Raw genomic sequence first — 57,671 nt, forward strand, 5'->3', positions numbered from 1 at the left:
CTTCACCCTTTCTTTTATCTCTGGTTTAATACCTGTAGAAGGATCCTCCTGTCCTATCCATCCAACACCTACCCAGCCGAGCGGTTCAAGCATTCCCCCGCACTTGCATGTAATGCCGTCTTTCTTGCCGGTATCATAATGAATCAGCCTGCACTCAATACATCTGTATTTCATCACTCGTGGTTCATTGGTCTCCAAAGCCAAGGTGTCCTTTGCTACTGGGTCCGTAAGTACTGGACCACCGCACTCAGGGCAATTTATTCCATCCACTTTTGCGCTACTGTAAACCTTGCTCCAGTTGCACACCATGCAGGTACATTTATATTTCATACTCATCACCCTCCCTCAATGATTGCTCTCACCCTATCCATGCCTGCCTTAATCTGGGCTTGTATATCTTTAACTTGCTTCAGTGTTGCAGCCTGATCAACTCTGGGGTTCTGAAGCTTAGTCTGTACCCGTCTGATCTTTGCCTGTAGTTCCCTTACTTCCAAGTCAGTATAGAAAGCCACATACTCATGTTTGCAATGTGGACAGATGAAGTGCGTCTTCTCCACGGCTCCTGGTAGTCTTGCTGTCTGGAAGCCGTTCACCTCGAACTGTTTATTACAACCTTCGTTACAAATGGCTGGCATGGTTTTGCTGGCCTGTGCATTGCCCATGTGAATCAACCTTTCTGATTACAGTTTTATCAGTACCGGGAGTGAGATCCACGCAGATGTGGAATGGGAAATTGGTCTTGATAAATTCCCTATACATCTCATGACTCTCGCGCTCATTGGCTTTGATAGTCTTAATCATTCCTGCCGGCACACCGAGATAAGAACAGACATCTTCCAGTGACCATTGTTCTTGTTCTTCTGGTATGGTTTGTTCGTCTTGGTGTTGGATCGGTACTACCTCAATAAGGTAAGACTCACGCTCTCTGCTCACACCGAATTTCTCCATCGCCCTCACCCTTTCGGAGTTTGATTTCCCATGTACCTTAGTTCGCTCTCACCTCTGAGCTTTTGGGGTTTAGATTATGGGCTAATCTGACCTATGCGTTCCTGAAGTTGATTCTTCATATTCTTCAGATACTCGGTATACTCTTTCGTGCTTTGTTCATGCCGTTGTATAGACCGCTCATACCGTTGATTAAGCTTTGCTCCTTCTGCACCATTCCATAGGGTTAATGTTATAGCCGCTATAAAGATCAGCTGTAATAGAATGCTGATACGTTTATTCAGATCGCTCACTCCTTTCTGGGCATAGAAAAAGCCACCCAGGTTATGGATGGCTTTATTTACTAAGTATTTTTTCATATCATTGCATAGGTTAAGGCTACTCTCTTCGATAGGAACTTCTTTGAATAGCATTTTCGAGAGCGTTGACATGATTAGTAAACTCTTTTCGATCAGATCGCAGATCACTCAGTTCAGCTTTAACTCTACCGATCTCCTCATCAACCTCTTTTATAAACTTGTTATAAAATTTCTCGCGTGAAAGACCATCTTCAATTTTATCAACTGATTCTTCCGCCATATCTTTACGAAGTTCTAAAACAGCTAGCTCAATACTTTTATCTTCAGCTAAATGCGCTTTTTTTCTTGCTTCTTCTTTTAATGAGTCAATCCAAACGTAAAGCCCATTAAGTATTTTCCCATCCATTTATATCACCTCCCATCACCATAATTCGACAACTGGAAGATAAATCCTTCAAGGTTAACGTGGATATAAACAGCCATACACCCAACCACGTTCTTCGTTATCGTCAGGATTCTCGCTGGCTGTTGCTTCAGCAGTTCCTTCGCAAAACGGACAGGCAAGGTTCTTTCCCTTCGACTTTTCCATATTGACCAGAAATTGACCACTACACTCTTCAGATAGGCATTCATACTTTTCCAACAAAGGTTGTACCAAAATATTACCCCCTTATTATTCATAAAGCGGAGAAGCGGATTCGAACCGCCACTATCGACCGTTCCCAGCCGAGGTGTTACCGTTACACCAACCCCACATAGCCCATGACAGACTGCACAAAGGCGTTTCGTACAGCCTGTTCTTACAGGGAGTGTATTTGTCCCGTCACTACCTAAAACTCGTGGTACGCGCCCTCAGACGGTGTGACAGGCGGTGATATTGATGCGGGCGAGGGATAAATACTCCACGCTATGAATATGCGCATTGTGGATCCCTTGTACCGTGTATTCCGCCACCACATCTAATAAAGCAAAAAGAACAGTCGGCCCGTGTATGCTGCCCTTTGGCTAACCGCCTCAGCTGACAGATGTTTGTGTCGGGTACTGTTCTCTTTGTTTTCCTATGCTATAAGAATAACATATCAATAACCTAATGACTGATAAATTATTGTTATTATTCTGGGATTTTTTTATTAATTTCTCTTTTCTGTTTTTTCCATAATCCAGAAAAATGGTTATTTACATAGAATTTTATCGGTGTTACCTTTAATATCAAATACCATGAAAGGTAGGCATACCTAATGAAGAAAATCGCTTTGTACATACGTGTTAGTACAGATGAACAAGCCCTAAAAGGAAACTCATTAAATGAACAAGAAGAACGCCTTCGCGCTTATTGTCACGCAATGGAGCTAGAGGGAGAAATCGAGACATTTATTGATGATGGTTACTCCGCAGGTAGTATGAAAAGACCTGCTCTAACAAGGATGTTAAAAATGGCACGGGAAAAAAAATTAAGTATGGTCGTTATTACTAAGATTGACCGTCTCTGTCGGAACCTCAAAGACCTTCTCTTGTTAGTGGATGAATTGGACGAGATACAATGTGGTTTCGCTTCTGCTGGTGAACGGTTTGATACATCTACGGCTGCAGGTCGTATGGTTTTACAAATCCTTGGTGCTTTCGCAGAGTTTGAACGTGGAAGGAACAGAGAACGTGTCAGAGAAAACATGCTATCTATAGTCACCAATACAGACAAGGCGGTGTCTCGTCCTTGCTTTGGTTACAATGTGGTTGACTCAAAATACGTAATTAATCAAGAAGAAGCTGAAGTAGTTCGAAAAATGGTCGAATGGATGTTGCAAGGTGAGGGAGCACACCGAGTCATGAGAAGACTCAATGACATGGGAGTAAAAACTAAGGATGGTAAATCATTCACTCAACTTTCAGTAGGGAAGTTGATGCGAAGAGAAACAATTGCAGGTATGTTTGTTTATAACCGTGGGTATTCCCTTCGTGGAAAAAGCCTTATACGCCCAGAGGAAGAGTGGATAGTGATAGAGGAGCATCACGAGCCTATAATTGACAGAGAAACATTTAAACGCCTGCAGATTGCGATTACAGCCAGAAAAACGAGTGGAAAACAGGCTGACAATGAACGTTGGTTACTCACAGGCCTTGTTCATTGCACGCACTGTGGGCGTCCGATGTTTGGCAGGTATCGAAAAAAGCCGAGCGGAAAGGAATACTTCCATTACGTTTGTTCAAGTTACATGAAGCGAGCTGAGTGTTTCCATCACTTTATTGACAGAGACTTACTTGAGAATACAGTATTTGATTATCTCATGGATGCCAAAAATTATAGTGGCAGAACCGAAGAAATAACAACTAAAGACTCTCAGAATGAAGTCGATGCTGCACAATTAAAGGCTGGGCTTAAAAAACTTGATATAAAAATGCAGAGACAGATTGAGCTTTTTGAAGATGCTGATATTAGTAAAGAGGATTTTAGAATAGCGAGGGATCGCATTCATAAAGAACGTATGGCAATTGAGGAAAGACTTCACGAAGCGGAAACTGGGACAAGAGTTGCGTTGGAAAATGAATTTATCAAGCGGTTAGGTTCGATGAATAATGAACTGCACTCTAAAAATCGTGGAGAACAAAAAAATGCACTTCGTCAACTTATAAAAGTAGTTGAAGTGACTAATGCTTCAATAATTAACGTTGATGTGCGGCTGTAATGCCGCATTACATAAGGTATTTCTAAAATTACTTTTGGCTGACCAAGGAAGGTAGAGCCCTTCACTTTATCCCAATTAAAATCTCCATCAGCCTTCCGGGCGAACAGAAATGTTCCATCCCTTTGAGTCAGCTGTGCAAAATTAATGACCGGATCATCCGAGCCCTGCTGATACACGTAAATGGAGGTTTCTGAACCAACCAACGCCACATCAATAGCTCCTGAGAGCAATGCAGTCATGGTTTTATCTCCACCGGGAATCGTCTGCAGTTCTACATCCAGCCCTTCATCTTTGAAGAAACCTTGAGTCAAGGCAACATACTCGGGTGCATAAAAGACAGAGCGGGTAACCTCCCCAATCTTCACCTTTACCGTCTCTGACTTTCCGCCGCAACCGGCAAGTACTGAAAAGCATAAAGTAATGATCATGAGCGACAATGACAGCTTTTTCCGAATCTTCATTCTTCATTCTCCTTTCTTACCGGGTCCTTCGCCCTTGCTTAAAGCATATGCACATGCCTACTGAAAGGTTAAAATCCCGAATATCGTGGGGAATTAAAAGAATATCCATGATATCAGCGGTTTTTATTGATTTTATGGATAAATATCACTGGATTTGCTGTTTTTATATCTGTGCAAACGTTTTACCTGAGGATTTGATTACAGTACTATAAGAATTAAAGCGCTTACCATTTCCTTTATAGGAAAATTGCAGCAGAAGGGGTTATTTTATATGGATAAACGAGCAACATCTATCGCCAAAAAACACACAATAAACGGACTTTTGACTCTTAGCTTAACTGCCGTTCTGCTATCCGGTTGTTCAGGAAATAATAACAATATTCCTTCCTCTGCCTCCCCTTCTCCATCGCCACAAGCAAATACAGCTCAGAATACTACAACACCTCCCGCTGCAAAAACGATTACCACTGACGAACAGCCCTCAACGGTTTATTATGAGATTTTTGTTCGTTCATTCTATGACTCTGACGGGGATGGCATCGGTGACCTCAAAGGGATTACTAAGAAATTAGATTACTTAAATGACGGAAATCCTGACACCACAGACGATCTGGGGATCGGTGGGATTTGGCTTATGCCTATTAATCCTTCACCAAGCTATCATGGTTACGATGTGACAGATTATCGTGCAATCAATCCAGATTATGGGACGATTGAGGATTTACAAGAGCTCGTTACGGAGGCGCATAAACGTGGGATTAAAGTAATTATGGATTTGGTCGTGAATCATACCTCTAAAGAACATCCTTGGTTCGTAGATTCCGCTAAAAATAAAGACAGCAAATATCGCGACTGGTACATATGGGCTGAAGATCAAGGACGCCCTGCCAATGGAGCTAGTGCCGCTGGTAGTGGCAGTGCATGGCACTCTTTACTGGGTAGTCATTATCTAGGTGGCTTTTGGGAAGGCATGCCTGATCTAAATTTTGATCAAACGGAAGTTCGTAATGAAATGAAAGATATCGGCAAGTTTTGGCTGGAACAAGGGGTTGATGGATTCCGTTTAGACGCTGCTAAACATATTTACGAAGACCTTCTAAGCGACAAAAGCCAAGCCACAACCAATAAAAATGTATCTTGGTGGCAGGATTTCCGCAAAGCGATGAATGAAGTGAATCCTCAAGCTTATATTGTCGGCGAAGTATGGGAGAATTCTGCAGTCACCGTAGGGGCTTATTTGGATCAAGCCTTCGACTCTAGTTTTAACTTCGGGTTAGCTGAGACCCTTATTAATTCCGTGAAAACTGAAAAAGACAGCGGGACTGCCTTTACGCTGGAACGTACGTATAATTTGTACTCCAAAATATCTGATAGCCATTTTACCGATGCAATTTTTTTGACAAACCATGATCAAAACAGAGTCATGAGTCAATTAGACAGCAATCTGGATCATGCAAAAATGGCAGCAGCCCTGCTGTTAACCTTGCCTGGAAATCCTTTTATTTATTATGGTGAAGAAATAGGAATGCTTGGTGTAAAACCAGATGAAGGAATTCGTGAGCCCATGAGATGGATGACAGCGGATCAGGGTGAGGGGCAGACTACTTGGGAGGTCGGCAGCAATAACGCTGATGATGTTAGCATTAATGTCGAAAGCCAGACTAACGACAGCAGCTCACTGCTTAAAAGATACCGCGAACTCATTGCGTTAAGAAACGAAGTCCCTGCGCTCCGTGATGGCGGAATTCGAGACTACACTTCTGGCAATGCAGGGGTAATGGCCTACGAACGTATAACAACAGAGGATCAAGTCCTCGTTGTTCATAACCTAACTGGAGATGAACAAATCATTACGCTTCATCCAAATGTTGAGGGTATCTCTTACACCAAGATCCAAAAGACAACTGCTGACAAAGTGACCTTAAATTCAGATCAGCTTACTCTTCCTCCCTATTCAACGGTTATTGTGGACTAGGAAAAGAGGAGGAATGAAACACCCACTCTGCCACAGAACCACATAATTGTGCTTTCGATATAGGAAGAGCTACAATCCAGTCTTGGGAAGGATCGCTGCTCATTCGCAGCAACCAGCCACTTGAATGATCACTTATGAAGCTAGCATACTGAAACTTCCAGCCATTTTCACTAGAAATACAGAGTCGCAATTCTCCCTCTGCGTCGAAGCATTTCATCACTTGTGCAAGATGGTTGGAATGGACATCATCTCCTGTCTCTGCAGCTAAACACTCTGAGAGTCTGTGAACCGTAGAGGAATCAGAGCCTTTTTTCAGCTCCTCGAACCTTTTTTTTGACATTAGTAACGCCGGAATCCCGTGAGCAAAGGGCTCCATCGCTCTCTCACATTCGAACAACTCGAGACAAAAGCTCTCTGTTTCCTCTCTGTTCTTCAGCACACACGGAGGAGAGTCCGGTGTATTATTGCAGTAGGCTAGTATTTTATCCTTATGTATTTGTAAACACAGATCTTTAGTTTTCTCCTTCTCTCTATATTTGAATCTACCTATCCTTTCTGCTGTAGACGCAGTATTTAACAATTCATTTAAAACTACTTGGTCGGTTACCCGATCTGGAAATAAAAATTCCGTTAAATCCGTTAAATCCGTTCGTTCTTTCTCATTCACATTATTGTATCCTTCCTGTATTACATATAAATGTATATTAAACTAGCAATCTTTATGTTATCATAAGCTAATTTTAAGGTAAAATTAAGAAACAAGGGGTATGATCATTAACATGAAATACTTGTAGCGAGGTGATTTCAAAATGAGAATGCTCATCACATTTCAGAACAAACTTGTACCTGTGTATTTCACAACAGAAAATAAACAGCCCACTCAAAAAGTACTTAGATTACTTAACAGTACGCTGGAGCTCAAAATTCAAAAGGGCAAAAGTGCCCTCCAGAAATGCCTCAATTCTCTGATTAGTATCGAAATTAAAGGCTCTGAAGCTATATTGCACAGTTACAGTGAAAATGATTCATTGGCGCTATCCCTCTATTAATGGAGGGGTAGTTTTTTTGTCACAACATTGCTGTCCTCAGCTTTCTAATAAGGAACGTCCTAAGTATCCAAGTGGTGCAGCTTGGACTCGTTGTCTTTTTGAAGCTAAACTTGATCCAAAATGACACTCCGTTTGATTGAGATACTATTTGCGCATACATAGGCATACATAGCTTCAACTCTCAAAGTCAGGGACCTTGGTTCGCTGGTTCTGCTTGGTTCTGCTTGATGCCACTTTGTACTGATTTGTGCTATTTCATGGCACGTTTGGATTTCTGCTTGCCGGCCATCCCCATAGCCGGCTGCTATCGGACTCAGATGACCTTAATCGTAACTTTTGGGCTCATTTGGAATCCTATCGGACCCCAGAGTCACTATTGGCGCGAAAAACACTAATTATCGACCTCAAAAAGCCGAATAGCTGCATTGGAGTCCGAAACTCTGCTCTAATGTTCATAAATTCGCACATAGCGTCATCTGAGTCCGCGGTAATCTAAATTCGAAACTCAGTTTGCTTTAGTTGCTATTGTCGTGTACATAGTTGTTACTATCGTGTACATAGTTGCTACTGTCGCGTGCATAGTTACTACTGTTGTAGCTTTAGTCGCTGCTTTTGAACTCATAGCCACTGCTTTCGGACTCATAGCCGTCTGCCTTCGGACTCAGATGACCTTAATCGTAACTTTTGGACTCATTTGGAATCCTATCGGACCCCAGAGTCGCTATTGGCGCGAAAAGCACTAATTATCGACCTCAAAAAGCTGAATAGCTGCGCTGGAGTCCGAAACTCTGCTCTAATGTTCATAAATTCGCACATAGCGTCATCTGAGTCCGCGGTAATCTAAATTCGAAACTCAGTTTGCTTTAGTTGCTATTGTCGTGTACATAGTTGCTACTGTCGCGTACATAGTTGCTACTGTTGTAGCTTTAGTCGCTGCTTTTGAACTCATAGCCACTGCTTTCGGACTCAGATGACCTTAATCGTAACTTTTGGGCTCATTTGGAATCCCATCGGACCCCAGAGTCGCTATTGGCGCGAAAAGCACTAATTATCGACCTCAAAAAGCTGAATAGCTGCATTGGAGTCCGATACTCTGCTCTGATGCTCATAAATTCGCATATAGCGTCATCTGAGTCCGCAGTAATCTAAATTCGAAACTCAGTTTGCTTTAGTTGCTATTATCGTGTACATAGTTGCTACTGTCGGAGCTTTAGTCGCTGCTTTTGAACTCATAGCCACTACTTTCGAACTCATAGTACGATTCTATCGGACTCAGCTGACCTTAAACATAAATTTTGGGCTCATTTGTAATTCTATCGGACCCCAGAGTCACTATTGGCGCGAAAAACACTAATTATCGACCTCAAAAAGCTGAATAGCTGCGCTGGGGTCCGAAACTCTGCTCTAATGACTGAAAATTCGCATATAGCGTCATCTGAGTCCGTTGGCCGCTGAGGATACTTGGAAGGTCACTTAGCGAGTGATTTGTTGTCTGACTTAGCCGTTAACTTAGTGTGTAGCTCAGTGGGTTACTCGGCGGGTGACTTGGTGTTACTTGATGTGTAGCTCAGTTAGTTAATCAGCGGGTGACTTGGTGTTACTTGGTGTGTAGCTCAGTGAGTTAATCAGCGGGTGACTTGGTGTTACTTGGTGTGTAGCTCAGTGAGTTAATCAACGGGTGATTAGTTGTGTTAGTCAGTGAGGTGACTTAGCCGTTAACTTGGTGTGTGACTCAGTGGGTAACTCAGCGGGAGATTTGTTGTGTGACTTAGTAAGTCGTTTAGCGGTTGACTTAATGTGTGACTCAGTTAGTGACCTACACGTTACTAGTTATGTGACTCAGTTAGTAACTTAGCCGTTAACTCGGCGTGTGACTGACTCAGTGTGTAACTTAGCAGTTGACTTGGTATGTTACTCAACAAATGACTTTGCATTGGTTAGCAGATTAGATGTAGTGGGTGGCCTGACCCTACTAAGTCACCTGCCAAAAGTGACGTTTGTCGTAGGTTGGCTTTCATTTGCTGCCCCTTTATGCTGAAGCAATCTGCCAGAACTAAAAAACGCAGAGCAGTGATCCCCCCTTAACGGGAGGATCACTGCTCTGCTATATTTACGGACTTTTTTAACCCAAGGACTCTGTCTCATTCAGCGAAAAATCTACTATTAGGAAGAGCTAAGCAATTATCAGCTGATCTTGTAATTCTTCTGCTCTGCTTTTTCAGCTTTCTGGATTCGAAGTCTAAATAGCTTCACTAAATTCTGACGCGTATGCTCTTCGTGACAGCTGTCCAATTTTTTAATGATAAACCGATCGATGGACATGTCAATCGCTCCTTTTAGATCATTCTGGAACTTATAGAGGCAGGAAATTATTTCCTGTTCTTTGTATCACCTATTAACCTTGTTTTCATTTTTTCAAACTCCTTAAGCGCAAACAAATTTCAAGAACAAAAAAATAATTTACAAACAAAAGATTACATGCTATATTAAATATAGTTAATATTAAATACACACATGCAAGGGAGAAATCATAATGTCTAAAGTTCTATTTATTAAAGCAAACAACCGTCCAGCAGAACAATCCGTAAGTGTTAAGCTGTACAATGAATTCTTGGAGAGCTACAAACTCAACCACCCAGAAGATGAAATCACTGAGCTTGATCTGTTCGCAGAGCAACTTCCATACTACGACAATACCCTGATCACTGGTATGTATAAAGCCGCTCAAGGATACGAAGCAACACCTGAGGAAGCAGCTGGTGCCGCTATCGTTAATAAATATCTTAATCAGTTCATCGCTGCAGATAAGGTAGTATTCGGTTTCCCACTGTGGAACATGACTGTACCTGCTGTATTGCACACTTATGTAGATTACCTTTGCCAAGCTGGTAAAACATTCTCTTACACTGCTGAAGGTCCAGTTGGTCTTTTGACAGGTAAAAAAGCAATCGTTCTGAATGCAAGAGGCGGTATCTACTCTGAAGGTCCTGCTGCAAGTGCTGAAATGGCAGTAAACTTCATCGTTGGTAACCTTAACCTGTGGGGAATTAAAGATATTACACAAGTAATCATCGAAGGCCACAACCAACTTCCAGCACAATCCGCTGAAATCATTGAAAACGGATTGCAACTGGCTAAGGAAACTGCTGCATCCTTCTAAACCATAACCGTTTAGATTCAATTCAATAATGAAGGGCGCCCCTTAGCTGTCAAAAGCTAAGGGGCGCCCTTTTTCAATGTCTATGCCGTTATATCAATTCTTTTTAATATTCATCCAGCTCTTTACGCCATCCGTATCCTCTGGTTCTGGATGAACTCACTTTAGTGGAAGCTGCGCTTTTTCTCTTAAGCTTGGCTTCTTTATTATTTTGGTACAATACTTCTCGTTGTGTTTTTCGGTAGTTGAATAGTCTCTTCTCTTCCAGTTCACCTGTTTGGACTGCTTCCAGTACAGCACAGCCCTCTTCGCGTTCATGTCTACAGTTACTAAACCGGCACTTAGAAGCTAGACCGCTGATATCACTAAACGCTAGATCAAGACCACCTTCATCTTCCCAGAGCTGCAGCTCCCGCATCCCCGGTGTATCTACGATAATCCCCCCATCCGGCAAAACAAACAGTTCACGGTGGGTAGTAGTATGACGTCCGCGGCTATCCCCTTCTCTAACATCCTGCGTAATCTGAAGGTTCTTCCCGCATAGCCAGTTGACCATTGTCGACTTCCCACAACCGGAAGAGCCCGTAAGAGCTACTGTTTGACCCTCACCAATGTAAGGCAGCAGCTTCTCGCGTCCTTCATCTTGTATTGCACTAACAGCATGTACTGATACTCCGGGAGCCGCGCTCTCCATTTCAGCGATTTTACTGTCTGCATCCGGACAAAGATCCGCTTTAGTGAGTAGAATAACTGGATTTGCCCCACTATTCCAAGCCATGATCAGATATCTCTCCATCCGGCGAACATTAAAGTCATCATTCAACGCGCTGACCAGAAATAACGTGTCTACATTGGAAGCAACAATTTGCTCATCTTGTGTATTTCCTGCGACCTTGCGTGAGATCACACTCTGCCGAGGCAATACGCCATGTATGATTCCATGCTCGCCGCCATCTTGCATCGCCAATGCTACCCAGTCTCCAATGGCAGGAAAATCACCCGAGGCTACAAATGTGTGTCTCAGCTTCCCGGCAAGCTCTCCCCACGTCTCTCCTACATCAGTTAACACCTTGTACTTACTGCCAAAGTCACCAACGATTCTCCCGGGAATAAATTGTTTATCCTCTGCATGACTCCACTTTTCATTCCATTTTGTACTCCAGTTTTCATTCCAACCATATTGCTTTATGCTATTCATTCATTTCCTCCTAAAAGATATGTTTATGTTTTTTCTTGCCCCTTGGCGTTTTCCGAGAACACAAAAAGCCGCCGGAAATAAAGACTCCGGCGGCGGTATATAGACATGTGGATTTATTACACCAAATCCAATCTTTCTACACACGCAAAAAAGCCACCGGACCCTATACGGTTCCCGGTGGCTCTAATAAGCGTAATTGAGCTTACCTGCTAAACTGCACGAATCAATTATTCGGCAGCAGCTGTTCCCGGAAGACACGTATCCACAACAGTTGAGTTCATTACATTTAAAACTGTCATAAAACATCGTCTCCTTCCGAAATTTAAGATGCTGTTATCATAATTGGTGCAGCAGTAAAATGTCAACCCCAAATTTTCCAGATTACAAAATAGCCTTTAATTCTTTCAGCTCACAGATCATTTTCCAAGGTTGGATGTCCAACTGATCGTCCCAAGGATGTTTCCTTTGCAGCCATATCCCTTCAAGGCCAGCCTTACCTGCACCCCAGATATCATTTATCGGATGATCCCCTATAAACAAGGTTTGATCCGCAGAGGCACCCAACCTGTCTAAAGCTAATTGATAAATCGCAGGATCAGGCTTCGCAATGCCAACTTCTCCAGATATAACAATAGCCTTGAAGTACTCTCGCAGGCCGAGAATATCAATTTTGGTGTTCTGGATTTCTTTTTTACCGTTGGTGACCAGCCCCAAAGTATATCCACGCTCCACGCAATACTCCAGAACCTCCAAAGCATGCTCCATGGCTGCACCATGATTGATGTAGCTCGCATCATAATACGCTCGGATATGTTCAGCCGTCACAGGCTTTTCCCAAGGCAGGATCTCACTAAGTTCTAAGAAAAATCCGTCTTTATCACGGTAGCCATCAGCGTCTCTGTGGATCATATCCTCGATCACGGCCTGCGCTTCCGCAGGTTCAAGATGCCCAAGAAAATCCTGCACGAACTGAGTGCTAAAGCTGCGAAATGTATAGTCGCGATCCATTAAAGTATTGTCCAGATCAAATAAAATAGCTTGTACTTCCTTCATCAAGCAATTCCCCTTACATGCTGTTAATTTTCAAACCTAACCTACAGAATGTAATTGTACTATGCCTTTAGAGACAAAGAAAAGACTATTCAACAAAAAGGATTTGTGGCTTCCCTTTTACTGAACAGTCTTTGTGAAGATTCATATCTGCGTCATTCCTTTACTCGAAATGCTCTGCCCGATGGGTCAGCATCATTTCTTCATCCGTAATATACAGCGGAAAAGGAGGTGTTTCTTTTAGATAACTTTCTGTAGATAACAACCGATAATGAACCTCTGGCAACCAGGTGTCTTCAAGCAGTGGTAGCTTGCCTGTATCACTAATATAACTGTCTACAGCAGCTTGAACTAAATCCAGATAATACGGTACTAACTTGTCTTCTTCCTCGAAAATTTCATAGGTCTCTCGAGACATATAGAAATTCCGTTCGGGTATTCCACCCAAATAACGTTTCAGACGACTCATATCGATTCTTTTGTCCTCTAAGATTAATGCTGTTCTATTAATAGGTCCAGGCATATCTTCTTCGAACTTTCGAATCGCCTGTTTCACTTGAGGTAATGTGACGGTTACATGATCTGATTTGGGTTGCTTTTTTGTGCGTTTAAATAACATAACGAAAGTCTCCTTTCTAAATATGTCTCAGATAACGCTTACAATTCCATTTTATTCGAAATTCGAATAATTAATCAGTACATTTCAAATCGACACAGAATGTTAATATTTAAAAGATCATTATTTGACATATTCCCACCGAGTCCATACTTCTCGAGGATTTAGTTCATACTTGTCCTTCTCACGATACATAAACTGATGCATGATGAATTCACGACGAATAGTGGCAAAATCTTCATGAAACTGCTTAATAAACTCATTGATTTCCTTTTCCGTATAAACAACACCTGGCTCTAGCTTCTCAACCATGTATTGAAGCGCTATCAATTTCTTCTTGTATTGTGCGGGAATTTGCCGCAGCCGGCCATCTTTAGAGAAAAAATTACGAATTACAGTATCCTGAAGACTATTCTCAGGCAATTGCTCTTCCATATTCTCAGCTCCTTTCGAAAAAATAAATTGCAGTGAAGCTTCAGCCCCATTATTGATAAACTCCGGATTCAACTTAAAGTAAACTGTATTTTTGTCGCGTCTTTCCTTTATTAGAGCCGCTTCACGTAATTTAGCCGCATGATGAGTGACTGTAGGCTGCGATAAATTCAACTTCTCAGCCAGCGCTTGCCCGTGCATTTCTCCTTGGGACAGAAGCAACAATAAGCGAAGACGCGTTGGATCAGCTAAAGCTTTATGATAACTCACGATTTTCTCCAACTGCACTGGGTTCACGCTCCTAGAATTTCACAATACATTGATACATTAGATATATATCTAATTATATAATAATCAACGTTGTTCTTGCAATGGATATTATACTCAATCTGCTCTTATGGAAAAATTCATGAATTTAGGGTAGGATTTAAAGAAAAGATAGTAACAATCAGGAGGTAACCCGCTTTATGAAAGATGTCATTATTATCGGTGCAGGTCCTTGCGGCCTCTCGGCAGCTATTGAATGCCAACGCCAAGGTCTGTCCAGCCTTATCATTGAAAAAAGCTTTATTGTGCACTCCATTTATTTGTATCCAACAAATATGCAATTTTTCAGTACGGCTCAGTTATTAGAAATCGGGGATATTCCTTTCACTTCGACCAACGACAAGCCTTACCGTCATGAAGCGCTTGTCTATTATCGCCGAGCCGCCGAGCAATATGGTCTAGAGATCGCCGCTTATGAAGAAGCTTTATCCATTGAGCCGCTTGAAGATGGAACCTTTGCCGTACATACGTCAAATATGCGTGGTGAGCATCAAAAACGTATCACTGCAAATGTAGTTATAGCAACAGGTTATTTTGATCAGCCGAATATGATTGGCATTCCAGGTGAAGAACTACCTAAAGTTACTCATTATTTCGGTGAAGCCCATCCTTACACGGGAATGAAGGTAACTGTAATTGGCGGCAGTAATTCCGCAGTAGATGCAGCGCTGGAGCTTATGCGTGTAGGAGCTACGGTAGATATGGTATATCGTGGTGAAAGCATCTCAGAGAATATTAAACCTTGGGTTCGGCCAATCTTTGAAGGCATGGTGCAAAAAGGGAAAATCACTCTGCACTTAGGCTCGCGTGTCACTGAAATTACTGCAAGCTCAGTAATTGTTACGGATCATAAGGGGGACAAGAAAGCATTGGATAATGATTTCGTTCTTGCCTTGACTGGCTTCCGTCCGAGCCGTACCCTCCTCACTTCAGCGGGTGTGATCATGGATGACGACATGGATAAGCCTGCTTTTAACACCTCTACCATGGAAAGTAATGTTCCAGGGTTGTATGTTGCTGGAGTAATCGCCTCCGGCCGCAATGCTAACGAAGTGTTTATTGAGACCGGAAGAGGGCATGGTAAGCTTATTGCAGATCACATTGTGTCAAAAGAAAGTTCTAATCCTAAGGAGTTGAAACATTAAGATGGACATGACCTCTTTGCTTTTGCTTGGACTTGCAGCGCTTGGAATTATCAGCAGCAATTCCCCTGTAACAATAGCAATGGTCATCCTATTACTGCTAAGAGTACTTGGCTTACAGCAAACTTTTCCTTGGCTAGAAAAATACGGTTTAACCATCGGGATTATCATCCTGACCATCGGGGTCATGACCCCATTAGCCAGCGGCAAAATATCGCTGCAGACAGTCGGTCAATCCTTCTTGCACTGGAAGTCCTTACTTGCTATCGCTATTGGCATTCTCGTCGCTTTTCTTGGAGGCCGCGGTGCTACGCTCATGACCAACCAACCCACAGTTGTTGCAGGTCTGCTGATTGGCACGGTGATTGGGGTTGCGTTATTTAAAGGCGTTCCGGTCGGACCGCTGATCGCAGCCGGCATTTTATCACTTATGATCGGCAAAATGTAATAGAACAGCACAAAAAAGACCGCTTTTGGCGGTCTTTTTTATTGTGCCTTTTATAGAAGCCACTACATCACTATTCCTCCACCTGAGAAATGGACTGCGGAATTTGCTGCACCGCTCTTTTTTCAACGACTAATAAATCTTCAACGCCATACTCTGTCTTAATTTTCTGCAACTGCTTCAAAGCCTCTTCTTCTGTATTAAAATATCCTGCTTCCACGAGATATAAGCCCTTCTCATCCTTTAACATCCGCACATCCTCTAACCCATATAACATTTCTTCAGCCATACCCAGCGCCTCACCAGAAGGCTGTGAGACCGTTCTTAACGAATATACAGAGCCCCCTTTTACTTCGTCTCCTTTCTCTTTTAACGTAATCACTACCTGTGCTGGCTCTTTATATTCCTTTACCTCATAAGCAACCGAGTCCGTAAGCGTGACATTGAACCGAATAGCCGAATCATCTAGCGTAATTAGTGGATAAGCATCCTGGACATATCGGCTTTGTTTTAATGTCTCCAGATCTTTGACTGCTGAGAATTTTCTCGCCCCACTTACTGTAATCGTCATTGTTGCCGGATTTTCCGTAAACTTTACGTTATATGAGCTTGCTAACTGTTGTGTTTCATCCGGATTTGCAAAATTCAAAATCAATTGATCGCTATTCTTCAATTGTTTCACCGAAATAAAGTTCACATCTACTCCATCCTGAATGGTTCCACCACCTGCACTTCCTTCCGTAAATTGCAGAACACTGACCAGCTTACCTAGAACCGGTATTTGATCCATACTACTCGCAAAAGCAGGAACCGTATTTACACCCACCGTAAAAGAAATCAATACAGCCGCAGCTACTGATCCTGTCCATTTCAAGGCACGTTTTGAAGAACTATTTTTTTGTTTATAGATTTTCCCTCTTTCAATTCCTTTACGAGAAGCGAATGATAGTTCTTTAGGAATTTCAATCTCATTATAGGCTTGCTGTAGACGTTCTAGTTGCTTATCCAAAGTACTCACTCTCCTCCATACTTATTTTTAATTTTTCCAAACCTCTATAAATAACGGTTTTGACACTGCTCAGGGGCATATCGAGAACTTCTGCAATTTCCTTTATGGGCAAGTCCTCCAAATATCTCATCACAATCACCATTCTTGATTTTTCATCAAGGCCGCTGAGCGCTTCATGCAAGTCCATAACTTCTTCCCTAGATTTCGGAGCATAGCTGCCTCCCAGCTCTTGATCTATATACACGATTTTTTTAGATTTACGGATAAAGTCCAGCGCACAGTTGACAGCGATCTTGGTGAGCCAAGTTTTAAAATATTGCGGTTGCTTCAATTTATGAATGGAGATATAGGCTTTGAAGACGGTCTCCTGCACAATCTCCAGCGCATCCTCTTGATTCCGCACATAGGAGTAGGCCATTCGGTATAAACGCTCCTGCATGCCGTCAATAAGCGCAGTAAAGCTGTCTTCATCACCTGCTATCGCCTTTTCCTCAAGCGTGGTTTTATTCACGTTCCTCACTTCCTTTCATGATGTTTATAAGCTTTAGACGCACATGATCTCCGAAAAGACTCAGATTCCGTTTAGAATTTTTGCCATAGTATAAGTTACTGTGTGCCGCCACCCTGATTGGAATTCAAAAAAAGTGGCCTTCTCTTTCGAGAGGACCACTAAGATGTTCAAGTATTTTTCCAAAAAAATATTAAGCGTCTAAATGCTGTACGTTAAATAATCGCGCATAACTACCCTCTATCGCCATCAGCTGTTCATGCGTACCCCGTTCAGTAATTTCACCATTCTCAAGTACGACAATCTGATCCGCATGTGTAATCGTTGACAGTCTATGCGCTACAATTAGTGTAGTACGTTCCGAAGAAAGAGACTGCAGCGCTTGTTGAATTAAATGCTCCGATTCCAGATCCAGCGCCGAAGTAGCTTCGTCTAATATAAGAACCTTCGGATCCTTGAGAAATACCCTTGCGATAGCAACCCGCTGCTTCTGTCCTCCGGATAGCTTAACACCACGTTCTCCCACTTCTGTCTCATAACCCAGTGGCAGCTGCTCAATAAAATCATGCGCATTGGCAGCTTTTGCTGCTGAAATGACCTCTTCTTCCGTGGCATTAGGTTTACCGAACAAAATATTCTCACGCACAGATCCGCTGAATAAGAAATTATCTTGCAGGACCATGCCGACAGACCTACGCAAGCTTTCCTGTGTTAATTCCTGTATATCATAACCATCCATTTGGAGGCTGCCTTTACTGATGTCATAGAATCTCGGGATCAAGCTTATAAGGGAGGACTTTCCTCCACCGCTCATTCCGACGAACGCAATGGTCTGTCCGGGCTGAATACTCAGATTAATATCTTTTAAGACCCAATCATTCTCTTCGTTATATTTAAACCATACATTCTCAAAAGCAATCTCACCACGTGAATCCTTTAGCACTTTTGCTCCCGGCTTGTCTACAATATCATAAGGCTCATTCAGCAGCTCAAGCACCCGTTCAAGAGAAGCAGAGGCTTGCGTAAGCACCGTCGAGGAATTAATCAATCTCCGTAGCGGGGAATACATCCGGTCCAGATAGCCAAAGAAAGCTACAAAGGTACCTACTGTCAAATTGCCATGAATGACCTGATAACCACCATATCCGATGACCAAAAGAGGTGCTATATCCGTTAATGTATTAATAATTGCGAAGGTCATAGCATTCCAGCGGGTTTGCGCCATCGCTTTTTTAAGAAAGTTACCGTTGATGTCCTCAAACTGCTTCTGATCCACTTTTTCCATCGTAAAGCTGCGGATGATTGATATCCCTTGAATCCGTTCATGGAGATAACCTTGAATGCCAGCCAGAGCTTGGGAACGATCTTTCGTTAACAGCTTAAGCCGCTTATACAATTTGTTAACTGCAATTGCGTAAAAAGGTAATACCGAGATAGACACGAGCGCCAGCACCGGATTTAAATAAAACATAAATCCCAAAGCAAAAACTAGTGTGAACGTGTCGAGCCATACATTCATCATGCCGACTTCGACCAAATTTTTGGTCTGCTCAACATCGTTAATAAATCTGGAGATGGCTTCTCCCACCTTGGTATTCTGATAATACCGCAGCGACAGCCGCTGTAAATGACTGTAAAGCTTATTTCGCATATCGAACAACACTTTACTTGTGATAAGCTGAGCAAAGTATTGGCGATAATACTCTACGGGCCCTCTTACGATAACAAATAAAATTAAGGCACCACCCAAAATAAGCATCAAATGTGATACCCGTTCCTCAATCCCCATGCTCGGGTTCATTAGGAGGTCATCGACCACGTATTTCAGAATCATTGGCAGTGTTAGCGGAATACTGAATTTGATCATGCCGATAAACAGCGTAAACACAATCAATTTCATATAAGGTCGTACAAAAGTAAAATATGATTTCCATTGCTTCACAGGAATATTCTGTCCCTTCTCTTTAGTGAGTTGCTAAGTACAGTTGACTTTTGCTCTCTACAGTGTTTTTATAATTTTAGATCATAAGTACAATTGCAGTACCGAACTTCAGGAGGATAACGATGTCTAGACAATTTGTGACGGAAGCCGTCATGATGGCGATTTACGGCCAGCTTCTCGTATCGAGCAGCCCTGTAGAATATATAGTGCCTTATACTACCGTGATGGAACTATACGAACTGCGAGACAGCGATGATCCGTTGATGAACCGTCCGGACGACGACAAGCATGTTAAGTTGAAGATAAGTGAGCTCATTGCTTATTTTGAAGAACCGCTCAACGCGAAGAAGATCAACCGCTGTTTAGCTGTGCCTTGGGCGAAAAGCTCAGGTATTCTCCTTGGCGGGCAATCCAAAATCACCATCATTAACAGTATGGATACCGCTGCCTACGGTGAGATGTTCGATCCCATCGAAACAGAGCTTCTGCTGTCCTCACAACGTGAGAAAGTACCTATCCTAACGGATCAATTTGAATTGATTCAACGGATCATCGAGGGTGGAGTTCCAGTTCAGGTGTACGATATTGACGACTTCGACTTCGCTCTGGAGGAAGAAACCTCACGCAATTTGCACTGATAACACCTATGTATCTCCAACTGGAATACCCTCATTTTAAAGACAGCATTTGAAAAGCCCATGCCTTTTGGCAAGGGCTTTTCCTGATTAAAATAAACAATCATTAAGACAACTATACCTGCACTTCGCCGGATACCGGCTTTGGTTCGTACTTATATTCAATGTCATCCTCTGACTCAGAGTATACGATAGATAGGTCATAACCTTCCATATACCACAAGTCCTGCTCCTCCATGTAGAACACAATATCATCCTGTTTGACCTGAATAGCTGGACGCCCAGGTGCTTCTGTAGCAATGCCCAGCGAAAAACCGGGGTGAAGTCCACCTCCCGAGCTATAACGGGGAAATAAACGAATATAGTCTCCATTCTTAAGGTCCAATTCTCTCTTAAACCAAGCTGCCGCTGCTTGACTAATTTCCATGTTCATTTCTCTCAGCTCCTTTGTATATTCTAATCATAACGAAAATAAGTCGATATTCAAACAACTTTATGCAATTAATGATTTCCCAATCCATTTAAAATTAAGTTTGACAAATTCGCGAACCGGATGATAAACTCTGAACATAACTAAACGTCTTCTAGTTATTACCAAATTAATGAAAGGGGTGAGCGCGGTGTTTACGAAGTTACAGCCATATTATTTTACTATTGTTGGAATTTTTACTCAACCGAATACCGAAGCAGCCCAAGTGATTAAGCCATCCTGAAGTTTTTGCGAGTCTTATGGACCGTATAACTTTAGTTCTTGAAGGTCTCTCACATGCTTGGTGCTGTAACGCACCGTGCGCATGATAGCTGTAAATTACAGGCATATCGTCCGTTTTCGGATGATATGCCTTTTTTGTTTGCTGAAGAGATAATCACTTGCGCTTTTATCAGCATCACAAGCAATCATTACAACCTGAAAGGAAGGGATTTACTTGTTCTCTGTTCTTCGCGATCTCGGCTGGTTTTTTCGCCGAGAAAAAAGGCGTTACCTGATTGGACTCATATTACTCATAGGTGTGGGCGTTCTTGAATTACTCCCTCCACGTCTGCTAGGCAATGCCATTGACGACATAGTACGCGGTTCGATTACTACAGCATCGCTTGCCAAATATATCGGCATGATCTTCATTTTGCTGCTAGTTATTTATTGGATTACCTACATATGGATGCACAAACTTTTCGGAGGTTCCAACCTTGTTGAGCGCCTGCTGCGCTCCCGATTTATGAATCATCTTATGACTATGACACCCTCGTTCTTCGAAAAAAATAGAACTGGTGACCTCATGGCCCGGGCAACCAATGATATCAGAGCCGTCTCAGCTACCGTAGGATTCGGGATGCTTACACTGGTGGATTCTACAATCTACCTTACGGTTGTGCTGTTTGCGATGGGCTTTCTCGTAAGTTGGAAATTGACCCTTGCAGCAGTATTACCATTACCTCTAATTGCAATAGCTATGATTTTTTATGGTAAAGCTATTCATGATCGGTACAGCTTAGCGCAGGATGCGTTCGGAGATATGAATGACCAAGTGCTCGAATCTGTCTCTGGTGTGCGCGTAATCCGTGCTTATGTCCAAGAGCGTCTTGATGAAAAACGTTTCTCGGATATTACTGAAGATGTTTACAACAAAAATATGGCCGTAGCTCGTGTCGATGCTTTCTTCGAACCAACTATCCGCTTCTGCGTCGGACTCAGCTACATTATTGGTCTTACTTATGGGATTTACCTTGTATTCCGCAATCAGATCACACTGGGTGATCTAGTCTCCTTTAATATGTACCTCGGTATGATTGTATGGCCGATGTTCGCTATTGGAGAATTGATCAACATTATGCAGCGTGGTGGAGCTTCCCTCGAACGTATCGACGAGACGTTAAACTCCAAACCCGATGTTCAAAATGCTGCCCATCCCGTACAAGTTCCCCACCCTACTCGAATCGAGCTTAACGATGTGACTTTCCGTTATCCTTCTTCGACGATAGACAATCTAACCCATGTCAACCTAACCCTGAACCAAGGGCAGACATTAGGTGTAGTCGGGCGTACAGGAAGCGGGAAATCTACACTGCTCAAACAATTGCTCCGCGAATATCCGACAGGTAATGGAGAAATCCTTATCTCTGGCGTGCCTATTCAACAGATTTCCCTGGATCAGCTGCATAGCTGGATGGGTTATGTTCCACAAGAGCAAATCCTTTTCTCCAAATCCGTTCGGCAAAACATTCAGTTTGGTCTAGACAACGCCGATGACGATACGATTATGCAAGCCATTACAGCTGCCGCTTTCCAGAACGACCTGGGCACATTGTCCGATGGTCTGGATACTCTAGTGGGTGAACGTGGTGTATCTCTCTCCGGTGGACAAAAGCAACGTGTCTCTCTGTCCAGAGCTTTTATCGCTAATCCTGATATTCTTATTCTGGACGATGCCTTATCAGCCGTTGACGCTCGTACGGAAGCTCAGATTATCGACAATATCCGGAATGAACGTGCCGGAAAAACCACATTAATCTCTACTCACCGTCTTTCTGCCGTCCAACATGCCGACATGATTGTTGTACTGGATAACGGACAAATCGTTGAGCGAGGTACACATCAGGAACTATTGGATTTGAATGGCTGGTACCGTGAACAATATGATCGGCAGCAAGTCGAAAATAACTTATCAAATGATTAAACTATAACCATAAATAAACGAGCTACGACTACGCAAAACATTTTAGGAGGTGTCACGGTTGACACAAAGTACAGGCAAACGCCTGCTGGAATATGCATTGACCGCAAAGAAAACCTTTATCGCAGCCCTTCTGCTGCTTTCAATCGGGGTAGCGGCAGAGCTGGCAGGTCCATTTATAGCCAAAAGCATGATCGACAATCACATGCTGGCCATCGAGAAGCCCTATTTCAGCACTACGTCTCCCGATAAGGCGGCTGAATATAACAATAATTTATACAAACGCGGCGATCGCTTTGAGCCTGGTGAAACTAAAGGCCAAGAAATTCGTGTTCTTCAAGCAGGGAGAAGTTTCTATTTTATTAACGAAGCTGTAACACAGCCTGACGGTGAACGAAAGTTCATCGATGGAGAGATGCATATCACCCGTGGTGATAACGAAGTTATCTATCCCGCGGTTAAGCTGTCGGCAGATGAGCTGTTCGCTTTTTACAAACCCGAGCTTCCTGGGATCTATCAGTTGGTCGGAATGTATGCTATTTTTCTTGTAATCTCCATCTTTGCTGAATTCGGAAAAACCTACTGGCTGCAATCTTCGGCGAATCAGGTAATCCGGAAGCTGCGGACAGATGTATACGCGCATATCCAGCGACTACCCGTTCATTTTTTTGACAATTTGCCTGCTGGTAAGGTAGTGTCGCGGGTTACAAATGATACCGAGGCGATTAAGGATCTATTCATTGCGGTCCTCTCCAATTTCAGCACCGGTATTATCAATATAACTGGCGTGTATATCGCTCTGTTCTTACTTGATGTCCGTCTGGGTCTGATCAGCTTGTTCATTGTACCTATTCTTGTGCTGTGGATCGTGCTCTATCGCAAAATTGCGACCAAATACAATACGATCATTCGCTCACGTCTAAGTGAAATTAACGCCATTATTAATGAATCGATTCAGGGGATGTCAATCGTCCGGATATTCCGCCGTCAGAAGCAGCTTAGTGCAGAATTTGAGAACCTGAACGATGATTACTTGAAATATCAGAATAAAATGTTAAATCTGAATGCTTTCACGTCCCACAATCTGGTGAACTCACTTCGCAGTCTCTCTTTTGTGATGGTGCTTTGGTATTTCGGACATGGCAGTATTACTGGTTCAACCTTTGTATCCTTAGGCGTTCTGTATGCCTTTGTCGATGTGCTCGGACGTTTGTTCCAGCCTATCACAGGTATGGTGAACCAGTTGGCGAACCTGGATACTTCTATGGTATCTGCGGGACGTGTGTTTACGCTTATGGATGAACCTGGAGAGAATGTTACGGACGGCTCCATGCCACGCTACAAAGGGAAAGTGGAATTTAAGAATGTATCTTTTGCTTATAAAAAAGACTACGTCCTGCGCGATATCTCCTTTGAAGCACGCCCGGGTGAAACTGTCGCTCTTGTAGGTCATACGGGTTCCGGCAAAAGCTCAATCATCAATCTGCTGTTCCGGTTCTATGATCCACAAAAAGGCGATATTACGATTGACGGTCAAAAGGTCACGGATATTCCGAAGCAGTGGCTGCGGAATCACATGGGCATCGTGCTGCAGGATCCGTACCTCTTCACGGGCACCATTGCTTCGAACGTCAGCCTAGGGGATGAACGAATTTCCCGTGAACGGGTAGAACGTGCTTTGCGTGAGGTTGGTGCGGATAAGTTACTCGCTCATCTTCCACAAGGATTTGATGAACCTGTCATCGAAAAAGGAAGTACTTTATCTGCGGGTCAGCGGCAATTGATTTCTTTTGCGAGAGCTCTCTCCTTTGACCCAGCTATTCTCATTCTAGATGAAGCTACCTCCAACATCGATACAGAAACGGAAAGCGTCATTCAGGATGCGCTGGAAGTTCTCAAAAAAGGACGCACCACTTTCATCATCGCTCACCGCTTATCCACGATTCGCAGTGCAGATCAGATTCTAGTCCTGCATCACGGAGAGATCGTAGAACGCGGCAGCCACGATGAACTGATGGCGCTTGGCGGAAGATACTTCCGTATGTACCAGCTGCAAGTAGGTGCTGCTGCTAACAGCTCTGGCGATAACGCTGGCGCAAGCAACCGTCCAGCACTCGGAAACTTGCAACCCTCTCTTGAGAAAATGTAATTTACAACCCTGAGTCACTTCATTGTGATTCAGGGTTTTTTCCTGCTTGATCTTAGAACAGATGTTCTGTATTATGGAAATTAATACATAACCTTGGAGGAGCAAACGATGCTTACTTATAATTTGACTAAGAAACAAGCCAGGCTTTTTCTGCTATCTCATCAAAAGTTAACTGCTGGAGCTATCCCTTCTGGAAAACTTAGTATTTATGACTATGTTCGTCACGTAGGCTGCATCCAATATGACCCCCTTAATATCGCTGGCCATAATCATGAGCTGGTCCTCCAGGCAAGGATACCGGGATTCACACCAGAACTAGTCCAAGAGCTTCTGTATAAAGACAGGCTGCTCGTTGATGGCTGGGACAAGAACATGTCTATTTTTTGTACCGAGGATTGGCCTTATTTTAAGCGGAGAAGAACTGCTGCTGCCTCCCATCATCAGGCTAATGAGCCTGTAATGGTCGCTGTAGCACAGGTTCGTGAAGAGCTTCAGAAGCGTGGTCCTCTCTCCTCTCTGGATTTAGACGGAAAGGAAAAAGTAGATTGGGCTTGGGCTCCGACAAGATTATCACGAGCTGCAATGGAAAGCATGTACTTTTGGGGAGAGATTGTTGTCCACCATCGTGTACATACCCGGCGATATTATGATTTCGCTGAACGTTTGTTACCCTCAGAGCTGCTGAGTTCAGCCGATCCAAATGTCACGGAAGAACAATTTCATGATTGGTATGTGTTACGTAGAATAGGAAGTATCGGCTTGTTATGGAATAAATCTGGAGACGGATGGCTGGGCATATCCGGACTGAAGAGCAAAGAGCGTGCGGCGGCGATTCAGAGATTGCTGGAGAAGGATAGTCTCAGAGAAGTTTTGGTCGAGGGGATTAAGGTTCCGCTTTATATCCGCAGTATAGATGCTCCAACCTTGGAGTCTGTGATGCTGCAAGAATCTGAAGAGATTGGGCTTCAACCACGTGATTCATTTGCGGCCGTATTGGCTCCGCTGGATAATTTGTTGTGGGAACGTGAGCTGGTTCGGCAATTATTCGGATTTCATTACCGCTGGGAGGTCTATAAGCCGGCAATAGAACGAGAATATGGTTACTATGTACTGCCTATATTATATAATGATCGTTTTGTTGGCAGATTTGAACCGGTGATGGATAAGAAGAGCCAAACATTGAATATTAACAATTGGTGGTGGGAACCTGGAGAAAGCCTAACACCGGAGATGATTCCGGCATTAGGCGAAGCTTTAACTGCACTCTCTCGCTGTGTTAGAGCTTCTTCGGTTCATTTTAGACCAGAGGTTGTAACTTCTTGCGGATTAGAAGGATTATTACAATAAGTTTTCCTCCTCTAATCCAAGTTTCGTGAACATTTCTGTGCAGTAGCCTTGCAGTTTAACTTCAAGTCTACTTGCTTTATTTTTAAAACGTTTCAGCTCCCGAATCATTTTAGCCCTTCCGGCAGGCGTAAAGGTTTCCTGTATACGCTCTTTAAAGTAATCATGAACGATGTAATTACGTTGTTTCCACACTTCCTCCAACTGAGCGGTTTCTTGCTCCGAGAATGGAAAATGATGTTGGATTTCTTTGATGAGTTGGCCGAGTGAATTGCTGAGTTTTCGCTGATAAAGGTCTGTCAGATCTGCTTCTGTTGGCGTTTTTCCTTGTGATAGCTTAGTAAGCAATAGCAAGTTGGTAAGCTGCTGCTCGAGGGCCTGTCCATAATAAACTGCCAGTCCAAAATAGGCGAATAACTCTTTTGATTGTTCACTCTCAGGTACATATGTATCCTTCATCTTTTCCCCCACTTCTGTATCCTTGTTCCTTTTATCTATACAAGTTATGTTTTGTTGTAATCCCTCTGTCTTGATCTGTACAAATAAAAACCGATAAGCAGTGTTATATATACTAATGCTTGTGCAAAGGAACCTAACACCTCCGCTAATGACAATGTATCAGCTTTCATCATGGCCTCCATTACAGGAGTTACTGGCGGCAACAACCAGATCAAAAAATGAAATATACCAGGCAAACTTTCGCTGATTTGTGCTCCGCCCAGTGATAGTATAACGATAGCTAACAACATACCTGTCGCATGACTGCCTTTTTGAACCCAAGAAGATTGAAAGAATAGGGCAATAGCCACACCAAGCATACCCAATAATCCATGTCCTATGAGCGCGAGAATTAACCGATATCCCCCGGGTGATTCTGCAAAATGACCCGTTACCCAAGGATAAAGGACAATCAATAGATCTAGCAGCAGCGTTAGAAATGCAAGCGTTAAGATACCACCTGCACTATGTTTAGCCGCACTTCGCATGTGAACAACTGCAATCTGCCGATGAACAGCGTGCTCATGATTCAAAAAGCTAAGACTCATCCAAGCGCAGCTTATAAAGAGCATTACTGCTGTAGCGGCATAGCTATTCATAACTGGATTGGGCTTATAAGAATACAATATCAAGACTGCAATCACAATCCCTGCTAACGGGCCGAAATAACGCTGAGATCGAGTATAACTTCGCAGCATGTAAACGATAAACGGATACACGTAAGACCCCCTGTTCAACTCCTAGGATTCATCCATTTTTCTAAGTCATGCGATCCTCCGCGAGGTTCTACCGATTGTATTGAACCACCCGACTCCAAGATAACCCGCAAAAAAGTATCTGTTTCTGAACTTGTTACTGTCAACGCCGTACGTTCTATGTTACAACTATCCTTAAACGTATTTATTGAAATGAAACCTGCCATTTCCTTCAATTGCTGCAGTTTCTGAATCGACAGATTAGACAATAGTATGTATGTAGAGGGTTTTATGTTTAGCTTCTCTGACCCCTGAATTGACTTTACAATTTTCCCTTCATGTATCACATGAACCTGATCCGCAAGCAATTCAATCCATTGGGGTTCATGTACAGAGAAGACTATAGCAGTCCCCTTATTTCTCAAAACGATGAGAAGATCAGCTAACTTATTCATTGAGGGGAGATCAAGGCCCGACATAGGTTCATCAAGAAGCAGCAACGAGGGACTTCCCAACAAGCTTTGAATCAAATTAATTTTTTGCAGCATTCCTTTGGAGAAATTTAGCATCGACTGCTTGCGAAAGTGCTCCAGTTTAAAAAGTTGAAATAACGTTGTTAGCTCCTGTTCGATCCGGACTGGCGCAAGGCCGCTAATCTGACCCATACTTCGCAAGTACTGTTCTGGGGTCAGCTTCAACCCTGGAAACATCTCAGGTGCATAACCAATTCTCAGATTTGGATCCTTACAACTCAGCTTTCCTGAGGAAATGTGGACAAGTCCAGCTAAGATTGACAACAGGGTACTTTTGCCGGATCCGTTTCGTCCGATCAGAGCTGTTACAGTTCCCTTTTCAATAGTGAACGATACATCCTCCAATACGGGTCGGCGTCCATACTGTTTACTGATCTGCTCTAATTCAATTAGGGAAGTAGCAACACCTATACTACCGCCGGCAAAGTTACGATCTACTAAGTTCGCCACTTAACATTCTCCCTTCATATCTACTGTTAATTCTCCGGTTCCCTACGAATTTCCTCTTCTAGGAATCAAAAAAAAGAAAGAACTGCCATAGCAGCCCTTTCTAAAATTTACTTTCAATCCAGTATTTCTCCCCTATTTTTCTACCAATAGCATGAATCAAACAGACCTGGATATAAAAAACCAGACTATTGCTATATTTCTACAGCAACAGTCTGGCTATTAGTTCATATATGAGAGTTAAGTTATACGATTTACGCATATACCTCAACAGCATCGCTAATCAAACGGCATGCCTCTGCAGCTTTACGGCATGCATTAATACATTCTTGGCAGTGATTATGTATATGCTTGCTGCTTTCATCCGCGCATGCTTCACATATTTCTGCACATAGTTTTAGAATTCCAGATACAAACGGACTTTGACGGGTCATTGCTTGAATGGCATAAGAACAAATATCCGCACATTCACGATCGAGCCGCATGCTCTCACGAAGAGATGCAAGATCATATTCTTTTAGGCTTGAGACATAGCTGTAGTTACAGGCATTCATACTTTCGAGACAAGCGTCAATGCACTCCTGATATTGAATTCGGGTCATAGCCTTCAACCTCCTGCATTTTTAATGGTATGCCTTACTATTAACCTACAAGATTAGGAATGAACCACAGCTTCTTCTGAAGCAGAACGGATTACAGGCTTCTTTTGATCGTTCCAGGCCGAACTAAAATACGTCCTTCCATCTCCAGCAGCTTCGTGCGTAACTCACTGGATGAGAAATGTTCCCCGATAAATACAGCTACGTCTGGCACTTCACCTTGAGGTGTGATTTTCATAAAATCAGCTTCACGGTAAGCATATTGAAAAAGAAAGCGACTGGAGGTGTCATTAAAGGTCACAATGCCTTTAGCCCTATAAACATCACGCGGAAGCTCCTTGACGAACTGTTCAAAGGTCTCGCTGTTGACAGGTCGTTTGAAGTAATGTGTGTATGCCATCACGTGATCGTGGGAAGCGTGGGTGGCTCCTGAAGATTGCAGAGCTTCCTCATGCACATGGCTTTCGCTGTCTCTCTCTTCAAGCTGTGTATCCGTAAGAACTCCACCTGCGCTACGCAGGAGCTCCTCTGTGTCGATCTCACAACGCTCCGCTGGCATAATCGGTGCATAAGAATTCCATTTTCGCAGAACGGTTGTGATCTCTTCCGCTTCATCTGCTGAGACACGGTCAGTTTTATTCAGAATCAAAACAGAGGCGCAGCGAATTTGCTCCTGCATCAGTCGATAGGTTGCGCCCTGCTGCGCACGGTACAATTCGAGCAGATGCGCGGCGTCAACGACGGTGATCAAGCTTTTCAGCTCTACTTTTTGATACAGTGAAGTTTCGGTTACGCCATCTACAATTTCCAGCGGGTTCGCCGCACCTGTGGCCTCAATAACAACAACATCAGGTGATTCCTTCTTGATAAGAGTTGTTAGCTCTGTGCTGAGATCCCCTCGAATAGAACAGCAGATACAGCCGCCGAGCAGCTCTGCCATAGGAACGGTTTGCTCAACCAGCAGCCCATCCAGATTCACTTCACCCAGCTCATTCATCACTACTGCCGGGCGTAAGCCCTTATCTTTCCAATGTTCCAGCAGGCGCTGCAGCAGGGTAGTTTTGCCGCTTCCCAGAAATCCTGACAATATATACACAGGTACAACCTGTTCCATGATTCATCGCTCCTTGCAAATTACGGGTATGGTAGCGAGTTTACTACATGATGCCAAAGCACGCAAGCGGCACCCCTATATCCTCAAAAGATTAGCGCTGGATAACGAAACTTGTCTTTGCTTCCCCCATACCCTATCATGAGAACATCTCTAATTTAGGAGCTGATCTCATTGTCATCCGTTGAAGAACATCGGAAGGAAGCACCACAGTCCGTTTCCTGCTATATCATTACCGTCTCAGACACCAGAACTACTGAAACAGATACCGGTGGAGCTTTAATCCAATCCATGCTTGAGACTGCCGGTTATGAAGTTATAGGCCGTACCATTATCAAAGACAACTATCAAGACATTCGTGAACTACTCTATAAAAACGCTGATCACACTGGAGTTGAAGCCGTACTGCTCACGGGTGGAACAGGAATTTCTCCCCGTGATACCACCTACGAAGCAGTTTCATCCTTGCTGGATAAAACGCTGCCGGGCTTCGGTGAGATTTTTCGAATGTTAAGCTACACAGAAGATATAGGTTCGGCGGCAATCCTTAGTCGAGCAATTGCAGGTACGATTGGCAACACAGCTATTTTTTCTATGCCCGGCTCCACTGGAGCCGTTAAATTGGCTATGGAACGGCTAATTATCCCGGAGCTTCGTCATGTAATGCGAGAGATATACAAACAATAATCCCACCCATTTTTTTATAAACTAGACAAATAACCAAGCATACCTTTGTTCTGTGCGTATAATACGGTAAGTTCACACACAAAGGAGCTGAAGGAAATGTCAGAAGAATGTCCAAAATGTCCGGCCCAAACTGTCACTGACCCACCTAAGGTGGTTTATCAAGATTATTACCACCCTCAAGTTGTGAATGTTATTCACCCGGTAGAAATCGTTAGACGCCATCACTGTGTCCCAGTTCCTCGCCATTGCTACACCTATTCTGTTAAAGATATCATGTGCGATAACTCCATGATGCCTAGAGGCAGAAGATAAAACTCTACTTCATAACTCTATTAAAAGAATCCTATAAGTGAGAGAAACATCCATGTCCAACACATGGAGATGTGCTCTCGCTTTTTTCTGCATAAAAGATTTGACAATCCTGACCATTCCCCCTATAATTTTGAACACTTTACGCGAAAGTGGTTTTTGATTAACCAAACAGTTAATCGGAAAGGAAAGAGATGAGCTCACTCCAAACTTTAAATCGAAAGATCAAAACGGTCGTCAGTCCTTTTCATGAGTTATTATGCAGTCTGCATGTCTTCCATCAACCAGAACACCATCCAACAAGATTACAATGGGCTTTGGAGCTCAAGAAAAGAATGCCTCTTGCTCTACAGGAGAACATCCACACACTTGGGCAGTTGTCAGAACGTTGGATCGCTCTGCTAGATTTACCGGACCGTATGGGTGTCCCTATTTCTTGCAATCAAGGAATCACCCTACTCAAAAAACTTCCGGATGCAGAGCTAGTGTATCTATTTATGAATCAAGAAATTGCACTAAGTACCATAGTCGAATGGCTGAATGAATCGGAAAGCAAACGTTCGCTGATGAAGTTGAGTGGAAACGTGAAGTACCTGATAAACAATCTGGCTAGTGTTCGCAAGCTGTTAATCTCAACATTAATTACATACGAACATGATTATTTCGGGCAGGAATGGGACTATATTGAACCATTTATGAACATCTCAGCCGCTCAGTTTCAAGACTTAGCCAGTCGTTCCCCGGAAAAGGCACTAAATACGCTCCACCCACGCCTCCTCTCAGAGAACGGGACTCTGACAGTACAAAAGGCTGTAACGTATTACTTTCCTTATGACCAGCTTGGACAAGTGTACGTTTTTCCTTCTACATTCATATTTCCGCATCTGCTTGTTGGCTGGTTCGAGGACACTTTATTTTTGCCTCTCACGGTGGATGTTCCCGGTCTTGCCTTTAGTGAGGGACCGCCGAGTGACCTGTTGCGCCAACTCAAAGCTTTAAGTGATGAAACGCGGATGCGAATTCTGAAACTGCTGTGGAAAGGGCCGCATTGTACCAAGCAGCTTGCGCCAATATTGGGTATTTCTGAAGCTGCGGTCTCTAAACAGCTAAAACAACTAAGTGAAGCAGGATTTACCCAATCACAGCGAAAAGGGAACTATTTATTTTATTCAGTCAACAAAGAAGTCTTTGATAATCTGCTCATCCTGCAAAGGCAGTACCTTGAACAATGAGGTTAATGAAAGGTGTGAGTACATATGTGGCATATCGCTATCGCAACCCTAAAAAGAAACCAAAAATCTAATCTTAGAGCCTTTCCCTGGACCTTTACATTCGGGCACATTATTGATGGAGTTTATCTAGTCATCATCTCTTATTTTTCTTATGTGTATCTAATCAAAGGGGATATAGATTCAAAATTTGCTATCTATAGTGGCAGTGAGGACTATCTGACCTATGTAATTATTGGAGGTATGCTCAGTATATTTTCCGTCAGTATGATGATGAATGTATCCAGGGCACTTATTACCGAATGGAGGGAAGGTACACTTGAGGCACTGTTGCTCTCCCCTTCAAGCCGGAGCGGTTATTTTCTAGGAAACGCTGTCCAGCAGTTGTATCGAAGTGGGGCGGAATTGCTGGTGGTTCTCTTCTTTGGCCTTTTGGCAGGACTTCGACTCCCCTCTGTTCACTTCATATCTGTCCTCGTGGGAATTTTGCTATTTTTACTATCGTGTTATGCGATGGCGCTGGTGCTAGGAAGCATTATGCTTTATACAAGGGACACCTTCATTGTGCAAAATACTCTATTTACGCTAACTGCTCTACTGTGTGGATTTCAGTTTCCAAGGCAATACTTGCCTGACTACTTGCAGGTTATAGGTGAGATTTTCCCATTGACCTATGCGCTACAACTCCTTCGAGGCTCGCTGCTAACTGGAGAAGCAATACGATTACCTGACATATGGCCAATCATACTGCTTAGTGTTGTATACATAACGGTTGGTCAATGGACAAACCGGCGCATAGAGCGCGGGTTGTTCGAACGATTCTAAAACCTTGGAGGAGTGAAACCATTGATTAATATGCATGAAGTTACTAAGATTTACGAGAGCAAACATAAACTGAGCTGGTTCCGTTCGGAAAAAAGATCAGTGACAGCAGTGAAATCACTATCTTTAGATATCGCTGCGGGGGAAATCGTAGGTCTTCTCGGTCTAAATGGCGCTGGAAAAACCACTACAATACGTATGCTTTCTACTCTCCTAGAGCCAACCTCCGGCAGTATTGAAGTCGATGGAATGTCACTACACAAGAATCGACAGGCCATTCAGCAAAAAGTAAATATGATCGCCGGAGGAGAACGAATGTTGTACTGGCGGCTCACTGGTAGAGAGAATCTTGAATACTTCGGTAAACTCTATGGAATGAACAGCCCTCACATCGCTAGAGAAGCAGGACGTCTTCTGGAGGAAGTGGGTTTGACCCAAGCTGCTGACCAACCCGTTGAACAATATTCTAAAGGGATGAAGCAACGGCTGCAAATCGCCCGCGGACTTATCAACGACCCACAATACTTATTTCTAGATGAGCCCACACTTGGCCTTGATGCCCCTATTGCCAGGCAGCTTCGCAGTACGATAAGAAAGCTTGCACTGGACAGTGGAAAGGGTATCCTTCTGACCAGCCATTATTTACAGGAGGTCGAAGAACTATGTGACCGAGTTTATGTACTGAATCGAGGCGAGCTTCTGCTCTGTGACAAACCTGAGCGGATTGTCCATCAGGTTGCAGGCTCGCAAACTGCTCATTTAGAGGTTACAGGCTGGCATGAATCACTTCGTCCCAAGCTACTAGAGCATCTACGAACATTTACTCAGCCTGCGGAATTAATGGGTGTCTGCGCAACAGAAAAACTAGAACTTCAAAATGATGGACTGCAGCGCATTTCTGTAAAGACACCTTCGGCTGATAGGATCATTACAGAGCTCCTGCCATGGACTACTGAGCAGGGGCTTAGCATTAAAAGCTTCGCATCCGAAAAACCTACTTTGGAGGATGCGATTATCCTCCTTTCGGAAGGAAGGGTATCATGAACTTACATAGCTTATGGTTTACCCTTAGCGCGGAGATCACTAAGCAGCATCGAAATAGAGTTAAGGGACGCGCAGTGTTTTTTTCACTTCTACTCTGGCCGGCGCTCACCTTTTTAACCACCTACTTTACTATGCAGCCCTTTAGAACCGGAGCAGGATCAGCACTCTCAACAGTAATACCAGATGGACGGATTCCCCTTTTTCTGCTGAGCGGATATCTCGTCTTTCAGTTATACTGGACGGTTGTGCAAGCCGCATGGTTATTCGAACAAGAACGCAAAGGGGGCACACTTGAGGTAGTGTTCCTAACGCCAGCGTCAAAAATGGCCTTCCTGTATGGACGTTCCGTATATTCACTATTTCACGGAATATGGATGTTCGCTTGCTTCTCCATTCTGACTTTCATTTTTCTTGCGGACGTAACGACTGTTAACTGGGGCGCCTTAATACCTGTATTAATACTTATCATGATATCAGCGGTTATATGGGGAGCTTTGCTGTGTGCGATATCTCTCTTCTCAAGGGATTCAGGGCTACTCTATTACATCTTTCAAGCACCAATGGAGCTGTTTGGCGGGGTTCGTATTCCACCAGCAGTATTCCCAGCATGGGCAACGGGTTTATCCCTTCTGTTTCCACTCACATATAGTCTGGTTCTTGTGCGCGGGGCGTTATACGATAATATCGGTACTAGCTGGTGGTGGGCTCTCGGCGCTTTAATCGTAGGTAGTGCTTGTCTTGTCATTTGTACCCGCTATCTTCTGGTTAGAGCAGAGCAACATGCAAGAGTAAAAGGAAACTGGACTTTATTCTAACTGTAAATGACCAAGTCTTTAACACATAGGACCTAAGAGACGTTATTTGCTGGTTTTTTAGCTTTTTCAAAAGTTTCGCGGACTCCAGTGACACTATTCCTTCAAAAAGGGTTCATTTTGGGAGTTTTAGGGCCGATAACTGCTATGGAGTCCGTTAGAATTTCAAACGGGAGAGAAAGCTGTGTTTAAGATCAGTGGTGTCCGAAAACTGCTTCTTACGCGCAAATGCTCCCTAACCACAAAATAACCCGGCAGACAAATCTGCCGGGTTATTTCATATTTTATATACTGGAGATAAACACAGCTTATAAGTCAGGATGTTCGTGTTTTGCCTTGAGACGATTCCAACGGCGCTCAACTTCTTCTTCGAAGCTGTGTAAAGCTGGCTCATTCTCAGGTTTCAACAAATGACGAGTTTTACCCATTGTCTTCAGCCATGCTGAGAGCTCAACACGTTTGCCCTTATCTTCAGGGTTATATGTGATATTCGTAGAACCATGCTCTACTTCATATAACGGGAAGAAGCAAGACTCAACAGCTAATGATACGATGTTCGTGCCTTCCTTATCATCAGACATCCAGTTTAGCGGACATGCGATCAGGATTTTACCATACACCAAACCTTCGTTTTGTGCGTACCACTGTGCTTTTGCCGCTTTTTTCACCAGATCCTGCGGATAAGCCTCCGAACCCGTGAAGACATAAGGAATGTTAGTAGCCGCCATAATTTGTGCTGTATCTTTATGCTGAGTAACTTTACCTTGCTGCTGCTTGCCGATACTGGAGGTTGAAGTACGGTGACCCAGTGGTGTCGAATAGGACTGCTGTGCTCCAGTATTCATGTAACCCTCGTTATCGTACTCTACAATAATCATTTTGTGACCACGCAGTGCAGCTCCAATTGCCGGTCCCATCCCGATGTCCATACCGCCATCTCCGGTTACCATAACAAACGTAAAGTCCTCTTTAAGCCCTAGTCCATCCAGCTCACCGCGACGTTTGCGTTCCCAGAACATCTCTACGACACCGGACAAGGTAGCCGCTCCATTTTGGAAAAGATTATGGATAAACGTTGATTTATGGGAGGAATACGGATACCCCGTAGTCGTTACCATGGCACAGCCTGTATGATAAAGTGCGACGATATCCCCTTCAATCCCTTTGAAGAAAGTCTCCAGTCCTGAGAAAATCCCGCAACCTGGACACGCACCATGCCCTGGGGAGAGCCGTTTAGGTTTCTTCGTTAAGCTGCGCAGTGGCGGAATCCGTACGCTTAATTTGCCTGTTGCTTCATCCTGTTTCACAGTGATTAAGCCTGTCTTCAGTAAGTCAAAGTCCATTGGCTTCAGAAGACGTTGCGGAGCTTTATCTGGTGTACCCGGATTGTGGCCATAATAATCAAATGGTATGTCTACTCGATCTGCAGCAACAGCATCTATTGCTAATTGGAAAAAGGCATGACCATCTTCTGCGTAGAAGTCCTTACCACCCAAACCATAGATACGGCTAATTACTTTAGTCGTAGTGTTGCCATATGTGAACAGCGCTGCCTTGATTTCATTGACCATGTTACCACCATGTCCGCCAACAGAATCTGCACGGTCACCAACGGTGATTGCTTTAACATTTTTCAGCGCTTCAGCAATTTGCTTCTGCGGGAAAGGACGGATCATATTCGGCGAGATTGCACCGGCTTTGATCCCTTGCAACCGAAGCTGATCCACAACATCCTTAATAATCTCAGAGGCAGAATTCATCAAGAATACGGCTACTTCAGCATCTTCCATCCGATATTCCTCGATCATTGGATAATGACGTCCGGTTAACTCAGCAAATTCCTTCGCAATTTCTTCAAAAACTTCACCCGCATTGTACATAGCTACGGACTGCTGATAGCGGTTGTTAATATAGTCAGGTTCGTTCATATAAGGACCAACCGTTACCGGATTATTGCGGTCTAAAGTATCGGTAAAGCCTGTTGGAGGCTGCTTTCCAACAAATTTATGAACATCCTCCCGATGAGTAAAAGCTTGAACGCGGCGTTTCTGGTGGGAGGTGAAATATCCATCTGAAGCCACCATTACCGGAAGACGAACTTTAGCATGTTCCGCAAGCTTCAATGCCATTAGGTTCATATCATAAACAGATTGTGGATCCCGGCACATTAAAATAGGCCAACCTGTATTCAAAGCAAAATACAAATCTGAATGGTCCCCGTGAATATTCAGCGGTCCAGAGATCGAACGGCAGATTAGATTCATAACCATAGGCATACGCGTACCAGCTTGTACAGGCAATTGCTCAAGCATGAACATATAACCTTGGGCACTGGTAGCATTAAATACACGTCCGCCAGCCGTTGAAGCGCCATAACAGATACCAGCAGAGCTATGCTCGCCATCTGACGGAATCAGCATAATATCATGCTGGCCATTCGCTTTCATCGTATCAAGAAATTGCGCTACTTCTGTCGATGGAGAAATCGGAAAATACCCCATTACATGATAATTTATCTGATGAGCAGCATAAGCCGCCATTTCATTGCCGGATTCATATAGGAATTTCTGCTCTACTTTAGCAGAGCCTACTTCTTTTTCATAATCTATAGCCACGTGTATTCCACCTTTCCTCCGTTAATTAGGCCTCAGTAACGAGATCAAAAATATGCCGGACCGTATGACTCTCTGCGTAGCCCTCTTCCTCACGTTCGCCAGACAAGGCAGTTGTAGGACAAGCTTCTACACATTTTAAACAGCCTTTGCAGTATTGATAATCAATACCTTGCAGGAACATTTGTGGACGTCCCTTCTTATCAGGCTGCTCATCCCAAACAAAACACAGATCAGGACACACCGTATCGCACTGCGCACAATGAATACAATCCTCCTGCTTAAAATGAGGCAGCAAACCGGAGCGAGAAATGCTCAAGTTCTTTAAAAAGCTGCTGCCAGGATTCGTAATGGTACCGCCGATTGGCTGTGTTTCATAACCCAATGCGGAAATATCAGACCGCACGAACTCAGGCATTGTCACGCCCGCAGGCAGTGGAAAATGCATAAACTTAACTTCATTAAATCCACGGTCGAAAGTAGTCAGTGCTGACTGTACTGCCTGTGGATATTTTTTGCCTAGTGATTTCTCTATAACGCCTTTCATAATTTCAGGGTCCAAGAAATCACACATCCGGAACAACGCGCCTAGCATCGCCATATTAACGCGGTTTTTCTCATCTAAGGCGATAGTTGTAGCATCAACGACTGCAATAGTTCCTGCCATCATATTCAGGGAGGATTTCAATTCCTCCGGCGATTTTGCTGAGTTCACCAATACTGTGCTATGTTCATAAATTCCGCTAATTACGTTAACTGTCTTTGCTAATGCTTCGTGAAATACCCCAACAACATGCGGACGCTCAACCGGAGACGTGTCACGAATAGGCGTATTCAAATCACAAAACCGGATATGCGCTTTTACCGCTGATCCCTTCTTCTCCGAACCATATGACGAAAAGCTGACCCCATTCATTCCAGCACCGACAACACCTGCTTCTGCAAGCATTTTACCAGCCAGGTTCGCACCCAACCCTCCAATTGACTCCAGACGAATCTCAAAAAATCCGAGCTCGTTCACTTTTGGCAACTGTACCACCGACATAGCCCCTTTCAGAATGTCATCTAGTATAATATCCTTTTGACTTTTTCAACGATTGTAACTTGATTTTGCAAGACGCGAAGTGACAAATCTTGCATTTTCCAAGTGTTGCCTAAGCTTATTTATCTACTTTCATTTAGCAATAAAATTAAAAATTAAGATGTTAAATTCATCACATTCTTCATGATAAATATCACACACCGATGAAAAATCACCTCTATTTCTACAAATGTGTATCATTTATACTTTTCAACTAGTCCATTTCAGGATAAACTGATTCTTGGTGTAATTTTTTGAACCTACTTAGGAGGCATTAAATGTGAAGTCAAACGAAGCATCATTACAGAAAAAATTGCTTCCACGGCATATCAGCTTTATGGCGATGGGCGGCGTAATCGGTACGGGGATTTTTAAAGGAAGCTCTGAAACGATAAGCATTGCTGGACCAGGGGTTGTTCTCTCCTATGTATTGGCAGGCTTGCTGCTACTAGTCGTTATGGGTGCAATTGCCGAAATGGCCACGGTATACCCGAACAAAAATATGAAGGAATTCATCCGCGAGGCTTTTGGAGAACGGCTCTCCTTTATCGTGGGTTGGCTATATTGCTTCATGTGGTTGACTGTCTGCGTAATCGAAGTGCTGGCGGCAGGAAGCTTCTTGCAGTACTGGTTACCGGATGTTCCATTATGGCTACTGAGTCTAGCAAGTGGTGCTTTAATTATTGGCATCAATATGATGAGTGTAAGCGGTTATGGAGAGACGGAGTTTTGGTTAGCAGGAATCAAAATAGCTATGATTATCATCTTTATTATTCTGGGAGCTGCATTATTGTTTGGGCTATTGCCTATGTCTGAAGGGACTCCCTATTTAAGTAATTTTACGGATTATGGCGGATTATTCCCACAAGGCTGGACACCTATCTTCTCTGCCCTTCTGGTCGTCATGTTCTCCTACGGCGGATCTGAGCTGATTGGACTGACTTTAACAGAAACTCAAGATGCAGAAAAAGTGTTGCCTAGAGTTGTCAAAAGCTTCATTTTACGTGTTATTTTGTTCTACACCATTCCAATTCTGATCATCTGTGGGTTAATTCCTTGGAATCAGCTTAACGAGCATACCAGCCCCTTTGTGCAGGTATTAGCAGCTACAGGACTTAAGGGTGCTGACCATGTTATGAACTTCATACTGATTACGGCTGTGCTCTCTGCTGCTAACTCTGGTATCTACGGCGCCACACGGATGTTGCACTCTTTGGCTTCACAGGGTGAAGCTCCACGTAGCTTAGCAAAGACCTCAGCAAAAGGTGTGCCGATCAACAGTCTTAAACTTTGCGCTATAGTTCTTTTTGTTGGTTCTATGTTAGCGTACTTCGCACAGGATGGACTTTTCCGGCTGCTGATGGCTGTTCCCGGCTTCGTAGTAAGCTTGGTATGGATCAGCATCTGTCTATCACAGCTGAAGCTGCGGAAAACCTATCCTAAAGAGCCAAGCTTTAAAGTGTGGGGTTTCCCTTATATTACGATTTTGACGCTTATCTGTTTGTCGGTTATCACGATTTCCTTCCTTTTCGACACTCAGAACCGGATCAGCATAGGCACATGTCTGGGCTTCCTGCTGATGCTTACCATCTGGTCATTCGCTAAATTCCGAAAGAAGAACTAAACTATATATCTCGCACTTACATGAAAAAAGGTGTATCCATTGTTCTTGGCGATTGCGTAGAACGGGGATACACCTTTTCTTATGGGACCGTTGATTCGCTCACTCACACCGGATGCGCCTCATTCTGCGGGTTTTATACCGCTGATTTGCCTACTCGCACCGGATGCGCCTCATTCTGCGGGATTTATACCGTTGATTTGCTCACTCACACCGGATGCGCCTCATTCTACGGGATTTATACCGTTGATTTGCCTACTCGCACCGGATGCGCCTCATTCTGCGGGATTTATACCGTTGATTTGCCTCCTCGTACTGGATGCGCCTCATTCTGCGGTATATATACCGTTGATTTACCTACTCACACCGGATTCGCCTCATTCTACGGGATTTATACCGTTGATTTGCTCACTCGCACCGGATATGCCTCATTCTGCGGGATTTATACCGTTGATTTGCCCACTCGCACCGGATTCGCCTCATTCTGCGGGATTTATACCGTTGATTTGCCCACTCGCACCGGATTCGCCCCATTCTGCGGGATTTATACCGTTGATTTGCTCACTCACACCGGATTCGCCTCATTCTGCGGGATTTATACCGTTGATTTGCCTACTCGCATCGGATTCGCCTCATTCTGCGGGATTTATACCGTTGATTCGCCCACTCGCACCGGATGCGCCTCATTCTGCGGTATATATACCGTTGATTTACCTACTCACACCGGATTCGCCTCATTCTGCGGGATTTATACCGTTGATTTGCCCACTCACACCGGATGCGCCTCATTCTAAGGGATTTACTAATTCTTTTGGGGATATGGTAATTTCTCGATGTACTCTAAGTAGTGTTCTGTTGCACAAAATGCAACAAAAGCCAAATCAGATATACGCGGACAAACTAGCTTAATATACTTTCAGAAAATAAACTCACGGCGTTCGAAGTTAACAAACGCAAGCTTCACCCAAACGTCGGCTTCACCCAAACGCAAAAAAGCACGGGAATCTAATCTTCCCGTGCTTCTTTCCATCGAAACTACAAAATCTACTCGATCTCCGGCTGAATATGCTCCGCGATCAATTGTTGCTTGCTGGTCCAGACCTTCTCACTCAGATTCACCCGGTACACCTCTGGATTGAGCTTACGCAGATATTCCGGCCAGAACAGATCCTTCTGCTCCCGATGGTAACGGCGAACTTCATTCAGATCCGGCAAAGTATAGACCTGGAAGCCGTTCACGTAAATCGGCTCAAGCATAGGCAGCGCTTCATAACGCTCCACATACTTGTGCATGTATGGATGCAGCGGATTAAACAGCTTCACCCGACCGCCGTTACGTGGAGCTTCCTCTTCCGGGAAGCAGATATAATCTGCTAGCGCTTTGCCATTTTTCCCGATAATCCGGAATACGTCCTTGCTGCCTGGTGTGGATACTTTTTCAGGGTTAGAAGAAATCTTGATTGTCGGTACCATTTCTCCAGTTGCGGACTCAATTTCTACCAGCTTATAGACCCCACCCAAAGAGGGTTGATCCGAAGCCGTAATCAATTGTGTGCCTACACCCCATGTGTCGATGGCTGCACCTTGCAGCTTCAGATCCATGATTGTATTCTCATCCAGATCGTTGGACGCCACAATCTTCACATAATCTAGCCCCGCTTCATCCAGCATGTTCCGCGCCTGCCGGGATAGATAGGCCAAGTCACCGCTGTCTAAGCGGATACCGATCATCTTTTTACCTTGAGCTTCAAGCTTTTTGGCGGTTCTAATCGCATTCGGCACACCACTGCGCAACGTATCGAAGGTATCAACTAATAGTGTAACTTCATCAGGCATCACCTTGGCATAAGCATCAAAAGCTTCCTGCTCACTGCTGAAGCTCTGAACCCAAGAATGAGCATGTGTACCTTTGGTAGGGATGCCAAACATTTTACCTGCCAGCATGTTGGAGGTTGCATCAAAGCCGCCGATATAGGCCGCTCTAGCGCCCCAGACCGCCGCATCCGCTTCTTGTGCCCGACGGGTACCAAACTCCAGGAGTACATCATTCGGAGCTACCTGCTTGATTCGGGAAGCCTTCGTAGCGATCAGCGTCTGGTAGTTCATGAAGTTCAGAATAGCGGTCTCCACCAGCTGCGCTTCCATGATCGTCCCTTCCACACGGATTAGCGGTTCATCCGGGAAAATCAACGCCCCTTCTTTCATCGAATAAACGTTGCCCTGAAAATGAAATTGCAGTAATTCTTCCAAAAAAGCAGGAGCGTAATTTTCTTCTTGCTCCGACAAGTAACGGATATCATCTTCGGTGAAACGCAAGCCGCCGATGTACCCCACGATACGCTCTAATCCTGCGAACACGGCATAGCCGTTTCCGAAAGGCAATTTGCGGAAATAAGCTTCAAATACAGCTTTTCGCTTATGGCTTCCATTCACCCAGTGAGCATACATCATATTGATCTGATATTTATCTGTATGTAGCGCAAGTTCTCTCTTCAAGTCCTCATCTCCTAATATCCACGTTGCTGTATGTGTATGTTTTTTATAGTATTATGCCTTAACAACGTCTGCTCCTAAACTTCCCCGGAAATGATTTAGTGCCCATTTATGTCCATCCGCGTTGAAGCTGACGACCGCATCTTCGTGCACAGTAATAGTAAAACCTTTGTTATATGCATCCACCGCAGTGTGCAAAACACATATATCTGTACATACGCCAATCAAATGAAGGTCAGTAATGCCACGTTCCCGCAGCTTAAGCTCCAGATCAGTTCCACTAAAAGCGCTATATCGAGTTTTGTCCATCCAATAGATGGAATCCTGGTCAGCTTCATAAACAGTTTTCAAACTTCCATAAAGCTCCCGCCCTCTAGTCCCTCGTACATTGTGAGGTGGAAACAGTTTACTCTCGGGATGATAAGGATCATTGTCTTCATGTAAATCTACAGCCATTACAACATAATCGCCATTTTGGACAAACTCAGACGTTAATTGGCTGATTCTTGGCTCGATATCGATTGCAGGCTGCCCAACCGGTAAATTCCCATCGACAAAATCATTGGTAAAGTCAATTACTATTAGTGCTCTCATGAGAATCGTCCCTCCCCTGATTTAAGACACTACGTATAAATGGACAACAATGGCTCGTGATCTGTAAACATATACAGCTGAGCCGGGCGTTGTGAGTATTGATTGGAGCTGAGTGCATTGCCCTCTTCATCTCTCACTTCTTTTAATATACCCTGACGGCTACGTGTTGACGTGATTTTACGAATAAAATTTGGTTCTTTAAATTCTGGCACTACTGTCTGAATTACCTGATAAAGCTCACTTAGCGTAAAATGCCTAGGCAAAAACTGTCTTGCTATCGTTGTCTGCAGCATTTGCTGTTGGATACGTACGTATGCATCCTTGATGATTTCATGGTGGTCAAAAGCGAGCTCCAGTTCTTCTAACGCTTCCTGTAACGTAAATAAACCCACTTCACCCGCATCGTCGGAAGCTTGTCTTTGCTCCAGCATCCACTCTTCTACTAAAGCGAAAAAGGCATGGCTGATAATCCATCCCCGAGGGTCGCGGCCAGGTGTACTATAAACCCCAAGATATTCTAAGTGACCTCCATCGACACCGGTCTCTTCTTTCAGCTCACGAGTTGCAGCATCATATATAGACTCATCTTCCTGACAGAATCCGCCTGGTAGAGCCCACATGCCTGCACATGGCCATTTTTTCCGTCTAATTAACATTACCTTCAACTCACGTAAAGGCAGCGTCTTGGTGACCGTCTTCCGCTCGCGTTTGGTAAGTGTAAACATTACAATGTCGGCCGGAACACCATCCGGTGTACGATATTTTTTGGCGTTATAGGTTAATTCCCCATTGTCGCTCATAATTGCCCCATCCTTTTCCGAAGCTGTAGTTTTACTTATTCGTATCTTTAAATGTACCAAACATGTTCTTCATAAATCAACAGATGAATTCCATTATTTTACATTATCCTACAAAAAAGACTATATGAGAAACGACGTTGTCGTTGAATTATAAGGATTATGTATTTTCATGTACTTTACTTCTACCTCTTATATTGAAATAAAGGGACGGATCTGCATCCGCCCCCTGAACTGAGTGTGGGTTATCCGCATGTGGTCGGAGGCGCTTCAGTGCCGGCTTCCACATTTATTTTTTCCGAAACGGTATCTCTAATCACGGAAATTACCAGCTGAAGCAAATAATTAATGTCGCTCTGGCTTTGCTGAAATTCGTTCACGACTGGAATACCGTCGATCTCATCTTGCAGCACTTCAATTTCACGTTCAATTTTGGCGACCATATCTTTATTATTGAAGCTTTCGAAGGCCACGATTTCTTTTTGTTTTTTCTTAATGGTTGCAATCAGTCCTTGCACACGCTCGTGATTAAGAATTTTTTGCTCAGCCTGCTGAAAATGGCGTACCTCTTCACTGGTTGAGATTAATGATGCTAGTTCTTTAGCTTTGCCCATAATATCCTCGCGAACGATCAGATCACGGGTATTATAAGTTTTCATTCCATATTTATTCAACTGTTGTTCTTCTGTACTCATTAGTCATCTCCCCATTCGTATGTGATTAATGAACAGCTGCGGCCTCGACCACAATATCCCCTTTAATGTACCATGTTTTGGTATCTGTAATTCTCACGTTTACAAATGTGCCGATAAGCTCCTTAGGACCTTCAAAATGGACCAGCTTGTTAGCGCGGGAACGGCCGGAAAGGACTTCGGAGTTATTCTTACTCTCCCCTTCAACCAATACCTCTACAACTTCACCCAGCATCCGGTCATTAATGATCCGGCTGTTCTCTTTGATGAGATCATTTAATCTTTGCAGACGTTCACTCTTCACCGACATCGGTACATTATCTTCCATCGCCGCTGCTGGTGTGCCCTCACGTGGAGAATAAATGAACGTATATGCCATATCATACCCAACCTCACGCACAAGCGATAGGGTATCTTCAAATTGCTCATCAGTCTCCCCAGGGAAACCAACGATAATATCGGTACTTAATACAGCATTCGGCACACTTATCTTAATCTTGCGTACTAATTCCAGATAAGCTTCCCGGGTATATTTACGGCTCATTTTCTTAAGAACGGCAGTACTTCCCGATTGAACCGGCAGATGGATATGCTCCACCAAGTTGCCGCCTTTGCCCAAAACCTCAATCAATTTATCGTCAAAATCTCGTGGATGCGATGTCATGAAGCGAATGCGCGGAATATCGATCAGACGCATATCATCCATCAGGTTCCCGAAGGTGTAATCAATATCCGTAAAATCTTTACCGTAAGCATTTACGTTCTGCCCCAATAGCGTTACTTCCTTGAAGCCTTGGCGCGCAAGCTCTCTCACCTCAGCGATAACGTCCTCTGGACGACGACTGCGTTCTTTACCGCGTGTAAACGGTACGATGCAATACGTGCAGAACTTATCACAACCATACATAATGTTCACCCAAGCGCGCATGCCTTCCCGCTTCTTCGGCAAGTTCTCAATAATGTCGCCTTCTTTGGACCATACCTCAACCACAAGCTCTTTACTAAATACCGCTTCTTTAATGAGGTGTGGCAACCTGTGAATATTATGCGTACCGAAGATCATATCCACGAAGCCATGCTTTGACATAATCCGGTTGACTACGCCTTCCTCTTGGGACATGCAACCGCATACCCCTAACAACAGACCCGGCTTCTCGATCTTCAGGTTCTTAAGATGTCCTAGCTCTCCAAATACCTTATCCTCGGCGTTCTCCCGAATCGCACAAGTATTCAGCAAAATGAGATCCGCGTCATTCCGGTCAGCGACACTGCGGTAGCCCATCTGTTCCAATAGGCCCTTCATCGTTTCCGTGTCATGCTCATTCATTTGGCAGCCATAAGTCGTTATATGATAATATTTGCCCACTCCGAAATTCTGCATCTCTTCAGGAATCTCGAAATCATAATGCACTTCTATTTCTTCCTTGCCGCGCCGTTTTCCTTCTTTATAGTCAGGCTGGCTATTAATTTGCACATTTCTTCCTTTAATCCGGTAAGTAACCTTACCTTCCTCTTCACTAATTACCTTTGCATCACTAAAATCAAAATATTTCGAATAATCCTTAGAACCCTTGCCGGATTTTAAGTCCGGTGAGTTATGGTTCCCCTTTGTCATGCTGTTTTCACGTCCTCTATTGTTCAACAATTATTTTTATACTTTGCTAATTTAAAATTATAACATAATGCTGGCCTAACATAGAAGTGCCCGGTCTATTAATGATGTAATGAAGCGTTGTATATCGACAAAAAAATACCCCGCCAACGTTTGGCAGGGTCAAGTTCTATCATATTAAGGGGGGTATGCTACTATTATAAGCAGATACACTCCTCTTGAAACAGTTACACAACCTCTTACCTAAAAAAATAGTCATTGTATATTCTGCTAGTTTTAGTAAAGCGTATTCGTCGCTTCAGGAGTAAATGGGATGATTTCGTCTATCGCTCCACTTTGTACTTTGGCAGGCCAAGCCGGATCGCTAATAAGCGCTCTGCCCACTGCAACCAAATCAAACTCCTCCCGATCGAACCTTTCAGTTAACTCATCAATATTATCCTCAGGCTTCTGAGCTTTATCTTCCTCGAAGAAATCGCTTTGCAGGCCAATAGAGCCTACTGTAATACACGGCTTCCCGGTAAGCTTCTTAGTCCACCCAGCTAAATTTAGATCAGAGCCAGCAAATTCAGGTTGACTGAAGCGTCGGGTCGAGCAATGAAAGATATCTACACCCGCTTCGCTAAGCGGTGCTAGGAAACTCGCAAGTTCTTCTGAAGTCTTCGCCAGCTTCTCATCATACGCCCCCAGCTTCCACTGGGAAAAGCGCAGCACGATTGGGAAGTCTGGTCCAACCGCTTGACGGCATGCTTTAATGATCTCGACAGCGAATGTTGTTCTTCCTACCAAATCGCCACCGTAACGATCGGTACGTTTATTCGTTCTATCCCAGAAGAACTGGTCTATCAGATACCCGTGAGCGCCATGCAGCTCAATGCCATCAAAGCCAACGCTTTTGGCATTTGCCGCCGCTTGAGCGAAGGCTGTTACTAAGCTTTCAACCTCTTCTGTGGTCAGCCGCTCTGTCACCGGCTCACCTGCTAAATTCAGACCCGAAGGGCCTACAGGAAGGGCTTCAACGTTAGGATACTCGCCGATTGTACGCGCCATCCCCACATGCCAAAGCTGCGGGATGATCTTGCCGCCAGCTGCGTGAACCTCTTCCACAACCTTCTTCCAGCCTTCTAAAGATGCTTCTTCATGTATATTAGGAATATCTTGGTGACTGACAGCCGCTGGATGATTTATCGCAGTACCCTCAGTAACAATTAATCCCACTCCACCCTCTGCACGTCTACGATAATAAGCGGCAACATTGCTTCCCGGCACACCCTTCGGAGACTGCGCGCGTGTCATCGGCGCCATTACAAATCGGTTCGATAGCGAAAGATTCCCCACTTGAAAAGGTAAAAATAGTTGCTCTGTATTCATATGTTACCTCCAATTTATTAATTGATTACTTTAAGTAAGCTTATTATCCACCCAAAAGATGGGAAATGCAAATTTTAAGAAAAAGACAACAAAAACCGGACCTCGCAGAATCTACGAATGTCCGGTTTTCACCAAATTATAATGACTCTCTAGACTTCAAGAATCCCCGCTTTAGGTGTAACTCCAAATGCTTTAGCTAAATCCCATAGCTGTTGGTCTGTGATCTTTTGTTTGATTTCTCTACCACCAATCAGGTTGTAGATCGTCGCAGCCTTTTCAACCGTTTCTACTAGACCAAAGGTAGCATCCATGGTGGAGCCAGTGCCAAAAATCCCATGCTGCGGCCAGATGACTAAACGGTGATCCTTCATTTTTTTGGCAGTCTCACGGCCGATTTCACTGCTGCCCGGAACAATCCACGGAATAACACTGACGCCATCAGGGAAAACAACAAGGCACTCTGTGCACATTTCCCATAACGTTTTGGTAAACTTCAGTTCGTCCAGATCATGCGTGAAGGTCATCGCGATAACATTTGTAGCATGTGTATGCAGCACGATACGGTGTGTGGGATCTACTTTCAGACGTTCAATATGACTCATAAAATGCGAAGCGAGCTCACTCGTAGGAACTGCACCATTCCGCAATCCCCACAATACTTCCACACTTTCGCCATTGCCGCTAACCCTTAACACACCCAGATTCGCTTCAGGGTCTTTAATCACATTTCTGAAATATTTGCCCGAACCTGTTACGATAAAATACTTGCCTGCTAATTCTTTTACCGGAAAGGTGAGTTTGATCGTGCGAAACGGCTCCAGTACATTAATATACTTAGCCACCTCATTCTCATCCAGTAAATAGCTGACATTCCCACCATTCAGTTCATCCCAGCCAAGCTCCCACATATGACGGGTGATCTCTGACATTTCCTGAATAAATGGAGCTTCACTGCTGGCAATATAACCTTTTGATTCTAACAAGGATGTACTCATAGTCTACTCTCTCCTTTGTATTTGCTGCTCTCCGTATCCACTTCTATCTTAAAGACAAAACGTCTTGTTCATAATTTTTCACTTCAGTAAGCCATTGCTCACGCACCGGTGTACCTTGTGATGCACAGTAGTAATCCCAGACCGCTCCAAACGGATACGATTTGAACTCTTCTACCAGAGCAAGACGTGAAGTATAATCCCCGGACCGCTCGATTTGCTTAAGTTCTTCCACTGGTTCCAGCATCGCACGCAGCAACGCCTTAATAGTGTTGCGGGTGCCAATGACCCATGCCGCGAGATGATTGATACTGCCATCAAAGAAATCCAATCCAATATTCGTACGAGGAAGTAAATCCCCGCGAACCAATTCACGGGCGATTTCCAGCAGCTCATCATCCATTGTTACCACATGGTCACTGTCCCAGCGGACAGGTCTGCTGACATGCAGCAGCAGCTGCTCACTGAACATCAGAATCGAAGATAATTTATTCGAAATCACTTCTGTAGGATGAAAATGTCCCGCATCCAAACAGATCGCTTTTCCATTTTTTAAACCATAACCCATATAGAATTCATGAGAGCCAACCACATAACTTTCAGAACCAATTCCAAACAGTTTACTTTCCAAGGCATCCATATTATAAAGCGGATCTATTTCCTGACTAAAAATCTCATCCAGCGACTCTTTTAAACGTACTCTCGGAGCTAGCCGATCTACTGGCGTATCCTTATATCCGTCTGGAATCCAAAAGTTCGTCACACAAGGCTGACCCAGCTCCCGCCCAAAATGCTCAGCGATCGTACGCGAAGCTTTACAGTGTCTGATCCAGAAATTCCGAATCTCCGCGTCCGAATGACTGAGAGTGAATCCATCGGCTGCTTTCGGATGTGAGAAACAAGTAGGGTTAAAATCAAGCCCTAAGCCCTGCTCCTTCGCCCAATCCACCCAGGATTGAAAATGTCGTGGCTCTAGTTCATCCAAATCTACAGGTTCATCTGTATCTGCGTAAATAGCATGCAGGTTAACCTTATGTTTACCAGGAATAAGAGATAAAGCCTTTTCTAAATCTTGACGTAGTTCATCTGGTGTACCCGCCCGGCCCGGATAACTTCCCGTTACCGCAATGCCCCCGCTTAGTTCTTTTTCCTTAAAAAGAAAACCTTTTACATCATCACCCTGCCAGCAATGTATGGAAATTTTAATTTGCGCGAGTCGCTCCAGCACTTTATCCACATCAATACCGTGGGCTGCGTATAGTTTTTTGGCTTCGTTATAAATAGTGATAATGCTCTGATCCATGCTGTTTATCCTCCTAAATTAGTGCAACGTCTGTTTCGCTTAGATAAGCTCATTCACCTTGGACAGATGAAGGCTTCTCCAGCGATTTAGAATGTTATTAAAATGCTTGATCGGCTGCGGAATGTATGATGTTATTTCAAAAGATTGTTCGATAATAGCTCTTGCCTCAGTTATGTCTGCAATGGAATCTGTGCTAATCATCTGCACTACTATATTTCCTAGAGCAGTCGCTTCCGTTGGTCCAGCCTTTACTTCCCTGCCGATAACGTCAGCGGTTAGTTGGCATAAAAGCCGATTGTTCGCCCCGCCGCCGACAATTTGCAATCCCTCGATCCGACGTTCTGTCAGCTCCTCCAACTCTTCCAAATAAGTTAGATAGGATAACGCCAAGCTGTCAAAAACACAACGTGCTAACTGTCCAGGTGTCTCCGGAACGGGCTGCTCACTCTCCATACAGGCACTGCGGATTTCTTCTATCATGTTCGATGGATTAAGAAACCTTGGTGCATTACAAGGGATCAGGCTGCGAAACCCCTCTTCTCCCTGTGCAAGCTCTGCAAGCTCCGCAAAACTATAGCAATTGTTCAGTAATCTGCGAACCTCTTGAATAAGCCATAAGCCCATTACATTTTTGAGGAATCTATAAGTTCCGTAGGCTCCCCACTCATTGGTGTAGTTAGCCTGCATGGCTTTTAGAGAATTTAGAGGCTCCGTTCTTTCTACACCGAGTAAAGACCAAGTTCCACTGCTGATATAAGCTGAGCCTTCTTGAAGTGGAGCACCTAGCACTGCTGAGGCTGTATCATGGGATGCCACACAGATCAGCTGGCATTCAGGCAGGTCATATTGTTGGATTAAAGCTTCGTCAAGAGGACCAACCACTACACCAGGCTCAGTTAATTTTGCAAATTGATCTTTCCTGATATTCAAAAATTCTAATAGGTCATCGTCAAAATCCCGGCTTTCCAGATTCAACAGCTGTGTTGTAGATGCAATCGTAACCTCGTTGATTTTACGGCCAGTCAGTCGGTAATATAGATAATCTGGTACAAGTAAAATCTGATCCGCTTGCGCTAGCTCTTCTTCTTTATGAACATATAACTGATTCAAGGTATTGATGGATAACTGCTGGATTCCTGTCTTTTCATAGACGGTTTGTGGTGAAAGCTGCTGTGCCACCTGATCCACAGCCAGATCCGTTCTGCGGTCCCGGTAGGCGTATACTTCCTGAACACGATTCCCGTCCGCATCTACCAGCACATAATCTACACCCCATGTATCAATACCGAGCGTACAGGTAGTAATTCCATCGGTTTTAGCCTTCCGAAGCCCGATCATAATCTGCTCTACTAAATAATCAATGTCCCAGAAACAGGAACCCTCTTGTTCGGTAAAGCTATTGCTAAAGCGATGAAGCTCTTCTAAGGAAAGAATACCTTCTTGCAATATTCCGCGCACCAGCCGCCCACTTGAGGCACCGATGTCAACGGCGATGTGATTATTCATAAACAATCTCCTATGATAAGGGGTGATTTATAATATTTTTTTGAACAGTGTAATAACTTCTTCTTTAGTAGGAATAAAAGGGTTCCCTGGTGCACAAGCATCCTTCATCGAATTTTCAGCCAAAAGATCAAGATCTACTTCTTCTACACCAAGCTCGGATAATTTGGCTGGAATCCCTACTTCTTTAGACAACGCCTTGATCGACTCAATTACGAAATCTGCGCATTGTTTATCCGTTTGGTTCTCTACATTAAGTCCAATCGCTTTAGCAATGGATCTGAATTTCTCAGGCACATATTTGGCATTTTCTTCTTCCACAAAAGGCAGCAGCATCGCGTTACATACGCCGTGCGGCAGATCATATACGCCGCCCAGCTGATGCGCCATCGCATGCACATAACCAAGCCCCGCATTATTGAAAGCCAATCCGCCAAGGAATATCGCGTATACCATCTGTTCACGCGCTTCGATATCATGGCCATTCTTCACAGTACGAGCCAGATTAGCAAAAATAAGCTCCACTGCGGCTAGTGCCGTAGCATCGGTTACCGGATATGCTCCCGGCGTCACCAGCGCTTCAATCGCATGAGTCAATGCATCCATACCCGTGGCCGCGGTAAGTGCAGCGGGTTTATCAACCATAAGCTCAGGATCGTTGACTGAAATCGTCGCAAGGCTGTTCTTATCTACCATAACCATCTTCACTTTGCGTTCTTCGTCTGTGATTACATAGTTAATGGTCACTTCAGCCGAAGTACCAGCAGTGGTATTCACGGTGACAATCGGCAGTGATTTATGCTTAGACTTGTGTACACCTTCATATTCTTTGATATGACCGCCATTTGTGGCAATGATACCAATGGCTTTGGCAGTATCCTGTGGTGATCCACCGCCAATGGAAATCAGATAATCACAATTCTGCGCTTTGAGATAATCAACGCCATCGTGGACATTTTTACAGGTCGGATTGGGTTTCACTTCATCATAGATGGCATATTCAATCTCCGCTTCGTCCAATACCGTCAGCAATTTACCAGCAATGCCACTTTTCATAAGGAATTTGTCCGTAACAACAAGCGCCTTTTTTAATTTAAGCTCTTGGATGTATGGACCAATCTCCTGCAAGCATCCCTTGCCCATAATATTGTTCGATGGAACATAATACACATGCGTGCTCATGCTTGACCAGCCTCCTAAAGTTAATTTATCAACACCAAAGTTTTACACACAACTCTGCAAGCTAGAGCGTAGTATTCCGGCTGCAGCGCCTCAGGCTGGCCTCTAAATCGCAACTGGGCCGGCTCTGGTATCTTTCAAATCTAATTACCACTACAGGACTTCTTTTCTCCTTCATCGTATGCCCGCAAATCTTTGTTGTCAACATTTTAAATATTATTTATGTTGTTTTTATTTGTTTTATATCCGTTTTGTGAATATTATTGGAAAACAAACATGATTTTACGTTGATTTTATTGCAAAACACAGATATTTGGAGCTATGATTAAGGAATATACAGATTTCGGAAAGGTGATCCCTATGCTTGCAGCTGAAAGACGCAAAAAAATAATAGATCTTGTTCATCAGGATAAACGAGTATTAGTCTCTGATCTAAGCCGGATGTTTGAAGTTACAGAAGAGACGATACGCAGAGACTTGGAGAAGCTGGAGAAGGATGGAATTCTAAGCCGAACCTATGGCGGGGCCATGCTGAATCGTCACACGAACGAGGATTTGCCTTTTGTTACACGCAATGCGCTGAATACAGATATCAAACGGGGAATCGCCCTTAAGGCGCTAGATTTAATCAATGATGGAGATACGTTAATGGTGGATCCTAGCTCCACAGCCTTTGAGTTTCTAAAACTGCTTGGCAATAAAAACAATCTGACCATTATTACGAACTCGATTAATATTTTGCATGAGTTCTCGAATTCTGGGATGGATATCATCTCTACCGGAGGTTCTTTACGTTACCGATCCATGTCACTCGTGGGTCCTGTAGCACATGACACCATTCAAAGATACAATGTGGACACTGCGGTTATCAGTTGTAAAGGAATAGATATGGAGCGAGGCATCACAGATTCTAATGAACCGGAGTGTGAGCTCAAGAAATATATGCTACGTCAAGCTAACAAGGTCATACTCCTGGCCGATCACACCAAATTCGATAAGACCGCCTTTACAAAGCTGATCGAGCTTGGCCAAATCGACTTTTTGATCACAGACCGCCAGCCTTCTGAGGTTTGGTTGAAGCGCCTGAACAAAGAGAATATTGAGATTCTCTATTAATCGGGCTCAAACGCCTTCGCAGCCCATTTAAAAATGCCGTTCCCCAATGAGTAATGGGTGACGGCATTTGTTATATAAAGATGATTATCTTTTTGTATAAACCTGAGAGATTGGGATTACGTTGACTGTTGATTTGGGATTTTCGCGTTGCACTTGCGTTGTAGTTTTTTTCCTGCAAATATATACAAGCGCTGGTGGAAAATTCAGCAGCACCCACTTCGTGTGTAGGATCTCAAAATGCTGGCTCAACTCTGTTTTCATCCGCGGAAAATATTCATAGGTTATAAACCACCCTCCTTCTTTTAAAGAAGAAATGATCTGTTCCATAAACCTAGTGCGGTCTGGCTTCGAGAAATTCATCAAAGACAAACTACTCACGATACAATCCAGCTTCTCCAGACTGCTGTTATGAAGCGCAAGACGCAGCCGGAGACAATCGTTGTTGCAGAAACATCCGGGGAATTCCTCTCTTAATTGACTGCGAAAATCAGGATCTATTTCAAATAGAAGAACATTCATACCGGTCTTTTCTCCACGCGGAATAAACCTTGTGATTGCACCAGTCCCCGCACCCAACTCAGCCATAGAATGCACTTGGTTCCAAGGCACTGGATCAAGTAACGTCTGGGCCAGCCAATGTGAACTGGGAGTCACACTACCATATTGTCGGGGCGCATGCAGAAATTTATTTAGAAAATGAAGTCGCTCACGAATTCCACTTTGCATGAAATCTCCCCCTTGCTTCCTAACTTACCCTTCTACCCCTAAAATATGTAAACTGTATTAAATTCGTACTCCATCTATACTTCCCATTATCTATTCCCCTTAAAATAAAAAGCCCAAATTTCTCCGCAACATAAATTGCGGGAAATTCGAGCTTGTAAACACTCAATTCAGAGTCGGCCAATCTTATTTAGTTTCCACAGCGTGTCCGCCGAATTCGTTACGCAGTGCAGCAACTACTTTGCCAGTGAATGTGTCGGTCTCAAGGGAACGGTAACGCATCAATAACGCCATTGCAATAACTGGAGTCGCCGCTTGTAAATCAAAGGCGGTTTCAAGCGTCCATCTGCCTTCACCAGACGAATGCATAATGCCCTTAATCTCATCTAGTTTAGCGTCCTTCGAGAAGGCGCGTTCCACAAGTTCCATCAGCCACGAACGGATTACAGAGCCGTGATTCCACACCCGAGCTACTTCCTCAAAGTTGTAGTCAAATTCACTCTTTTCAAGAACCTCAAAACCTTCACCGATAGCAGCCATCATGCCGTATTCGATACCGTTATGCACCATTTTTAGAAAATGGCCGCTACCTGCTTTACCAGCATATAAAAAGCCGCTTTCTACAGCTGTATCACGGAAAATAGGCTCCACAACTTCCCAAGCTTCGGGATCTCCGCCAACCATGTAACAAGCGCCATTACGCGCCCCTTCCATACCGCCAGAGGTACCTGCATCCATAAAGTGAATTCCGTGCTCCTTCAATTCCTCATACCGACGAATCGATTCCTTATAATGCGAGTTTCCTGCTTCAATAACGATATCACCTTTAGACAACTGTGGAGTAAGTTCAGCGATTACAGAATCAACGACCTGATGCGGAACCATGATCCAAATGATTCTTGGTGTTTCCAATTGCTGTACCAATTCTGGAAGCGTTACTGCTCCACTAGCGCCTTTAGCTTTCATTTCTTCTACAGCAGGTGCATTCAGATCAAAAGCAACAACCTCATGTCCATGATCCAGCAAATTTTGACCCAAATTAAAACCCATTTTTCCTAACCCAACTAATCCTACTTTCATGTAAATTCCCTCCGATTTATAGATTCTTGTGATGTATTTTAGCTAAATTGGCAAAAAAAACAGGCAGGGGCTTATGCCCCTGGCCGTATAGATTCCTGCGCTGCTGCAACTTCTGCTTGAGCGTCGAGAAGATCTGACTCCTGATCTGTATCATCAAACCACCAGCGGTCTTCACCCAAAAGCTCCATAGCCGCATCTGGACCATAAGAACCTGAAGCATAGGTATGAAGTGGCATTAGCCCCTCTTCCATAGCTTCCTGGATTGGTGTAACCCATTGCCATGACAGCTCGACTTCTTTCCAATGAGCGAAGAAAGTGGCGTCACCACGAAGTGCATCAAAGATCAGATTTTCGTAAGCTTCTGGTACGTCTGAAGTTCCGGCTTCATAAGTAGCGAGGACAGGTTCAAGTTTCCCTTTTTGCAACTGATCCTTCGTATTCAACTGAAGCGTAATGGCTTCATTCGGACCGATCTCGATGATGAGCAGATTTGGAACGTCAGTTCCTTTATTTTTGTTATTGTTATCATTAAACGGTTCTTTAAATTCTATAACAATTCTTGTTGATTTCTCTTTCATTCTCTTGCCGGTACGGATATAGAACGGAACTTCATTCCACAATGGATCATCTATAAACAAACGCGCTGCAATAAACGTCTCATTTTGTGAGGATTGGCTAATTCCTGGTTCATCTAAGTAGCCTGCAACAGATTTACCTTTAATTTCACCTTCAGCATATTGTCCGCGGACAACATATTGATTAACTTCGTCTTTACTTAGCGGAATGAGACGCTCCATGACATATCTTTTCTTGCCACGGATCTCTTCAGGTGTACTGCCTTTTGGAAGCTGCATCGCCATCATCATGAGCAATTGCAGCATATGGTTCTGGAACATATCACGAAGTGCCCCAGCTTTATCATAATAGCCTGCCCGTTCTTCAACGCCAACAATCTCACTCGCCGTAATTTGCACATTTGCGATATACCGATTTTTCCACAGTGCTCTAAGCACAGGATTTGAATATTTTAGAACTTCCAGATTCTGAACCATCGGTTTACCCAAGAAGTGGTCAATTCGGAAAATCTCCTCTTCAGTAAATACGGCATTCAAGCTGTCATTTAACTCTCTTGCTGTTTGCAAGTCTGTACCAAAAGGCTTTTCAATTATCAGACGCTTCCAGCCCTTCGTAGATCCCAGACCACTGGAGTGAATATTGGCGGCAATTTCCTTGAAAAACTCAGGACCCACCGATAAATAGAACATCCGATTCTCCGGAATGTTAAAAAATTGCTCACGACGTTTAACATGCTCCAGGAGCTTCAAATAATCCTCTGTATTACCTACATCTAGAACGCTATATTCAAAAGCTTCCAAGAAAACCTGCAACTGTGGAGATTCTACTGCCGGCTGTCTAGAAAATGTCTGCAAAGATTGCAGGACTTGCTTACGGAAAGCTTCAGTTGAAACTTCTCTTCTTCCTAATCCAATCACTGAGAGAGGACCTGAAATTTGACCATCTAAAAAGAGGTTATATAGTGCAGGATAGATTTTACGTTTTGCTAAATCTCCTGTAGCGCCAAAAAGCACAAATGTTGATGATTCCACTTTCATTCCTCCCGCTATTATATATTATTTATTAACTTACTTTTAATTACTAGCATACTCAGTAGAATCAATCATACGACTGATATTTTTATTCGTCAACCTCATTTCGACATTTACGAAAAGTTATTATTTTCACAAAGCTTCGAATTGGTAATTATGATTAATGTCACACCAATTATCTTATTGGATTATTCGTATTAATTTACTAGGAAATAATCCGAAAATAAGATAACAACCCGCTCCCAGCATGGCTTTTGGCGTTCTGACTTTACACACTCTGATTTAAAATTCTTCATCCAAAGCTGTTTACAACATAAACAAAATTCCCAGTCGCTTAAATAAGCTCATCCTTCCCCTGTGTTTCAAACTAACTTTAAGTAATAGAGTGGTTTGGTCTCGCGCGCCTTGATGAAGACTATGCGATTTGATTCCAAGTTTGGGAATTAAGCATAAAAAGTGACTGCTTCGAGGAA

At 43.7% G+C, this 57,671-nt stretch carries 55 protein-coding genes, 1 tRNA gene and 1 pseudogene (1 of these 57 cut by a window edge); 18 read left to right on the forward strand and 39 right to left on the reverse strand.

Annotated elements, in window-relative coordinates; translation table 11 throughout:
- The 7 genes from MHI15_RS00385 to MHI15_RS00415 all read right to left on the reverse strand — a co-directional run.
- A protein-coding gene (locus MHI15_RS00385) for a hypothetical protein (protein ID WP_341163995.1) crosses the window boundary here: on the reverse strand, nucleotides 1-330 show its start. The gene continues 489 nt to the left of window position 1, outside the view; the window shows 330 of its 819 coding nt (coding positions 1-330); it begins with the start codon at nucleotides 328-330; its stop codon lies beyond the left edge, outside the window.
- A gap of 5 nt (nucleotides 331-335) precedes the next feature.
- A complete protein-coding gene (locus tag MHI15_RS00390; protein ID WP_341163996.1) occupies nucleotides 336-635 on the reverse strand; it encodes a hypothetical protein in 300 nt (99 codons plus the stop codon).
- Nucleotides 619-933 carry a hypothetical protein gene (locus MHI15_RS00395; RefSeq protein ID WP_341163997.1) on the reverse strand — a complete coding sequence of 105 codons (315 nt, stop codon included), beginning with the start codon at nucleotides 931-933 and terminating at the stop codon, nucleotides 619-621. Before MHI15_RS00395 ends, MHI15_RS00390 begins: the two co-directional genes overlap by 17 nt.
- An 89-nt stretch (nucleotides 934-1,022) precedes the next feature.
- Complete coding sequence (locus MHI15_RS00400) at nucleotides 1,023-1,304, reverse strand: hypothetical protein (protein WP_341163998.1); 282 nt, start codon at nucleotides 1,302-1,304, stop codon at nucleotides 1,023-1,025.
- A gap of 19 nt (nucleotides 1,305-1,323) precedes the next feature.
- Nucleotides 1,324-1,650: a hypothetical protein gene (locus MHI15_RS00405; RefSeq protein WP_341163999.1), complete on the reverse strand. Its 327-nt coding sequence runs from the start codon at nucleotides 1,648-1,650 to the stop codon at nucleotides 1,324-1,326.
- Nucleotides 1,651-1,704: 54 nt separating this feature from the next.
- Entirely contained in the window at nucleotides 1,705-1,902 is a 198-nt protein-coding gene (locus MHI15_RS00410) for a hypothetical protein (protein WP_341164000.1), read from the reverse strand.
- A gap of 25 nt (nucleotides 1,903-1,927) precedes the next feature.
- Nucleotides 1,928-1,999, reverse strand: a tRNA-Pro gene (locus MHI15_RS00415).
- 483 nt (nucleotides 2,000-2,482) lie between these two features.
- Here MHI15_RS00415 and MHI15_RS00420 point away from each other — a divergent pair.
- A complete protein-coding gene (locus MHI15_RS00420; protein ID WP_076277257.1) occupies nucleotides 2,483-3,925 on the forward strand; it encodes a recombinase family protein in 1,443 nt (480 codons plus the stop codon).
- 32 nt (nucleotides 3,926-3,957) lie between these two features.
- Here the strand turns inward: MHI15_RS00420 and MHI15_RS00425 are convergent.
- Nucleotides 3,958-4,386, reverse strand: a pseudogene (locus tag MHI15_RS00425) (ABC transporter substrate-binding protein); the annotation flags it as partial.
- Nucleotides 4,387-4,657: 271 nt separating this feature from the next.
- Here MHI15_RS00425 and MHI15_RS00430 point away from each other — a divergent pair.
- Nucleotides 4,658-6,361: an alpha-amylase family glycosyl hydrolase gene (locus MHI15_RS00430; RefSeq protein WP_076309782.1), complete on the forward strand. Its 1,704-nt coding sequence runs from the start codon at nucleotides 4,658-4,660 to the stop codon at nucleotides 6,359-6,361.
- Here the strand turns inward: MHI15_RS00430 and MHI15_RS00435 are convergent.
- Entirely contained in the window at nucleotides 6,348-7,028 is a 681-nt protein-coding gene (locus MHI15_RS00435; protein WP_076128355.1) for a hypothetical protein, read from the reverse strand. The genes MHI15_RS00430 and MHI15_RS00435 overlap by 14 nt on opposite strands.
- Before the next feature lie 142 nt (nucleotides 7,029-7,170).
- On the opposite strand from MHI15_RS00435, the gene MHI15_RS00440 reads away from it, so the two are divergent.
- The gene (locus tag MHI15_RS00440; protein WP_036687997.1) at nucleotides 7,171-7,410 is read left to right on the forward strand and encodes a hypothetical protein; all 240 of its coding nucleotides are present in this window, start codon (nucleotides 7,171-7,173) and stop codon (nucleotides 7,408-7,410) included.
- A gap of 505 nt (nucleotides 7,411-7,915) precedes the next feature.
- Here MHI15_RS00440 and MHI15_RS00445 read toward each other — a convergent pair.
- Both MHI15_RS00445 and MHI15_RS00450 read right to left on the reverse strand, forming a co-directional pair.
- Nucleotides 7,916-8,053 carry a hypothetical protein gene (locus MHI15_RS00445; RefSeq protein ID WP_341164001.1) on the reverse strand — a complete coding sequence of 46 codons (138 nt, stop codon included), beginning with the start codon at nucleotides 8,051-8,053 and terminating at the stop codon, nucleotides 7,916-7,918.
- Between the two features lie 1,541 nt (nucleotides 8,054-9,594).
- Nucleotides 9,595-9,732: a hypothetical protein gene (locus MHI15_RS00450; RefSeq protein ID WP_170914292.1), complete on the reverse strand. Its 138-nt coding sequence runs from the start codon at nucleotides 9,730-9,732 to the stop codon at nucleotides 9,595-9,597.
- Nucleotides 9,733-9,943: 211 nt separating this feature from the next.
- Between MHI15_RS00450 and MHI15_RS00455 the strand changes: the two genes are divergently transcribed.
- The gene (locus MHI15_RS00455; RefSeq protein WP_076128352.1) at nucleotides 9,944-10,570 is read left to right on the forward strand and encodes an FMN-dependent NADH-azoreductase; all 627 of its coding nucleotides are present in this window, start codon (nucleotides 9,944-9,946) and stop codon (nucleotides 10,568-10,570) included.
- 103 nt (nucleotides 10,571-10,673) lie between these two features.
- Here the strand turns inward: MHI15_RS00455 and rsgA are convergent, their stop codons facing one another.
- From rsgA to MHI15_RS00475, 4 genes are all read right to left on the reverse strand, one after another.
- Nucleotides 10,674-11,765 (reverse strand): ribosome small subunit-dependent GTPase A, encoded by a 1,092-nt coding sequence (gene rsgA / locus MHI15_RS00460; RefSeq protein WP_076133795.1) that lies wholly within the window; start codon nucleotides 11,763-11,765, stop codon nucleotides 10,674-10,676.
- A 381-nt stretch (nucleotides 11,766-12,146) separates the two neighbouring features.
- On the reverse strand, nucleotides 12,147-12,818 hold the full coding sequence (locus tag MHI15_RS00465) for an HAD family hydrolase (RefSeq protein WP_341164002.1): 672 nt from the start codon (nucleotides 12,816-12,818) through the stop codon (nucleotides 12,147-12,149).
- Between the two features lie 160 nt (nucleotides 12,819-12,978).
- Nucleotides 12,979-13,434, reverse strand: a complete 456-nt coding sequence (locus tag MHI15_RS00470; RefSeq protein ID WP_036688004.1) for a DUF3939 domain-containing protein — start codon at nucleotides 13,432-13,434, stop codon at nucleotides 12,979-12,981.
- Between the two features lie 120 nt (nucleotides 13,435-13,554).
- Complete coding sequence (locus MHI15_RS00475; RefSeq protein WP_036688006.1) at nucleotides 13,555-14,151, reverse strand: DUF2087 domain-containing protein; 597 nt, start codon at nucleotides 14,149-14,151, stop codon at nucleotides 13,555-13,557.
- Nucleotides 14,152-14,330: 179 nt separating this feature from the next.
- Between MHI15_RS00475 and MHI15_RS00480 the strand changes: the two genes are divergently transcribed.
- The gene (locus MHI15_RS00480) at nucleotides 14,331-15,335 is read left to right on the forward strand and encodes a YpdA family putative bacillithiol disulfide reductase (protein ID WP_076306040.1); all 1,005 of its coding nucleotides are present in this window, start codon (nucleotides 14,331-14,333) and stop codon (nucleotides 15,333-15,335) included.
- Nucleotide 15,336: 1 nt separating this feature from the next.
- Nucleotides 15,337-15,780 (forward strand): DUF441 domain-containing protein, encoded by a 444-nt coding sequence (locus MHI15_RS00485; RefSeq protein ID WP_341164003.1) that lies wholly within the window; start codon nucleotides 15,337-15,339, stop codon nucleotides 15,778-15,780.
- A gap of 70 nt (nucleotides 15,781-15,850) precedes the next feature.
- Here the strand turns inward: MHI15_RS00485 and MHI15_RS00490 are convergent, their stop codons facing one another.
- The 3 genes from MHI15_RS00490 to MHI15_RS00500 all read right to left on the reverse strand — a co-directional run bounded on the left by MHI15_RS00490 (nucleotide 15,851) and on the right by MHI15_RS00500 (nucleotide 19,236).
- Entirely contained in the window at nucleotides 15,851-16,786 is a 936-nt protein-coding gene (locus tag MHI15_RS00490; RefSeq protein WP_076128342.1) for a DUF4179 domain-containing protein, read from the reverse strand.
- The gene (locus tag MHI15_RS00495; protein WP_076128340.1) at nucleotides 16,779-17,297 is read right to left on the reverse strand and encodes a sigma-70 family RNA polymerase sigma factor; all 519 of its coding nucleotides are present in this window, start codon (nucleotides 17,295-17,297) and stop codon (nucleotides 16,779-16,781) included. Before MHI15_RS00495 ends, MHI15_RS00490 begins: the two co-directional genes overlap by 8 nt.
- Nucleotides 17,298-17,487: 190 nt before the next feature.
- Nucleotides 17,488-19,236, reverse strand: a complete 1,749-nt coding sequence (locus tag MHI15_RS00500; protein WP_341164004.1) for an ABC transporter ATP-binding protein — start codon at nucleotides 19,234-19,236, stop codon at nucleotides 17,488-17,490.
- Nucleotides 19,237-19,358: 122 nt separating this feature from the next.
- On the opposite strand from MHI15_RS00500, the gene MHI15_RS00505 reads away from it, so the two are divergent.
- Nucleotides 19,359-19,874 carry a hypothetical protein gene (locus tag MHI15_RS00505; protein WP_036688017.1) on the forward strand — a complete coding sequence of 172 codons (516 nt, stop codon included), beginning with the start codon at nucleotides 19,359-19,361 and terminating at the stop codon, nucleotides 19,872-19,874.
- 112 nt (nucleotides 19,875-19,986) lie between these two features.
- On the opposite strand, the gene MHI15_RS00510 is transcribed toward MHI15_RS00505, so the two are convergent.
- Nucleotides 19,987-20,304 carry a HesB/YadR/YfhF family protein gene (locus tag MHI15_RS00510; protein WP_036688019.1) on the reverse strand — a complete coding sequence of 106 codons (318 nt, stop codon included), beginning with the start codon at nucleotides 20,302-20,304 and terminating at the stop codon, nucleotides 19,987-19,989.
- Between the two features lie 493 nt (nucleotides 20,305-20,797).
- Here MHI15_RS00510 and MHI15_RS00515 point away from each other — a divergent pair, with 493 nt between their 5' ends.
- The 3 genes from MHI15_RS00515 (at nucleotide 20,798) to MHI15_RS00525 (ending at nucleotide 26,039) form a co-directional block, all read left to right on the forward strand.
- The gene (locus MHI15_RS00515; protein WP_076184456.1) at nucleotides 20,798-22,546 is read left to right on the forward strand and encodes an ABC transporter ATP-binding protein; all 1,749 of its coding nucleotides are present in this window, start codon (nucleotides 20,798-20,800) and stop codon (nucleotides 22,544-22,546) included.
- Nucleotides 22,547-22,604: 58 nt separating this feature from the next.
- Entirely contained in the window at nucleotides 22,605-24,692 is a 2,088-nt protein-coding gene (locus MHI15_RS00520) for an ABC transporter ATP-binding protein (protein ID WP_076304074.1), read from the forward strand.
- Between the two features lie 108 nt (nucleotides 24,693-24,800).
- Nucleotides 24,801-26,039 (forward strand): winged helix-turn-helix domain-containing protein, encoded by a 1,239-nt coding sequence (locus tag MHI15_RS00525; protein WP_340010379.1) that lies wholly within the window; start codon nucleotides 24,801-24,803, stop codon nucleotides 26,037-26,039.
- Here the strand turns inward: MHI15_RS00525 and MHI15_RS00530 are convergent.
- From MHI15_RS00530 to MHI15_RS00550, 5 genes are all read right to left on the reverse strand, one after another.
- On the reverse strand, nucleotides 26,031-26,495 hold the full coding sequence (locus MHI15_RS00530; protein ID WP_038571625.1) for a hypothetical protein: 465 nt from the start codon (nucleotides 26,493-26,495) through the stop codon (nucleotides 26,031-26,033). The genes MHI15_RS00525 and MHI15_RS00530 overlap by 9 nt on opposite strands.
- Before the next feature lie 44 nt (nucleotides 26,496-26,539).
- Nucleotides 26,540-27,253, reverse strand: coding sequence for a hypothetical protein (locus tag MHI15_RS00535; RefSeq protein ID WP_340010381.1), 714 nt, complete (start codon nucleotides 27,251-27,253; stop codon nucleotides 26,540-26,542).
- A gap of 14 nt (nucleotides 27,254-27,267) precedes the next feature.
- On the reverse strand, nucleotides 27,268-28,212 hold the full coding sequence (locus MHI15_RS00540; RefSeq protein WP_340010382.1) for an ABC transporter ATP-binding protein: 945 nt from the start codon (nucleotides 28,210-28,212) through the stop codon (nucleotides 27,268-27,270).
- Nucleotides 28,213-28,463: 251 nt separating this feature from the next.
- Complete coding sequence (locus MHI15_RS00545; RefSeq protein ID WP_036688030.1) at nucleotides 28,464-28,811, reverse strand: four-helix bundle copper-binding protein; 348 nt, start codon at nucleotides 28,809-28,811, stop codon at nucleotides 28,464-28,466.
- Between the two features lie 91 nt (nucleotides 28,812-28,902).
- Nucleotides 28,903-29,922, reverse strand: a complete 1,020-nt coding sequence (locus MHI15_RS00550) for a CobW family GTP-binding protein (protein WP_341164005.1) — start codon at nucleotides 29,920-29,922, stop codon at nucleotides 28,903-28,905.
- Nucleotides 29,923-30,087: 165 nt separating this feature from the next.
- Here MHI15_RS00550 and MHI15_RS00555 point away from each other — a divergent pair, with 165 nt between their 5' ends.
- The 5 genes from MHI15_RS00555 to MHI15_RS00575 all read left to right on the forward strand — a co-directional run bounded on the left by MHI15_RS00555 (nucleotide 30,088) and on the right by MHI15_RS00575 (nucleotide 34,825).
- Nucleotides 30,088-30,606: a MogA/MoaB family molybdenum cofactor biosynthesis protein gene (locus tag MHI15_RS00555; protein WP_341164502.1), complete on the forward strand. Its 519-nt coding sequence runs from the start codon at nucleotides 30,088-30,090 to the stop codon at nucleotides 30,604-30,606.
- Between the two features lie 503 nt (nucleotides 30,607-31,109).
- Nucleotides 31,110-32,147 carry an ArsR/SmtB family transcription factor gene (locus tag MHI15_RS00560; protein WP_081387284.1) on the forward strand — a complete coding sequence of 346 codons (1,038 nt, stop codon included), beginning with the start codon at nucleotides 31,110-31,112 and terminating at the stop codon, nucleotides 32,145-32,147.
- Nucleotides 32,148-32,171: 24 nt separating this feature from the next.
- On the forward strand, nucleotides 32,172-32,969 hold the full coding sequence (locus MHI15_RS00565; RefSeq protein WP_341164006.1) for an ABC transporter permease: 798 nt from the start codon (nucleotides 32,172-32,174) through the stop codon (nucleotides 32,967-32,969).
- Nucleotides 32,970-32,999: 30 nt separating this feature from the next.
- Nucleotides 33,000-34,010, forward strand: a complete 1,011-nt coding sequence (locus tag MHI15_RS00570) for an ABC transporter ATP-binding protein (protein ID WP_076219896.1) — start codon at nucleotides 33,000-33,002, stop codon at nucleotides 34,008-34,010.
- Nucleotides 34,007-34,825, forward strand: coding sequence for an ABC transporter permease (locus MHI15_RS00575; protein ID WP_076280040.1), 819 nt, complete (start codon nucleotides 34,007-34,009; stop codon nucleotides 34,823-34,825). The genes MHI15_RS00570 and MHI15_RS00575 overlap by 4 nt, the downstream gene beginning before the upstream one ends.
- A gap of 305 nt (nucleotides 34,826-35,130) precedes the next feature.
- On the opposite strand, the gene MHI15_RS00580 is transcribed toward MHI15_RS00575, so the two are convergent.
- Nucleotides 35,131-37,437: a thiamine pyrophosphate-dependent enzyme gene (locus MHI15_RS00580; RefSeq protein ID WP_341164007.1), complete on the reverse strand. Its 2,307-nt coding sequence runs from the start codon at nucleotides 37,435-37,437 to the stop codon at nucleotides 35,131-35,133.
- Between the two features lie 25 nt (nucleotides 37,438-37,462).
- Entirely contained in the window at nucleotides 37,463-38,473 is a 1,011-nt protein-coding gene (locus MHI15_RS00585; RefSeq protein WP_038571642.1) for a 2-oxoacid:acceptor oxidoreductase family protein, read from the reverse strand.
- 322 nt (nucleotides 38,474-38,795) lie between these two features.
- On the opposite strand from MHI15_RS00585, the gene MHI15_RS00590 reads away from it, so the two are divergent.
- Both MHI15_RS00590 and MHI15_RS00595 read left to right on the forward strand, forming a co-directional pair.
- On the forward strand, nucleotides 38,796-40,139 hold the full coding sequence (locus tag MHI15_RS00590; RefSeq protein WP_036688050.1) for an amino acid permease: 1,344 nt from the start codon (nucleotides 38,796-38,798) through the stop codon (nucleotides 40,137-40,139).
- 20 nt (nucleotides 40,140-40,159) lie between these two features.
- A complete protein-coding gene (locus MHI15_RS00595; protein ID WP_341164008.1) occupies nucleotides 40,160-40,930 on the forward strand; it encodes a hypothetical protein in 771 nt (256 codons plus the stop codon).
- A 250-nt stretch (nucleotides 40,931-41,180) separates the two neighbouring features.
- Here MHI15_RS00595 and MHI15_RS00600 read toward each other — a convergent pair whose 3' ends face one another.
- The 10 genes from MHI15_RS00600 to MHI15_RS00645 all read right to left on the reverse strand — a co-directional run bounded on the left by MHI15_RS00600 (nucleotide 41,181) and on the right by MHI15_RS00645 (nucleotide 52,675).
- On the reverse strand, nucleotides 41,181-42,632 hold the full coding sequence (locus MHI15_RS00600; RefSeq protein ID WP_341164009.1) for a nicotinate phosphoribosyltransferase: 1,452 nt from the start codon (nucleotides 42,630-42,632) through the stop codon (nucleotides 41,181-41,183).
- 51 nt (nucleotides 42,633-42,683) lie between these two features.
- Nucleotides 42,684-43,223 carry a cysteine hydrolase family protein gene (locus MHI15_RS00605; RefSeq protein ID WP_341164010.1) on the reverse strand — a complete coding sequence of 180 codons (540 nt, stop codon included), beginning with the start codon at nucleotides 43,221-43,223 and terminating at the stop codon, nucleotides 42,684-42,686.
- Between the two features lie 29 nt (nucleotides 43,224-43,252).
- Entirely contained in the window at nucleotides 43,253-44,023 is a 771-nt protein-coding gene (locus MHI15_RS00610; RefSeq protein WP_036688055.1) for an NUDIX domain-containing protein, read from the reverse strand.
- Between the two features lie 242 nt (nucleotides 44,024-44,265).
- Complete coding sequence (locus MHI15_RS00615) at nucleotides 44,266-44,715, reverse strand: RicAFT regulatory complex protein RicA family protein (RefSeq protein ID WP_076128288.1); 450 nt, start codon at nucleotides 44,713-44,715, stop codon at nucleotides 44,266-44,268.
- A gap of 25 nt (nucleotides 44,716-44,740) precedes the next feature.
- On the reverse strand, nucleotides 44,741-46,327 hold the full coding sequence (miaB, locus tag MHI15_RS00620; protein WP_038571650.1) for a tRNA (N6-isopentenyl adenosine(37)-C2)-methylthiotransferase MiaB: 1,587 nt from the start codon (nucleotides 46,325-46,327) through the stop codon (nucleotides 44,741-44,743).
- Between the two features lie 273 nt (nucleotides 46,328-46,600).
- Nucleotides 46,601-47,695, reverse strand: a complete 1,095-nt coding sequence (locus MHI15_RS00625) for an NADH:flavin oxidoreductase (RefSeq protein WP_341164011.1) — start codon at nucleotides 47,693-47,695, stop codon at nucleotides 46,601-46,603.
- A 149-nt stretch (nucleotides 47,696-47,844) separates the two neighbouring features.
- On the reverse strand, nucleotides 47,845-48,690 hold the full coding sequence (rhaD, locus tag MHI15_RS00630; RefSeq protein ID WP_341164012.1) for a rhamnulose-1-phosphate aldolase: 846 nt from the start codon (nucleotides 48,688-48,690) through the stop codon (nucleotides 47,845-47,847).
- A 43-nt stretch (nucleotides 48,691-48,733) separates the two neighbouring features.
- Nucleotides 48,734-49,990: an L-rhamnose isomerase gene (rhaA, locus tag MHI15_RS00635; protein WP_341164013.1), complete on the reverse strand. Its 1,257-nt coding sequence runs from the start codon at nucleotides 49,988-49,990 to the stop codon at nucleotides 48,734-48,736.
- A gap of 39 nt (nucleotides 49,991-50,029) precedes the next feature.
- Nucleotides 50,030-51,496, reverse strand: coding sequence for a rhamnulokinase (rhaB, locus tag MHI15_RS00640; RefSeq protein WP_076184474.1), 1,467 nt, complete (start codon nucleotides 51,494-51,496; stop codon nucleotides 50,030-50,032).
- A gap of 27 nt (nucleotides 51,497-51,523) precedes the next feature.
- Complete coding sequence (locus MHI15_RS00645; RefSeq protein ID WP_341164014.1) at nucleotides 51,524-52,675, reverse strand: iron-containing alcohol dehydrogenase; 1,152 nt, start codon at nucleotides 52,673-52,675, stop codon at nucleotides 51,524-51,526.
- Between the two features lie 357 nt (nucleotides 52,676-53,032).
- Here MHI15_RS00645 and MHI15_RS00650 point away from each other — a divergent pair, with 357 nt between their 5' ends.
- A complete protein-coding gene (locus MHI15_RS00650) occupies nucleotides 53,033-53,788 on the forward strand; it encodes a DeoR/GlpR family DNA-binding transcription regulator (protein ID WP_038574551.1) in 756 nt (251 codons plus the stop codon).
- A gap of 84 nt (nucleotides 53,789-53,872) precedes the next feature.
- Here the strand turns inward: MHI15_RS00650 and MHI15_RS00655 are convergent, their stop codons facing one another.
- From MHI15_RS00655 to zwf, 3 genes are all read right to left on the reverse strand, one after another.
- Nucleotides 53,873-54,514 carry a class I SAM-dependent methyltransferase gene (locus MHI15_RS00655; RefSeq protein WP_076184476.1) on the reverse strand — a complete coding sequence of 214 codons (642 nt, stop codon included), beginning with the start codon at nucleotides 54,512-54,514 and terminating at the stop codon, nucleotides 53,873-53,875.
- A 183-nt stretch (nucleotides 54,515-54,697) separates the two neighbouring features.
- Nucleotides 54,698-55,591 (reverse strand): phosphogluconate dehydrogenase (NAD(+)-dependent, decarboxylating), encoded by an 894-nt coding sequence (gene gnd, locus MHI15_RS00660; RefSeq protein ID WP_036688068.1) that lies wholly within the window; start codon nucleotides 55,589-55,591, stop codon nucleotides 54,698-54,700.
- Between the two features lie 71 nt (nucleotides 55,592-55,662).
- The gene (gene zwf / locus MHI15_RS00665) at nucleotides 55,663-57,198 is read right to left on the reverse strand and encodes a glucose-6-phosphate dehydrogenase (protein ID WP_076219345.1); all 1,536 of its coding nucleotides are present in this window, start codon (nucleotides 57,196-57,198) and stop codon (nucleotides 55,663-55,665) included.
- Between the last annotated feature and the right edge of the window lie 473 nt (nucleotides 57,199-57,671).

Origin of the sequence: Paenibacillus sp. FSL H7-0918 (genome assembly GCF_038007025.1) — a bacterium.
Taxonomy (GTDB): domain Bacteria; phylum Bacillota; class Bacilli; order Paenibacillales; family Paenibacillaceae; genus Paenibacillus_AQ; species Paenibacillus_AQ odorifer.

What these genes read in the sequence shown, in the direction of transcription:
- MHI15_RS00390 (WP_341163996.1), bottom strand. Translation starts at nt 635, where the DNA reads ATGCCAGCCATTTGTAACGAAGGTTGTAATAAACAGTTCGAGGTGAAC.
- MHI15_RS00400 (WP_341163998.1), bottom strand. Translation starts at nt 1,304, where the DNA reads ATGAAAAAATACTTAGTAAATAAAGCCATCCATAACCTGGGTGGCTTT.
- MHI15_RS00405 (WP_341163999.1), bottom strand. Translation starts at nt 1,650, where the DNA reads ATGGATGGGAAAATACTTAATGGGCTTTACGTTTGGATTGACTCATTA.
- MHI15_RS00420 (WP_076277257.1), top strand. Translation starts at nt 2,483, where the DNA reads ATGAAGAAAATCGCTTTGTACATACGTGTTAGTACAGATGAACAAGCC.
- MHI15_RS00430 (WP_076309782.1), top strand. Translation starts at nt 4,658, where the DNA reads ATGGATAAACGAGCAACATCTATCGCCAAAAAACACACAATAAACGGA.
- MHI15_RS00440 (WP_036687997.1), top strand. Translation starts at nt 7,171, where the DNA reads ATGAGAATGCTCATCACATTTCAGAACAAACTTGTACCTGTGTATTTC.
- MHI15_RS00445 (WP_341164001.1), bottom strand. Translation starts at nt 8,053, where the DNA reads ATGAGTCCGAAAGCAGTGGCTATGAGTTCAAAAGCAGCGACTAAAGCT.
- MHI15_RS00450 (WP_170914292.1), bottom strand. Translation starts at nt 9,732, where the DNA reads ATGTCCATCGATCGGTTTATCATTAAAAAATTGGACAGCTGTCACGAA.
- MHI15_RS00455 (WP_076128352.1), top strand. Translation starts at nt 9,944, where the DNA reads ATGTCTAAAGTTCTATTTATTAAAGCAAACAACCGTCCAGCAGAACAA.
- rsgA (WP_076133795.1), bottom strand. Translation starts at nt 11,765, where the DNA reads ATGAATAGCATAAAGCAATATGGTTGGAATGAAAACTGGAGTACAAAA.
- MHI15_RS00465 (WP_341164002.1), bottom strand. Translation starts at nt 12,818, where the DNA reads ATGAAGGAAGTACAAGCTATTTTATTTGATCTGGACAATACTTTAATG.
- MHI15_RS00470 (WP_036688004.1), bottom strand. Translation starts at nt 13,434, where the DNA reads ATGTTATTTAAACGCACAAAAAAGCAACCCAAATCAGATCATGTAACC.
- MHI15_RS00480 (WP_076306040.1), top strand. Translation starts at nt 14,331, where the DNA reads ATGAAAGATGTCATTATTATCGGTGCAGGTCCTTGCGGCCTCTCGGCA.
- MHI15_RS00485 (WP_341164003.1), top strand. Translation starts at nt 15,337, where the DNA reads ATGGACATGACCTCTTTGCTTTTGCTTGGACTTGCAGCGCTTGGAATT.
- MHI15_RS00505 (WP_036688017.1), top strand. Translation starts at nt 19,359, where the DNA reads ATGTCTAGACAATTTGTGACGGAAGCCGTCATGATGGCGATTTACGGC.
- MHI15_RS00510 (WP_036688019.1), bottom strand. Translation starts at nt 20,304, where the DNA reads ATGAACATGGAAATTAGTCAAGCAGCGGCAGCTTGGTTTAAGAGAGAA.
- MHI15_RS00525 (WP_340010379.1), top strand. Translation starts at nt 24,801, where the DNA reads ATGCTTACTTATAATTTGACTAAGAAACAAGCCAGGCTTTTTCTGCTA.
- MHI15_RS00530 (WP_038571625.1), bottom strand. Translation starts at nt 26,495, where the DNA reads ATGAAGGATACATATGTACCTGAGAGTGAACAATCAAAAGAGTTATTC.
- MHI15_RS00545 (WP_036688030.1), bottom strand. Translation starts at nt 28,811, where the DNA reads ATGACCCGAATTCAATATCAGGAGTGCATTGACGCTTGTCTCGAAAGT.
- MHI15_RS00550 (WP_341164005.1), bottom strand. Translation starts at nt 29,922, where the DNA reads ATGGAACAGGTTGTACCTGTGTATATATTGTCAGGATTTCTGGGAAGC.
- MHI15_RS00560 (WP_081387284.1), top strand. Translation starts at nt 31,110, where the DNA reads ATGAGCTCACTCCAAACTTTAAATCGAAAGATCAAAACGGTCGTCAGT.
- MHI15_RS00565 (WP_341164006.1), top strand. Translation starts at nt 32,172, where the DNA reads ATGTGGCATATCGCTATCGCAACCCTAAAAAGAAACCAAAAATCTAAT.
- MHI15_RS00570 (WP_076219896.1), top strand. Translation starts at nt 33,000, where the DNA reads ATGCATGAAGTTACTAAGATTTACGAGAGCAAACATAAACTGAGCTGG.
- MHI15_RS00575 (WP_076280040.1), top strand. Translation starts at nt 34,007, where the DNA reads ATGAACTTACATAGCTTATGGTTTACCCTTAGCGCGGAGATCACTAAG.
- MHI15_RS00595 (WP_341164008.1), top strand. Translation starts at nt 40,160, where the DNA reads ATGAAAAAAGGTGTATCCATTGTTCTTGGCGATTGCGTAGAACGGGGA.
- MHI15_RS00605 (WP_341164010.1), bottom strand. Translation starts at nt 43,223, where the DNA reads ATGAGAGCACTAATAGTAATTGACTTTACCAATGATTTTGTCGATGGG.
- MHI15_RS00610 (WP_036688055.1), bottom strand. Translation starts at nt 44,023, where the DNA reads ATGAGCGACAATGGGGAATTAACCTATAACGCCAAAAAATATCGTACA.
- MHI15_RS00615 (WP_076128288.1), bottom strand. Translation starts at nt 44,715, where the DNA reads ATGAGTACAGAAGAACAACAGTTGAATAAATATGGAATGAAAACTTAT.
- miaB (WP_038571650.1), bottom strand. Translation starts at nt 46,327, where the DNA reads ATGACAAAGGGGAACCATAACTCACCGGACTTAAAATCCGGCAAGGGT.
- MHI15_RS00625 (WP_341164011.1), bottom strand. Translation starts at nt 47,695, where the DNA reads ATGAATACAGAGCAACTATTTTTACCTTTTCAAGTGGGGAATCTTTCG.
- rhaD (WP_341164012.1), bottom strand. Translation starts at nt 48,690, where the DNA reads ATGAGTACATCCTTGTTAGAATCAAAAGGTTATATTGCCAGCAGTGAA.
- rhaA (WP_341164013.1), bottom strand. Translation starts at nt 49,990, where the DNA reads ATGGATCAGAGCATTATCACTATTTATAACGAAGCCAAAAAACTATAC.
- rhaB (WP_076184474.1), bottom strand. Translation starts at nt 51,496, where the DNA reads ATGAATAATCACATCGCCGTTGACATCGGTGCCTCAAGTGGGCGGCTG.
- MHI15_RS00645 (WP_341164014.1), bottom strand. Translation starts at nt 52,675, where the DNA reads ATGAGCACGCATGTGTATTATGTTCCATCGAACAATATTATGGGCAAG.
- MHI15_RS00650 (WP_038574551.1), top strand. Translation starts at nt 53,033, where the DNA reads ATGCTTGCAGCTGAAAGACGCAAAAAAATAATAGATCTTGTTCATCAG.
- MHI15_RS00655 (WP_076184476.1), bottom strand. Translation starts at nt 54,514, where the DNA reads ATGCAAAGTGGAATTCGTGAGCGACTTCATTTTCTAAATAAATTTCTG.
- gnd (WP_036688068.1), bottom strand. Translation starts at nt 55,591, where the DNA reads ATGAAAGTAGGATTAGTTGGGTTAGGAAAAATGGGTTTTAATTTGGGT.